This window comes from Candidatus Bathyarchaeia archaeon, from assembly GCA_038882715.1.
GTDB lineage: Archaea > Thermoproteota > Bathyarchaeia > Bathyarchaeales > DTEX01 > DTEX01.
The window spans coordinates 1-57,319 of sequence record JAVZNR010000004.1 but is presented as its reverse complement, the minus strand read 5'-3'; the positions used below and the strand labels follow the sequence as shown (position 1 = coordinate 57,319).

The window sequence follows — 57,319 nt, the reverse complement described above, 5'->3', positions numbered from 1 at the left end:
GGAGTTTAATTCTGGACATATGTAGAAGGGCGAGGGAAGCCTCATATATTCTCGCCAACCTATCAACTGAGACCAAGAATAATGCATTAAACAACATGGCTGATGCCTTAGAGGAGCATGCTGATGAGATTCTTGAAGCTAACAGGATTGATGTTGAGGCATCTAGGGCGAAAGGTGTTAAAGAATCGTTGCTCGACAGGTTAATTTTAAATAAATCGAGGATTTCGAAGATGGCGCAGTGCCTAAGGGAGGTTGCCGATCTCCCGGATCCGGTTGGAGAAATAATTAAAACATGGATTAGACCAAATGGGCTAATAATCGGTCAAATAAGGGTCCCGCTAGGCGTGATCGCTGTGATCTACGAGTCGCGGCCAGACGTCACTTCAGACGCAGCTGGCATATGCTTAAAATCCGGCAACGCCGTCATATTGAGGGGTGGATCTGACGCCATAAACTCTAACATTGTCATTGGAGGGGTTTTAAGCGAAGCTGCCATGAAATCAGGAATACCTGAAGGCGCGATACAGGTTGTCCCAATAACGGATAGAAGAGCCGCCCTAGAGCTCATGAAGATGAGAGATTACGTTGACGCCCTTATACCAAGGGGTGGAGCCGAACTTATCAAAGCGGTAATAGAGAACGCTAAGGTTCCAGTCATTGAAACTGGAACGGGCAACTGTCACATATATGTTGAAAGTGACGCGGATCAGGACATGGCTATAAAAATAGTGATAAATGCTAAGTGTCAGAGGCCTGGAACATGCAATGCGGTTGAGAAGTTACTGGTTCATAGGGACATCGCGCTAGAATTTCTTCCAAAGATTGTAAGCGCCTTAAGGGCTCACGGTGTCGAGGTTAGGGGATGCGAGGAGACGAGGAAAATCGTACCTGATGTTAAGCCAGCTACTGAAGAGGACTGGTATACAGAGTACTTAGATTTAATAATCGGCGTAAAGGTTGTCAGCGGAATAGATGAAGCCATAGCGCACATAAACAAGTATGGGACTAAGCATTCGGACGCCATAATAACTTCAGACTTCAGCAAAGCGCTGCGCTTCATTAAGAATGTGGATTCAGCGGCCGTTTACTGGAACGCTTCAACGCGCTTCACGGATGGAAACCAGTATGGACTTGGAGCTGAAATAGGCATAAGCACCCAAAAACTGCATGCCCGCGGACCCATGAGCGTACAGCATCTAACAACGATTAAATACTTCATTCTTGGACGCGGGCACATAAGAGAGTAGCTCGGCTGCCAGCAGCATAACAGCATAAAATTTAGGGCGCTCTAGCGTCTCTGTGTATTTGGGAGCAGCAGGTTTGAGAAAACTTTGTCTCTAGACCTAAGAGTTTCGCTCTCTCTATAGCTTCGATGCTTGGGAAAGCTATGGCGTTAACGCCGGATTCGATGGCTAATACGTCGGTTACGGATCTATGAGCCCCCTTAGGTCTCGCACACCCAAGCGCGATTGGCACGTTAGGCATTAGGAAACGGGCTCTCAAAATAATCTCTGCTACTGTTTCTGGCGATGGTGGGCTAACGGACTCCATTCTCGTTCCTCTGATCGGGAAGAACACTATTATGATTAAGGCTGATGGCTCATACTTTGAAATCATTTCTACGGCTTTGATCTCTCCCCGTATTTCACCGTAATGTAGCCCGACAAGAACATGCGGGGTGAACGGTATTCCAGACTGCTTTAAGGCTTTAAGAGTTTCAGCGTACTTATCGAGCGAAGCATTGAGATGATATATTTCCCTAACGGTCTCCTCTGAGCCAATTATGTCAACTGATACTGCATCTACGCCAGCTTCCTTAAGTCTTCTAGCGGTTTCAAAGTCTATCAGACCGGTATGCATCACGATAGTTAATCCTAGTTTCCTCTTAACTTCAGATATAGCGTCGATAAATCTTTCTATGGGGACAGAGCCATTAGGCAAACAGCCCCCGCTAATCAAGCAACCTATCGCGCCGTTCCTTTTCAGACTAGAGCAGACCTCTATCAACCTGCTTGGTGTCGTGGCCGATATCATAGTTCTGAGAATTTTTCCGCCGCAATGATCACAATTTAGAGAGCAGAAGGAGCCTGTAATCGATATCGATGGAAAAGCCGTCGGAGAAGACTTAAAATACCTATAATACGTGAAGCCCGGCACATAAAAGTACATTTTTCTCCCAAATATTTGCCAGCTAATTTCCCTCGCTTCATGGATACCCTTCCAGAGATCGTCAACTTTTTCCTTAATCGACGATTTCCTCAAAGATTATTCCAGCTCCCTCATATCAAAGATTATCTCTGAGACATCGAGCTATGGCTTATTCTTAAAATTTTATTTATTTTATAGGATATCTAAAATTTTAAGTTGAGGTTGAAATGATGGCTGAGAGATATTCTGAGAAAGCCTACAAACTAGCATTTAGATATGAAGCTGAGTATGGAAGCTGCCCTCAAGCAGTCTTAAGAGCGATATACGAGGCCTTTAACGTTGAGGGGATGGAAATAGTGATTAAATCAGCACACGCTTTAGCCGGAGGCCTGGGGCTAAGCGGAAATGGAACCTGCGGCGCTCTCTCTGGAGGTGTTATGGCGCTCTGCTTCTTCTTTGGAAGAGGTTTGGAAGACATGGGTAAGGGCAGGTTTCTGAAGTCTCATGTTAAGGCGAAGGAGCTGTACGATAGGTTTGTGAACGAGTTTGGCAGCTGTATTTGTAAAGATGTTCAAACTAAGATCTTTGGAAGATCGTTTAACCTCTGGGATCCAGAAGACTATAAGAAGTTTGAGGAAATGGGCGGTCATAGGGATAAGTGTACAGATGTTTCTGGCAAGGTGGCTAAGTGGGTTGTTGAAATATTATTGTCGGATGAGGGTGTAAAGAGACGGCTGGGAATATCCTAGCTAATGACTTATCCCTTTCTTTTTGAAAACTCGGATATTAACGCTGTTATCATAAGCGGAAGCACTACTGTCGCGTCTCCTTCAATAGTTACATGTTTCGCCGTTTCCTTAACTTTCCCCCATGAAATTGCTTCGCGGACTCTTGCTCCTGAGAGACTACCATCCCACTCAACAGCCGTCGTTATGTAAACCGCATAGTCTAAGCCGCCCTTAAACTGGTTCCACCATATAACATGGTGTTTTGAGATGCCGCCGCCGATTATCAGAGCCCCGGTGCGTTCAGCGCTAAACACAAGGTCGTTTATCTCTTGCTCATCTCTGAGAACATCTATCTTAAACTTGTGGTCCTGCGAGAATAACCATACTTGATAGCCAATAGCCCCGTCAGTTATGCCTGGAACATAAACGGGTATATTATTTTTTGCGGCCCAGTAGAGCAGCGAATCCTCATTACAAAGTCTTAAGCCTATCTCCCTATTCAGCTCACGGGTTGAAATCTCTCTCACACCCTCGTTCCAGAGAGTCGATAAGAGTATGCGCATTTTTTCCTCGATGATTAAGCCGTAGCTTTCATTTGGAATTAATATATTTCCGAGCCGGTTTACGCCTTTTCTATGAAGTTTCCTGTCGTCTAGATCAAATGATCCACGATAATAATTTTTCCAGCATCTAGCCAAGTCGTGATCTAGGGTCCCGCATGTCGTCACAATTACATCTATTAGGCGGCGCTTAACCATTTCTTTTATAACCCCTCTAGTCCCAGTAGCTACAATGCACGCTGGAAAAGAGAGAAACTTTACGCATCTCTTATCAGCGATCATTCTCTTCATTATTTCCACGCCTCTAACGATCTTCTCTGCGGTAAATCCCCAAGCGCCCTTCATCTGCTCAACAAGTTCACTAACGCTCATGTCTTCATGAAGCGTATAATCCTTAATGACCTCGAGCCCATCAATCATAGCGTTTTTCCTCCAGACAATAGCAATTTAAATTGCGAGACAAAAATATAAACGGGGGAGAAAATCATCCTTCTTCGAGACCTCTGAGGAAGTTGAGTACGCATTGTGGGAATTCTCTCCCATAGCCGCCTTCAAGAACCGCGAAAACTCTTCTATTTAATTTCGCAATCATGCGCCCTATCATAATGTATGATTGAGTGCTTAATCCTAGACCGCAAATAGGGTCGTGCTTATGCGTATCGAACCCCGCTGAGACGGCTATCAGATCCGGATCAAATTTTTTGATTTCGCCTAAAGCGACGCTTAAGACGTTAATATATTCTTCATCGTTAATAGCGTGGAGAAACGGGTAGTTGAGGCAGTTCTCTATGGATCTTTCTCCGGTTCCAGGATAAACCCCACCATACCTATGGAGGGAGACAAATAATACATGCGGATCCCTGAAAAATATCTCTTGAGTCCCGTTGCCATGATGGCAATCTATATCCAGTATCGCAATCTTATTAACCCTTTCCATCTTTAAGGCTTTTCTGCATGTAACCGCAATATTATTAAAATAGCAAAATCCTAAAGTTGGAGCCCCAAGAGCTCTGCCATTAACACCAGCATGGTGGCCCGGAGGCCTCATCAAAGAGAATGCTTTTCCCCCTTCTAAGGAAATCTCCATGCTTTTTATAGCTGCTCCGACGGCGAGCCTCGCATAATCATATATTCCCGGAAGATTCGGGGTGTCCGGATCGTAGAAGCGTCCGCTTTTAATTCTTTCGACATGCTCCCTACTATGAACCATTAAGAGATCGTCCTCGCGACATGGCTCAGCTTCAATAAATTTAAATCCTTCTTTCTTGAGCAGGACATACGTGTTAAAAATTCTGTCCGGGGACTCTGGGTGACCAGGCTCAAAATACTCCAAACACTTTTCTGAAAAAACTATATGCAAACCACATGCCTCCACATTTTTGGTTTTTCACTATTTGCAGAGCAAACAGAGAATTTAAATGCTTCCCCAATATCAAGATGACTTCATCCGGGCATAATAGGGTTAAAACAAAAATGCGTAAGAGCACCTATAAGAATCTGCCCTGAATCCTCAGCGAATCGATCGTATATGCGCACTAGGATTCTTCTGGACAAAAAAGGGTATAAAAGGAGAGACATGATTAAACTAAAATATTATGGCGGGATGGCTGCGTTGAAAGGGGTGGAGAGGGTTAGGGTCTCGGTGGGCTCAGCAATAGTTTTAGGCTTAGTGAAGGGCGTTGTTAGCGCTGAGCCTACAACGGTATACCTGCTTACGTATAGGGAGGGGCGCTGCTCAGCTAACTGCGCCTTCTGTCCGCAAGCCAAAGACAGCACGTCAAGAGCGGACATGTTGTCGAGGGTTATATGGCCGGATTTTAAGGTTGATGATGTTATAAACGGTATTAAAAAATCTGTGGAAAATGAGAAGATAAAGAGAGTTTGCATCCAGGCGCTTAATTATTATGGCGTTCAGCGCGACCTAGAGCAGTTAGTCTCTAAAATAAGGTCTTCCTGTAAAGTTCCGATATCCATTTCATGCCAGCCGCTTACAGTTGAAGATATGATCAGGTTGTCTAGGGTTGGCGTCGAAAGAATTAGTATATCGTTGGACGCTGTAACGGAAGAAATTTTTTCCAGAGTTAAGGGCGAGTTAGCTGGTGGCCCATACAGATGGAACCATCATCTCAGCGCACTTAAAGATGCCATTAAGGTTTTTGGAAGAGGAAGAGTTACAACGCATCTCATAGCTGGTTTAGGCGAGAGCGAAGAAGAGTTTATCTCCATGATACAAAGGTGTGTAGATCAGGGGATTTTTCCAGCCCTCTTCGCATTCACGCCTGTACAAGGTACGAGGATGGCTAACTATCCGAGGCCGCCCATAACCTACTACCGCAGGGTTCAGATAGCGCATTACCTTATAACGCGTGGAATAAAACGTTACGAGGACATGGTTTTCAAAGATGGACGGCTGATCAGCTTCGGAGTGCCCTACGAAGATTTAAAGAAGATAATTTTAACCGGTGAGCCATTTAAGACCAGCGGATGCCCGGGCTGCAACAGACCCTATTATAATGAGGACCCAAGGGGCCCAATATATAATTATCCGAAAGACCCCGACGTAAAAGACATCATAGCCATACAGAGAGAGATCGCCTTAACACTTTAATCTCTTAGAAATAAAAATAAAATTTATTTTTAATGTCTTTTAGACTAGGGTTTGGTGTTGCCGGAATGAGCCCGATAATTAAGAGCAAAGAAGGAGAAAAAGAGGCAATAATCGATGTTGCAAGACTTATGCAGGTTGCTGCGAGAACGGCGCCTAAAACTAGAGGGGTCGATGATGTTCTAACATTAATTGTTTATGGTGCTGAGAAAAATGCTATAGCTGAAAAAATGAGAGAAATGGCGAAGGAAAGAAGCGCCAGCCTATTTGAACGCGATGCAATAAGCGTAGAGAATTCTGAAGCCGTCGTTCTGATAGGTGTCAGAGGGGATAGAAGCCCTGGATTAAATTGCGGCGCATGCGGCAGTAAAGACTGCAGGGAGTTTGAGGAGAAGCAGAAGAAAGTGGGGCAGGATTTCATGGGCCCGACATGCGTATTTAAGGCATTGGATTTAGGGATAGCTCTCGGTTCGGCGGCTAAAATTGCCAGTATCCTAAATATTGATAACAGAATAATGTATCATATAGGCGCAGCGGCCATGAAGCTGAAACTAATTCCTGAAGCAACAATCATTATAGGGATACCGCTCTCATCTAGAGGAAAGAACATATACTTTGACAGAAGATGGCCCTAAACTCTCCATTTTCCTCCCTTTTTATCTGCTCTCACGATTTTTTACCATCGGGAGCTGGCTGAAAAATAGAGCCATTAGGCAGAAAGCCCAATTTCAGGAAGAGCTCCTGCTTGCTGGTTGGCGCGTTTCGCTGAAAGATGCTGCCTCGCCTTTGTTTTGGATAGAAGAAATGTCCAAATCTTTGGCGAATGACCTTTTCGCCAACAACCCTTTGCCCTTAATGGATATAAAATATGTCCCTTTCGTTTATGCAAGCGAGCCGCTTAAATTGCATAAAATCTTTAAGTTGAAAGGCTAAACACATAAGATTAAAGGACATTTCGATCGGAAGGTTAAGATGAAATACACCATTTATCCTCACCCAAGAAACCCGCGGTATTTCACGGATGACGGCGAACGCGCCATTTATTTTGCAGGCTCACACACATGGTGTAATCTGCAGGATATGGGTGTAAGTGATCCACCGCTAGAATTTGACTTCTCCGCGTACCTGGACTTTCTTAAAAAGTATGGACACAACTTTATTCGACTGTGGCGCTGGGAGATGCCGAAATGGCGATACACTTTAGATAAACCATTTTCGTTCTGCCAGCCCCATCCTTGGAAACGTGTAGGTTCTGGACTTGCTTTGGACAAGAAACCCAAGTTCGACCTGAATAAATTTGACGAATCATATTTTGAGCGCCTCCGCAGGAGGGTGGAGCTGGCTGCTGAGAGAGGGATCTACGTATCAATTATGCTGTTTGAGGGGCATTGCGCCCAATTTGCCGCTCAAGGCTGGGAATTTCATCCATTCCACCCAGAGAATAATGTAAATGGTGTAGATGGTGGACGATTAGATTATTATACTCTTAAAAATGAAGAAGTGCTTGCACTGCAGAAAGCCTACGTCCGCAAAGTCATAGACACGGTCAATGAGTTTGACAATGCACTCTACGAGGTTTGCAATGAAGCAGGTAAATACTCAACTGAGTGGCAATACTATCTTATCTATTTCATCAAATCTTATGAAGCAGAGAAGCTGAAGCAGCATCCGGTTGGGATGACCTTCCAGTATGGCGGTAACAAACATAGCGGTAGTAATGCCGACCTCCTTAATAGTCCAGCGGATTGGGTCTCTCCGAATCCAGAGGGAGGTTATCGAGATAATCCTCCGGTGAACGACGGATCAAAAGTTATCCTTAATGACACGGATCATCTGTGGGGTGAGGGAGGTAATCCTCAGTGGGTTTGGAGGAGCTTTACACGCGGACATAATGTCCTCTTCATGGATAGGATAATTGCCTTGTCTCATCAAACAATAACATGGGCGGGGTTATCACCGGCAGAAGATATACCGTACGCTGAAGAGATACGCAGAGCTATGGGAAACACTGTTAAACTTGCATCTCGCTTTAATCTAGCAGATATGCTTCCGCTACCAGAGTTAGCGTCAACAGGGTATTGTTTAGCAGATCCTGGCAAAGCATACATTATTTACTCTCCATTTAACGTTGAAATTAAAGTGGATCTGCGGGAAGCGTGCGGAAGGTTGAGAGTAGAGTGGATGCATCCGATCCTAGGTAGCTCAATTCTAGATGGCACTTTAGAAGGGGGCGGATGGCGAACTCTCAGACCAGCTTTTGAGAACGATTCTGTTCTCCTGCTCTATAAAGATTGCCCTAAAATTAAATAGAATAAAATAATTGAAGATGGGCGGATACAAAAGCATCAACGAATCTATCTTTTCCTGCCCAGCATGCGCTCTAGATGTGGACGCAGTTTCTCGTTTTCTTGAATTATCCTATCGCGGCCAATCTCTTTAAGCTTGGTCGCCATCTCTCGAACTATCTGTGCAAATTTTACGCCCTCTGCTGCAGACACGTATTCAACCCTGAACCTATCGGGCGTTAAGCCAAGTTTTTCTAAAGCTTTAGCCAAAGCATCCATTCTAACCCTCATCTTTAAATTTCCATCAATGTAATGGCAGTCATAGGGGTGGCAGGCGCCTATGAGAACCATTCCAGCGCCTTTTCTAAAGGCATATAGTATGAAGTCTCTGTCAACGCGCCCAGAACACATGACTCTAACGATTCTGATATTTGGATGATACTCGAAGCGGCTTGTTCCAGCGAGGTCTGCACCAGCATAAGCGCACCAGTTGCAACAAATTCCAAGAATCTTGTCTTCGGGATTATTTTCTAGGGCAGCATCTATCTGCGCAAGTATCTGTGCATCCGTAAAGTGCATCTGAGTTATTGCGTCAGCTGGACACTCGGCGACGCATGTTCCACATCCATGGCACATGGCCGGTGTGACTTCAGCTGGCCGTCCTAGCTCAGCTTTTATGGCGCCATAGGGGCACTTCATTGCACATATGCCACACTTAACCTTAGTGTTCCTACATTTCTCAGGGTCTATAACGGCTATTATCGGGTCTATTGTAACCGAAGGCTTAGATAATATTGTTGCAGCTCTAGCCGCCGCACCGCATCCCTGAGCAACGCTATATGGGATGTCTTTCGGTCCTTGGCATGCTCCAGCCAGAAATATCCCATCAACAGCGGTGTCTAGCGGCTTGAGTTTTGGATGGCTTTCCAGAAAGAAGCCGTCTGCCCCCCTTGATACATTTAAGAGCCGGGCGAGTTCATCTGACCCCCCGCTTGGTATCGCTGCGGTTGCGAGAACAACCATTTCAGCTTCCAGCTCTATCGGCTCCCCGAGTAACGTATCCTCCGCGTGTATTATGAGGTTCTTCGTCTTCGGGTCTTCCACTATCTTCGAAACTCTGCCCCTAATAAAGTTAACACCCATCTCTCTAGCCCTTTGATAGAATTCTTCGTATCCTTTAAAGTGGCTACGCATATCCATATAGAATACGTAAACCTCTACGTCGTCACCATAATGCTCCTTGAGCTGAATCGTGTGTTTAAGTGTGTACATGCAACAGAAGTTTGAACAGTAGGGATACTTATTGACGTCTCTTGAGCCAACACATTGAATAAATGCGACGACGCTAGGCCTTTTTCCATCAGACGCCCTCACAACGTGTCCGCCTGTAGGCCCAGCGGCGAGTATTAGTCTCTCAAACTCTAAGCTGGTTATAACATTAGCGTATTTACCATAACCATAAAGGTTACCTTCTTCCGGCAAATAAATATCGTATCCCGTCGCAACGATTATTGTGCCAACCTTAAGCTCTATTTCTTCAGGCTTCTGATCAAAGTTTATTGCTTGGCGTGGTCCACATGCATCAACACACTTATAGCATTCGATGCAGTAGTCTCGGTTTATCCTATAAATTAATGGGACAGCTTGCGGGAATGGTACGGATATGGCTTTTCTGACGCCTAAGTTCATATCCCAGTCATTAGGATACTCTATTGGGCATACCGCTGAGCATTCACCGCAGCCAGTGCATTTATCCTCTAGGACATAGCGTGGATTCTTTCTAATAATGACCCTAAAGTTGCCGATATAACCCTCAACCTTCACCAGGTCAGCAAAAGAAATTACCTCAATATTCGGGTGGCGAGCGACATCGACCATCTTTGGCCCTTCAATACAGATGGAGCAGTCAAGCGTTGGGAACGTCTTGTCCAGCTGGGCCATATGTCCGCCTATACTCTCCTTCTTCTCAAGGAGGTAAACCTTGAACCCCATTTCCGCTAAATCTAGGGCCGCGTTTATGCCAGCTATTCCTCCGCCTATCACTAAGGCTGTTGGAGTCACTGGAACTTTTATTGGCTCTAAGGGTTGAAGAAGCCTAGCCTTTGCAACAGCCATTTTAACTAATTCTTTAGCCTTCTCGGTGGCCTCTTTAGGATGGCTCGGATGAGCCCATGAGCAGTGCTCTCTAATATTCGCCATCTCTAGAAAGTAGGGGTTTAAGCCAGCTTCAGCGACGCATCTCCGGAATGTGAACTCGTGCATTCTTGGCGAGCACGCCGCGACAACGACTCGATTAAGATTATGCTCCTTTATAGCCTTCTTAATCTCCTCTTGACCCGGGTCTGAACACGTATATCTATTGTCTACGGCGAAGACAACGTTTGGTAATGTGCGCGCATACTCAACAACGCTTTTAACGTCCACTACGCCAGCTATGTTCAGGCCGCAATGGCAAATAAACACGCCAATCCTTATCTCTTCAGGTTTAGAGGGTTCGGCACTCATCTTTTAACACGCCCCCCTATCTGAAGCCTCCTGACAGAATCATAAATTTTAGATGCTGATTTACTGCGAAGCTCCTTAACCATATTTTCAGTTGAAGTTAACCTTTCTAGGGCTTTATTCCAAGCGCCGGATTTAACCGGAGCATGGTGGATCGCTACCCTCATAATTTCTATAGCACCTTCAATAGGACAAGCATTTCTGCATGCGCCGCAATAAACGCAGAACAAGTCGTTAACGGTAACTTTTCCGCCGCTAGAGAGCGAGAGAACAGATGGTATTGGGCAGACATTAACGCATTCTCGGCATCCTTCTGGGCATAGTTCGCTATTAATTTTTATGAAGCCTGTAACAATTTTTCTCACATGTATCGCATTATAAGGACACTTTACTTCACATATTCTACAGCCCGGGCAGCGCTCAACGTCAACATCAACTTTAGACACTTTGCCTTCGCCATCAAATTTAACTTTGATTAAATGCAGCGGGCATTCCCCCTCACATATGTGGCATCCCGGTGGACATTTTTCCTCATTAATTTCAACCTCATGGATTATCCTCGGAAAACTTTCGCTCTTCAGAACGGGGATCCATTCCTCGCTATTGACGTTTTGTTTAAATGCGCCGAATATGCATATCTCGCTACATATGCCGCAGAAGTTGCACTTATCCTCAAGAACGGTTACCGTTATCTTTTTAGGCGCTTTCTCGGTTTCCTCAAAATCCGATGGCTTAACAATTTTTATTGCTTCTTTAGGGCAGGCCACCTCACAAAGCTCGCAGCCAACGCACCTATTCCTGTCGAGAAGCAGCGAGTAACGCTTAGTATATAGGATTCTCTCTAGCGTAAGAGAGCTTTCATCCTCGCTCTTAACGATTTTTATGAGCAATGCCCATCAACCCGATAAGTTTTTACAATTATAGGTTGCTCATAAATAAGAATTTTATGCTAAAGTTAAGTTATATTAACCTCCTATGAAGCCTTAGCGATACGAAAATGTTTTAGAGACTGAAATGTTTGTATAATTCTTTAAGGAGGCTTTATATGTCGGGTCAGATGAAGGCTGCGAAGGAAGGGCGGGAAACTGAAGAGATGCGCATGGTCGCGATGGATGAAGGGGAGTCTCCAGAAAAAATACGTAGAAGAGTCGCCGAGGGAACAGTTATAATAACCCGCAACCTTCAACACGAAAATGTTCGCCCACTAGGGATAGGTAAGGGGCTCAGAATAAAGGTTAATGCTAATATTGGAACCAGTCCTGATATATGTGACCTAAATCTTGAGATAGAGAAAGCTAAAATCGCTATAAAGTATGGTGCCGATACAATAATGGATTTGAGTACTGGAGGAGACTTAGACGAGGCTCGGAGAGCTATAATCAAGGCCATTAATGTTCCAGTTGGAACAGTTCCAATCTATCAGGCCGCCATAGAAGCCGCTAAGAAGAAGGGGTCGATAGCGCACATGGATGAGGATGACATATTCAGCACGATAGAGAAGCACGCCAAGGATGGCGTAGACTTTATGACAGTCCACTGTGGGGTCACGAAGGAAATCGTGAAAAAGCTCGCGAAGCAGCCGCGCCTAATGGGTATAGTGAGCAGAGGTGGGACGTTTCTGGCCGCTTGGATGCTTCACAACGATGAGGAAAACCCGCTCTATAAGGGATACGATTACCTGCTTGAGATAGCCGCAAAATATGATTTCGCGTTAAGCCTAGGGGATGGGCTTAGACCCGGATGCATATTTGATTCCACAGACCACTATCAGATCCAAGAACTGCTCACAATAGGCGAGCTCGTTAAGAGGGCTAGAGAGGCCGGCGTTCAAACGATGGTTGAGGGCCCGGGCCACCTACCGCTAAACCATATTGAGACAAATGTTAAGCTTGCAAAATCAATCTGCGGGGATGCGCCCTTCTATGTCCTCGGCCCTGTCGTAACGGAAATAGCTCCAGGGTACGATCATATAGTGAGCGCGATTGGAGGGGCGTTAGCTGGGTTGGCTGGAGCGGACTTCCTTTGCTACGTTACCCCGGCTGAGCATCTCGGATTACCTTCAGTGGAGGATGTTAAGGAAGGGGTTATAGCCACCAAGATAGCGGCGCACGCCGCTGACATTGTTAGGCTTGGAGAGAAAGCCGCGTTGAAAGATCTTGAGATGGCCAAGGCTAGGGCGAACTTGAACTGGAAACTTCAAATGGAGAGCGCTATAGATCCGGAGAAGGCGATGAAGATCCGGAGAAGAGCTAAGCTTAGGAGCCCGGAAGCATGCTCAATGTGCTCTGAATACTGTGCGATAAAAGTATTAAAAGAAGCTTTGAAAGCCCAATGTTTATGAAGTGAGGCAGCGAAGTTATATAATGGTGTAGGGGCCTCATACCATGTTTGGAGAAGCGAAAAGCATTAAAAAGATCCCTGTAACGATAACTATCGCTGGCAGCGATTCAGGCGGCGGCGCCGGAATACAAGCGGATCTTAAAACTTTTGCGGCTCTGGGGGTTCATGGTGCGACAGCGATAACCTGCGTAACAGCCCAGAACACTTACTCCTTGACAGCTATTGAGTGTGTTAAACCGGAGATTGTTAAAGAGCAGATTAGGCAAGTGGCTGAGGACATGGGGATAGATTCTGGGAAAACTGGCATGCTATATACTGTGGAAATTATTGAGGCGGTCTCTGAGGAAGTGTCGAAGCATGGTTTTCCATTGGTCGTTGACCCGGTCATGGTCGCCAAATCCGGTGCACCGCTGCTGAGGCCAGAGGCGGAGAAAGCCTTGAAAAAATCTCTTCTGCCATTAGCAACCGTTGTAACACCTAATAAATTCGAGGCAGAAAGGCTTGTTGACAGGGAGATTAAGAACATTGATGATGCAAAAAAAGCGGCTGAAGAGATATGTTCTATGGGGCCTAGGGCTGTCGTTGTTAAAGGTGGGCATTTAGATACCGTAGAGGAAGCGATTGACGTGCTTTATTATAGGGGCGAACACATGATTTTTAGGACGCCGAGATTAAGTGTAAAGACAACTCATGGAACTGGCTGCAGCTTCTCAGCCGCTATAGCGGCCTTTATCGCTAGAGGCGAAGATATACCATCAGCAGTTAATCACGCGAAAGACTTTATTTATCACGCAATAAAGTTTGGTCTGGGAATTGGCAAGGGCGTTGGACCAGTTAACCCGCTAGCAGCTCTTTATCGTGAAGCTGCCAAGTATAGCGTCTTAAGGAGCATCAATAAAGCTAAAAAAATCCTTGAATCTTCGCCCCATGTCGCTAGTCTTGCGCCAGAGGTTGGAATAAACGTCGCGATGGCATTACCCTACGCTGAGAGCATTATGGACGTGGCAGCCATCCCCGGGAGATTAATGAGAGTCTTCGATAGCGTTAAGGCTTCATCATGCCCGGAGTTCGGCGCCTCAAGCCATCTAGCTCGATATCTTCTTGAAATAATAAGGTATGATCCAGGTAAGAGGGCCGCGATAAACATACGTTTTTCAGAAAACCTTTTAGACCTACTTAGAGAGGAGGGTCTTCAAATATCATTCTACGATAGAAGTGAGGAGCCGGAGGAAATTAAAAGGGTTAATGGGATGACTATACCTTGGGGCGTTAGGCAAGCGATTGCTAAAGCCGGCAGGGTTCCAGATGTAATATATCATAGGGGGGATCTGGGCAAAGAGCCCATGATAGTCATTTTCGGGGAAGATGCCGTAGCGTTAGCTGAGAAAATCGTTAAGCTCGCCAAGAAATTGTGAGCGTGATCTAATCATAGCAAGACTTTAATACTTTCCATAGAATTATAGGAATATTGGGTAGTTTGAGGCGCCGGTGAAATTGAGAAGCAAACTGCTTGGAATGCGTCTCCCTCTGGCAATATTTATTTTGGCGGTTTTAGCGTCTGTAATCTCAGGCTCCATAATAATAAACCTTACTTTAATGAGCAATTCAATAGATGAAGATTGGTTATGCCTGAGGACAGAGCTTTTTAAGATGAATTTTCCAAAGTCATGGTGTATGGAAAGAGGATACGTGGATAAGAACGGAACGGTTTACATGATTAATTTATTTAGTGATGATTTTAAAACTGTATTACACTTTGAGTTTTATAGCGAGGCGGCAACCAGAAGTTTCATGGAGAATCATAATCTCACACAAGTCTCTTCGATACCTGAAATTGACGCTAAGGAAGTATACGGTTGGGTGTCGCAGCAAAATATTAATGCAACATATGATGTGGTTAATATGGATCCTGATCTCTTCAATTTTATTGAGAATTGGGCAAATACACGTGGATATGAAGTGCACTATTTGCTCGTAAGCATAAGAAAAGCTTACCTCGTGAATAATGTTCCCCAGAACACCACTGGTTTATTCCTCTCGTCAATGGTTGACGGGAAACTTATTAAAATTATTCTTTATGGCGAGGAAATCTCATGGAGTGAAAATCAAGAAAAATTTAAGAAAATATTAGATTCAACAGAGTTTTTCATGGATAAGTGGTATGCATGAGCGTAAATGAATTAGATTATCGAGGAATAGCTATTAACTTGCTGATAGGTGGCGTAATAAATTTTGGCGCGCTGATCTTTCTCGACATGACTGTATATTCAATAATGGGCTGGATATATAGGTCATTTGGCATTTATGGGGTGCTGGCGTTTGAGGAAGCGCAAAACGCATATTACATTATTAGGCTGGGGACAGTTTTTCTATCTAGCGGGTTTTTAGGTGGATTATATGCGGGATATAAGATAAAAGAAAACTTAAGGGTGATTATGGCCTTTCCGGGTTTAATTGGATTATTATTAACACTTACGCTGCAATTCTTCCTAAGAACCCTATCGATACAGCATCTTTTCGGATTAGTTAAGAACGTTATTATACCTCTAATGGTGCTGATTTCAGGCTCGTATCTGGGAGGATATACTCTTAACTGGCGGGTAGAGGAGAAACCTAAAGAAGAAAGAATAAGTCTAATATCTGCTTAAAGCGAAAGATTATAGCACAATTAGTAATGTTAAGTCATTGACGTTTGTTCCTGTCGGCCCCGTATAAATTAAGTCTCCTAAAGCCTTAAAGAACGAGTAAGAATCATTATTGCGCAAATACTTTTCAGCGTCAAGCCCCATCTTTTTTGAACGATAAATTGTTGCGCCATCCACTATAGCTCCGGCAGCGTCCGTCGGTCCGTCAACACCATCCGTGCTTGCTGAGGCAATAATCACCCCCCTTAAGCCAGATATGCTTAATGCTGAAGATAACGCTATCTCCTGATTCCTGCCCCCAATTCCTTTTCCAATCACTGTGACCGTGCTTTCACCTCCTACGACTATGCCAGCAGGACGTTTCACCGGATTATTAGAGGAGAGTATTTCCTTAGCTATTGCGCCGACCATTAAACCTATATCTCTTGCCTCGCCTTCAGCATAAGAAGTTAACAGAAGAGCGTTTAATCCTGCCTTCTTCATTTCATTTATCGCTGAGCGGCACGCATCTCTATTATTTCCTATTATAAAATTGTAGGTTTTTTTGAAGCATAAGTCACCGCTTTTAGGGTTTTCTTCCACCAACCCTTTTTCCCCATTCAAGAGGAGATTTTTAATTGACTCTGGGACACTATCCCAAACGCCATACTTCCTTAAAACATTAATAGCGTCTGAAAATGTTGATGAATCTGGAACTGTGGGTCCGGAAGCTATTACGTCTAACGGGTCTCCTATAACATCTGAGAGCAGCAGGCTAATTAATGTCGTAGGGTAAGCGCTTTTCGCCAGTTGTCCTCCCTTAAACTTTGACAGATGCTTTCTAACAGCATTTATCTCATTGATTGTAGCTCCGCATTTCAAGAGAATCTCGGTAACCTTTCTCTTGTCTTCAAGCGATATTTCGTCGCGAGGATAAGTCATGAGGCTTGATCCGCCTCCAGATATTAGGCATATTATCAGATCGTCTTCTCCAGCCTTTTCAGCGATCTCCATGATTCTTCCTGCCCCCTCTACGCTGCTCTCGTCTGGAATTGGATGTTTTGCTTCGTGAAGCCTCACAAACCTAGTTTTAAACCTTCCTGAAGTCCCCTGTGGAACCACTACTAAGCCTTCCTCTATTCTCTCTCCAAGAACATCTTCTATTGCTTCAGCCATGTAGCCGCTTGCTTTACCCCCACCGACAACGAAGATTTTTTTGAAAGATTTTAGATCAAAGATTTTGTCTTCAACCATAAGTTTTTCATTGTGAACTTTAACCTTCGAATAAATGAGGTTCTTTGGGTCAACAGATTCTATAGCCTTTTCAAGAGTATTTAGAGCGATTTCCCTAGCTCTCCGATCTACATCAGACATGGCATTATTGAGAATCTCTTCCCTATTCTTAACTCTCACAATCATTTTAAGCCACCGCGTCTACAACCTATTTTATCACTTACTTTACTGTAACTTTTGACGGCCAAAATATTTTTCCACATTAAATCTCTAAATTTTCAGCGGGTATCTGCCATATTTTCTTGCCGCCTCATAGATGGCAAGGAAGTTCTCTATGGGTGTGTCCTGCGTAATGTTGTTTGAAGTGCCTAGCACGAAGCCGCCTCCAGGGGCACATACTTCTATTGTTCTTTTAACCTCCTCCTTAACTCTCTCGGGTGTTCCATGCGGTAACGTTTCCTGAACCGATAGGCCTCCCCACAGCGTTATTTTATCACCATACTCTGTTTTTAGTTCAGACAGATTCATGCAGTCCGGTTGAACTGGGTTAAGTATGTTTACGCCTAGCTCTATTAGGTCGGGTATTATAGGTCGAAGTTCTCCATCAGAATGATAAAAAACGTATTTCACTCTAGTTCTCAGCGCACCTATTAATTTTTCGTAGTTTGGTTTAAAGTACTTGCGCCATAGCTTAGGTGCTATGAGGAGCCCGGTCTGAGCTGCGACATCATCATATATGTTTATCTGGTCTACTCCGAGCTCAGACAGCTTCCTACCTATTCCAACATAATATTCTAGTAGTTTAGAGAGGAGCTTGTTGACGAACCTTGGGTTTTCATAAAGATCTATCATAAGCTGCTTAAAGCCCCTAAGATACCATGCTTGACACCAAAATGCGTCTGCCCCGACGCCACCGACAACCCAATATCCCTCTTCCTTCATTTTCTCAACATCCTCTTTTGTTATCTTAAACCTACCTGGGGCGTCTGGGTCTGGAAAAGGGTATTCATCTAGAAAATCTTCATCGGCTTTCTCCAAAGGATGATGTATTATACGGCTCTCCGTGCCAGCAGCGGTTAAACGACGCCTTACTCCCCACTCATCCTCCATGACGCTTGGCTCAACCCATATTCCAACACCATAATGGATAAATGCCTCATATGCCACGCCTTTACGGGCAAAATCGTCTGAAACGCTTGGCCCAATGCTCCGTACTCCTAGCCATAGGTCTGGAGAAAAATTAGTCAGCTCATCCTGTTTTAGTTGACCGCGTAGCTTAGCTGCGAACGCTGGAGAGAGCCAAATATCTAACGGGAGCCTATCCGGCTCCTCGTGCTCAAGAATTCTCAGAAACCTTTCACGCCACTCCATTCAGCATCACTTTATCAGCAATGGATATCGACCATACTTTTTAGCGGTCTCATAAAGCGCAATTATATTTCTGAATGGCGTAGAGGGTTGTAATCCATGTGCTGGCGCTATTATTAGCCCGCCCCCATAGCCGCATGTCTTTACCCTAGTGATAACTTCACGTTTAACCTCTTCCTCAGATCCGAACTGCATGGTCTCTTGAACCGATATTGTTCCATGCAGAGATATTTTTTCACCGTATTTCTCCTTAATTTTAGCAGGATCCATGCAGTCGGGTTGAATTGGGTTCAATATATCTACGCCGATTTCTATCAGATCAGGTATTATTGGCTCAATATTGCCGTCGCTGTGATACCAGATGTAGATGCCTCCATGTTTCTTCAGCTCATCTATTAGAATCTTCATTCTCGGCTTGAAGTATTTCCTCCAAAGATTTGGGTGGATGATCATGCCCGTTTGCGCGCCCACATCGTCTCCTAACTGTATGCAGTCAACGCCAATCTCAACGAAGCGTTTCCCCATCTCCAACCGATACTTAAGGAGACGATCAAGCAACTCGTTAACAAAACTTGGGTTTTCATAGAGGTCTATGAGAAACTTGTTAAAACCCCTTAATGAACGGGCTATCTCGAAGAAAGTACAGTACATAGCGCCCTGAACGAAGTATTCCTCCCGCCACATCCTCACAAGCTCAGTAGCCCTATCAAAGATTTTATCAAATCTTGGGAACTCAAAATCGTCTAAAGGAATATGCTGAAGAGGATGATATATTATGCGGGTATGTATTCCATCGGCGGCGACTTCATATTTAATTCCCCACTCGTCCTCAAAAACTGAACCCGGCCTCTGAGTTGAAGGCAATTTTAGCTCTTCCTGCATTGACCAGCCAACCCTTCTTAGGTCAACGCCAAGCTTTCTTCTCAGTTCTTCATAGGTTTTGGCCCCAAGATAGTTTGCGGCGTGTACCCAAGGGTGAGGATGAGCCCAATCAATGGTTTCATCGAGGGGAACCCTGTCCGGCTCCTCATGCTCTAGAGCCTTAATAACCCTTTCACGCGGGTTCATTCTCCCTTCGCCCACCCTTTTATTATTTCTAATCCCTTAACAGCATCATTCACGGCCGCATCTAGACCGTAGCTTTCAACCATCCATGGCCTAGCAGCCGCCCCTCCAACAATCACTTTAACTTTATCTCGCAGCCCCTCCTCCCTCAATTTTCTAATAACCTCAGCGGTGTTAACTATTGATGTTGAGAGCAGAGCTGAGATGCCGATTATTCTCGCCCCGGTCTCCTTAGCTGCTTCAACAAATTTCTCCGGCGGAACATCTACGCCTAAATCGTGAACTTCAAAGCCCGCTGAAACGAGCAGCGTTTTAATTATCTCTTTACCGATATCGTGTAGGTCGCCGATTATAGTTCCCAAAACAATTTTACCCTTACTCTCACCCTCGCTCTTCAAGTAAGGTTTTAAGATCTCTAAAGCCCTTTTCATGATCTCTCCCGACATAACTAGCTCGGAAATGAAATACTCGCCACTCTCAAATCTTCGTCCGACCTCATCCATACCTGAACGCAATGCTTCAATAATCCCCATAGGATCAAGTTTTATGTGAAGAGCATCGTTAATCAAATCTATCACTTTAGCAGCATCCATGTTGACTAATGCCTCTCTTAAAGCGTCTAAAATTTTATGAGTCATTCAAATATTGCCTCCTTTCCCTCCGCTTCCTCATTTACTGAAGTTAAATTTGAATTTTTAGTCAATCTTAAGGATGTGATTTAAGTATCTTTAAAGTGACTTACGCTACTCTAAGAAAATTATTTTTCTCCCTCTAAACTATTTTTCTTTGGGATGAGCATTTTGAGAAATCTGCTTAGTTTACCTAATGTTCGGGAATCTCTATTCTATAGTAAAGCTCCTAGTGACAAGGTTGAATGCGCTCTATGCGAGCGCAGATGCGTTATTCCTCCCGGAGAGTACGGTTTCTGTAAGACTAGGATAAATATTGGTGGAAAGCTCTACACGACAGTATACGGTGCCCTAAGCGCCATAGAAAGTAGACCCATAGAGATTAAGCCTTTCTTTCATTACTGGCCCGGCTCAACAGCCCTAACATTTTCAACATGGTCATGTAACTTTACTTGCCCATGGTGTCAGAATTGGGCTTTATCAAAGGTCTCGCCGGAGCCGAGTAGCGTCAACTACTATTCTCCTGAAGACATCGTCAGTTTAGCGATTCAGGGCGGTGATGAGGGTTTGTGCGCTAGTTTTCAGGAGCCCACACTTCTAACGGACTGGAACATCGACGCATTTAAGGTTGGGTGTGGGTTAGGGTTATATGCATGCTATGTCTCGAACGGGTATATGACGCTTGAAGCCTTAAAAGCCCTTTGGAAGTCGGGTATGGATGGGCTAAAAATTGACATCAAGGGTGATTTCGAGGTTTACGAAAAATTTTGTGGCGGAGTAAATGCTGAAATCGTTTGGAGGAATGTTAGAGAAGCGAAGAAAATGGGTTTTCATGTTGAATTGGTGAACTTAGTGATCACAGATGTTAATGATGATGAGGAGTGCTTAAGAGCGATAATTGAGCGGGCGCTTAAGGAGGCTGGTCCAGAAACTCCCATCCATTTCACCAGATATTATCCGGCATATAAATTTGATAAGCCGGCAACCAGCATAAGAACCCTTGAAAAAGCCTATGAAATAGCTAGGGGTATGGGCATGCTGTACCCATATGTGGGCAATGTTCCAGGCCATAGATATGAGCATACGTATTGCGCGAATTGCCGTGAACCGCTCATAAAGAGGTATGTTTCAGCGTTATACGCTACAGTATCACGGAGGAGAATAAGTGTCCGAAGTGTCATACTCTCATAAATATACGTGGCAAATACGTTGGGAAGAAGCGCCAGCTTCCATTAATATAGAGAGGGATAGCGAGACAAAATCTTATATTTAAAAGTATAAAGGGAACGGAAGAGCGAATATTGTTGGCGTATCAATGATTAGATAATGCTTATTATTCATTTGGCGGTCTCGCCAAAAATGGAAGGCGATTTAACCTAACACATCGCTTCAAATGTTATATTGCTCTCTTCATCTTTATGGATAGAGTAATCGTCAACGGAGTTTATTTTCTTAAAAACCCATTTATATGGGAATTTCGCCGCTAAAATTGCTAGTTTAACTGGATAAGCCTCAAACATTTCCAAGAAACTGAATAGCTTCCCTACCTGATCTTTTGGAAAATACGCCCTGTTGGCATTAGGCGCCTTAACCTCAAAAGCTATCATGTAACCTCCTTTAACCGCAAAAACGTCCGGTAAAGGCTCACTACTGGGCGCCGATACAGGGATCCTAACTGATTTAAATCCCAGCTCGCGAAGCCTTCTCACTAAGTCCCTCTCAGCCTGATAGCCGCGCTTCTTCATCCGCTTAATCTCCTTTAAAGTTAGGATTCTACCGTGTCTACCCTTACTCTTTCGTTTACCTCTAGCAGCCAGATCCCTCAGCGACATTTCACTGGGTCACCATTTTGATCCAATTTTAAAGCATTACTATTTTTTCTCCTCAAGTGGTCTTATGGCTAACTTTACCAGATCCATAAGCCAGTCAGAAAAGTTTCTCGCATTAGCGTACTTCTGATACTTCTTTTTATAGGGAACCTTTGAGATCATGTGCATCTCCAGCATTTTTCTCACATAAAATTTGGCGGTTGACCTTGGGATGCCTGCTTCTTTCGCTAGGTCGCCGCTAGTGAAGACCATGCCTAGACGAGAATACGCCCTTATGACTTCTGCTGGAAAAGGCATTGAAATATTAATTATTCTAATTAACTCCTCATTTAACTGAGACATTTTAGGGATATCCCCTTTGGATTAAAAGTGTACCCGAAAATCTTAAAAAAATTTTCTAATCGCGGACGCTGAAAAGTTTAAGCATTATACGAAATGTAGAAGACGTTTATGTCTTCCAAGTGGACCATAACATTTTGTAGAAAGTCGCTGAGCGATAAAATTGGGACTATTGGGGTTCTCTCATGAAACTTGCTTTGGGACGGAAATAGCGACAAAACAACCGGTATAAAGTAAGCGTACTTCCATCCCCCAATACCAATTTTATCTATAAGATGCTTCGATGCCTCCGCTAAAGATCGCGTCCTCTCAATCTGCTTTTCCACAGCCTTTAAACTTGCAGATCCGCTCCATCTTCGCCGCCAATGCTTACAGTCAGCTGAGATTATCAGCGGTTTTTTAATCCCAAGTATGTCTATTTCCCACCTCTTTTTAAGCCATGTGAAATGGAAATTTGTTTTAACGGTAAATCCGTTCTCTTCAAAGGATATTTTTGAAAATTTTTCAAATTCCTCCCATGTCAAAAATCTTGCAACCCTCTCAATGTCAGAACCTAGTTCTACAGCTTTAAGGGCTATTTTTAAACGCTGCCCCCAGCTGACAAAGACAGTCTCACCATCGAGCTTTAAAAGTCCATTTTCAGAAAACTCTTTTAAGAGATTCTTTGCTAAATCGCGGGGGACATGCGCCTCCCTACTTATATCTTCTATCTTTGCGGGATTCAGCTCAGTGGTCTCCTTAAGTACGGCGAGTAAAATCTCTCTTTTCGTGTATTCCACAATAACTTATGCCACCCATCAATAAAGTAAAATAATTAAAGTTATTTTCGGTTACTTCTTATTTCTGCCCCTGCACGTTTAACTCGCGCTTCTCTTTTCCCTTGTACTCTTGCGCGACGATCATGGTTGAGGTTAGAATAACGCTTGGTATGCTTCTAACCTTGTCGAGGAAATCGTTTAAATGCGTTAGCTCAGGTACGACGACTCTTGCGATTATATCGTATTCCCCGTAGATTATACTTGCATCTAAAACATTGTTTAGATCGGCTATTTTTTTGCAGACTTCTTTTTCAGCGCCAGAGTTTACTTTAAAGAGCACGTAGGCTTTAATCGCCATACCATACACCTCAAGCGCTATGTTAAACGCCAAAAAATATGCTATCAGAGTTACTTAATTGTTTCTGTTCACTATAGCATTTTAAGCCTCTCTTATTTCCACGCGAATTCCACGTAATCTTTAACTATGAATCTTCCCGTTAACCTTATGTCTTCCGACGATGAGCCAATCATAATTCTAAATTCCCCGGGCTCTATGACCCTCTTCATCTCTTGATTCAGGAATGATAAATCTTCAAGTGTTAGTCTAAATTCAACGGGTTTTTCCTCGCCCGGCTTAAGAGTCACCCGTTTAAATCCTTTAAGCTCTTTTACCGGTCTAGTTACGCTAGCAACGACATCTCTTACATATAATTGTGCAATCTCATCGCCCTCCCTGCCGCCAATATTCTTTACTTTGAATCTAATTTCCACACACTGGTTTCTTTCTACTTCGCATGGTTTTATCTCTAAGCAACTATATTCGAATCTAGTGTAGCTCAACCCATGCCCAAATGGGAAAAGCGGCGTGTATGGCGCGTCTATATATTTGGAAGTCCATCTATTCTCGGGTGACGGTGGTCTACCAGTACTCTTATGGTTATAATAGATTGGTACTTGGCCGACGGTCTGCGGGAAAGATACGGGTATCTTTCCTCCCGGATTATAATCCCCGAATATGACGTCTGCTATCGCGTAGCCAGATTGGATTCCCGGGAACCACGCCTCTATGATTGAAGGTACATGTTTAGCCGGCCATGAGATCGATAGAGGCCTACCGTTCATTAAAACCATGACTATCGGAGTCCCGGTAGCATATATCGCTTTTAGAAGGTCTTCTTGAACGCCGGGCAAATTTAGGTAGGCTCTAGAGGCTGCTTCACCGCTCATGTCTCTGCTCTCTCCAACAACCACTATGGCTACATCGCTTTCCTCCGCGGCTCTAATAGCTTCCTCGAAACCATCCCTTGACTCATCTGTAATGCCGCAGCCTTTAGCATGAATAACTTTAGTTTCACGTGAAACCTTGCTTATAACGCCTTCTAAAACGGTAACCACATCTTTCGGATCACCCAAACAAGACCATGGGCCGAGCGGGGCTTCCTTATCGTCAGATAATGGGCCTATGACGGCTATTGCTTTCAAATCCTTGCTTAATGGTAGAAGATCCCCATCATTTTTTAAGAGAACTATGCTCTTTCTAGCGATCTCTAAGGCCACCTTAATGTGCTCTTCGCATTTTATTATGCGGGCTGCCTTTTCAGGGTCAACATATGGTCTCTCGAAAAGCCCCAACTTAAACTTTATTTTAAGTATTCGCTTAACGGATTCATCTATGTGATTTTCGGAGACCCTCCCTTCTTTAACTAGGTAAAGTAAAGCCCTTTGGTATATATCGCCCTGCATATCCATGTCTACTCCAGCTTTCAGAGCCTTTTCAGCAGCCTCATATATGTCGCCTGCGATCCCATGGTTTATTAATTCCCCTATAGCGTTCCAGTCGCTCACAACAAACCCATCAAACCCCCATTCCTCACGCAGTATTGTCTTAAGGATGTATGGATTTGCTGAAGCCGGTGTACCGTTCAAATCGTTAAAAGCGCTCATTATTGTTCCAGCACCAGCCTTAACAGCTGCCTTAAATGGCGGCAAATAAACTTCCCTAAGCGTACGTTCAGATAAATCAACGGTGTTGTAGTCTCTCCCGCCCTCAGCTCCTCCATAGGCAACGTAATGTTTTGGGCATGCAGCAACCGAATTTTGATCAGATAGATCGGAGCCTTGAAAACCTTCCACCAAAGCCTTAGCCATAATTGATCCCAGATAGGGGTCTTCGCCAGCTCCTTCGGCGATCCTACCCCACCTTGGATCACGTGCAATATCAACCATGGGCGCGAAAGTCCAGCGTATGCCATCGGAGGATGCTTCAGCCGCAGCTATATAAGCCGCCGTCCTGACGGCTTCGGGATCCCATGTGCTTGTCAGCCCTAGAGGTATTGGAAATATGGTTTTATATCCATGTAAAACATCTAGGCCGAATATCAGCGGTATACCGAGCCTAGACTCTTCGACAGCTATTCTCTGAACCCTATTTATTTCCCTTGCACCATACACGTTGAGTAATGCGCCCACTTTTCCTTCCCTAATCATTTGCTCGAGTTTTTCGGTTACACCGCTATACTGACACATCTGCCCAATCTTTTCTTCAAGGGTCATTCTGCTTAAAAGATCCTCAACCCTCTTATCGATCGGCTGATTTGAATCTAGATATAGCGGCTTCAAAACATGTTCCTCCACTATAAAAATATTGAACCACCATCTAATAACGTTAACACCGAATCGCTAATGTCTCACCCGTCTATATTGCTTAAGATTTAAAAATATTTGAAAAAGGATTCTAGGAAAATAAAGACTAAAAATTTAGGGTTTATAGGCTGAGACTGACCAGTATTGGTGCGAAAACTTCAGCTACTAGCGACATTACTGTTATCATAGTGTTTAATGAGGGACCAGCTGTATCCTTAAATGGGTCTCCAACCGTGTCGCCTATAACCGCGGCTTTATGGGCTTCGGAGCCTTTACCGCCATATGCTCCAGACTCAATATATTTTTTGGCGTTATCCCAGAGCCCGCCAGAGTTAGCCATAAGAAGGGCGAATATTATCCCTGTAACTATGCTCCCAGCGAGGAACCCTGCAAGCGCCTCTTTCTTCAAAAATATTATTGTTAAAACTGGAGCCACTATCGCCAGTAGACATGGCAACAATAATTCTTTAAGAGCCCCCTTTGTAGATATGTCTACGCATTTAGCGTAGTCCGGCTTAGACCTCCCGTCAATTAAGCCTGGAATCTCTCTAAATTGCCGTCTAATCTCCTCAATCATCCTCTCAGCGTTTCTACCAACAGCCAAGATCAACAGCGCTGAAAGCAGAGGCGGCATCATCCCCCCAAGAAAGACCCCCGTAACAACTCTCGGATCCATTAGATTAAGCTCCTTTATGTCCACTAGATGGGCATAGGCGGCAAATAACGCTAGAACTGTCAGCGCTGCGGCCCCTATGGCGAATCCTTTTGTAATAGCTTTTGTTGTATTGCCCGCAGCATCAAGCCTATCAGCGATCTCAATAACCTCTTCACCTAGACCGGATTGCTCAGATATGCCCTTCGCGTTATCGGATATCGGTCCGTAGGCGTCAGCGGATATCGTCATTCCCACGGTTGCCAGCATTCCGACAGCTGATATAGCGATACCATAGAATGGGTTCACATTAAACATTCCTGAGAGATGCCAGGCGGCGAGCATAGCGATACATATACCTATAACTGGCGGCACTATGCTAATTATACCATAAGAAAAACCTGTGAGTATGTTTATGGCCGCACCGGTCGTTGATGCTTGGGCAACTTTCTGCGCAGGCGCTCTATCTATCGATGTGAAATAGTCGGAGGTTAAACCGATTACAACCCCAGCTATCAGCCCTGCTACTGTGGGAAGAAAAACTCCCAGCCATTTACCTTCCTCTAAACCTGAAAAGTAGGTTACGGCAAGAAGGAGAATTGCGAACAAGATCCAAGTTGAAAATGACCCTCTATTGAGGGCGGCTCCCGGATTGCCCTTTATGCTCATCTTAACGACGATCGCTCCTAATATTGAAGCAAATAACCCCACAGCAGCTATTGAGAGTGGCAGGATTACCAGCGCACTTTCGCCTTGCTCTGCACCAATGATCATGGCAGCTACTAGGCTGGCAATATAGGAGTCCGTTAAATCTGCCCCCATGCCAGCAACATCTCCAACATTATCACCAACGTTATCCGCAATTACAGCTGGATTACGCGGATCATCTTCCGGTATTCCAAGCTCAACTTTCCCAACCAGGTCTGCGCTGATATCTGCCGTCTTCGTGTATATCCCTCCCCCAGCCTTTGCAAAAAGGGCGAGTGCGCTGGCGCCGAAGCTGAAGCCTAAAACTATGTTTACTGCATCCTCATAGCTCCAGTTTAAAATGAACTTATAAACATAAAATAGTATGCTTACGCCTAGAAGAGATAACCCTATAATGGATAACCCCATTACTGCGCCACCATAGAAGGCTGTTGGAAAAGCTTTCTTCAATCCTTGTCTAGCAGCATTAGCTGTCCTAACATTTGCTTCAACAGCGGCCAGCATTCCGATGTAGGCTGCAAGCGTAGTGGATAATGAGCCAAGAATATATGCGACCGCCATACTCGCCCCAAAATAAATTCCCTTATCCTCTCTATGGTACATTGTGTAAACTGCCCCTAAAATTAAAGCCATTATCAAGACAAAGACGAGCAGAGTGATGTTTTGTCTTCTAAGGTATGCCTTAGCACCATCTTTAATTGCGCCGGCTATCTCCTTCATCTTCTCGGTGCCGCTATCTTGGCCAACGATATACTGGTATAAGTAGCCAGCCAGTCCAACCGAGACTAAACCAGCAGCCAACGCTACATACAGCCAAATCATTTTCAATCACTCTTCCCTAATCTTTTCAATACAAATCTTGAGATAGATTTATATTTTTTTATTTTAAGTAGAAAAAGCCTTATTTATTTCAGCCCACTAATCGAATCATAAGCATAATTAAGTTCGGAGTTGAAAGCTTACGCTGATCGGTGCCGGGTTAATTGGTTGCGGTGCAATAGGCACAGTTATAGCCGAAGCCATAGATAATGGAAAAGCGGGAAACATAAACCTAGTCATAATATACGATTTAATCCGCGAAAGATCCAAGCTATTAGCTTCTAAGCTTAGTCACAAACCACTCATAGCTGAAAGCTTCGATGAAATCCTTAGAAGGGAAGACGTCCACCTAGTGATTGAGGCTGCCTCACAGGAGGCTGTTAGACAGTACGCCGTCAAAATCCTGAATAACAATAAGGATTTAATGGTTATGAGCGCAGGCGCCCTAGTAGATGATTATTTGCTTGCAGAGATAATGAAGGCTGCTAAGGAAAATAAAAGGAAGGTTTACGTGCCTTCCGGCGCAATAGTTGGCCTAGATAACATTAAGTCGGCGAGTGTAGGCCAAATCGAAGAGGTTACACTCACAACAAGGAAGCCTCCAATAAGCTTTAAGGGCGCACCCTACGTTGAAAAGAGTAAAATCGACTTGTCCTCGCTTAGAGAGCCCCTTATCTTGTTTGAGGGGCCAGCGCGTGAAGCCGTTAAACTATTTCCTCAAAATGTTAACGTTGCAGCCACGTTAAGTTTAGCTGGGGTGGGGCCTGATAAAACTAAAGTTAGGATAATAGTCGACCCAACAATAAAAAACATTATCCACGAGATTCATGTTAAGGGCGAGTTTGGAGAGATTTACACAAAGACGGAAAATAGGCCCTTCCCAACAAATCCTAAAACCAGTTTTATAGCGGCCCTCTCAGCGATAGCAACTCTAAGAAGAATAAGTGAGAGCGTAATTGTCGGAACATGATGAAAACAAACATATCATTCTACTAGGAGATTGAGTACTGCAAGCGTTGCGTAAATAGCTTCTTCAGTTCTTACGGTTTCAGTACCCTGCCTCGGAATCGTGTTGACTATAAAATCTGCTAGCGCACTTAACTCGAACCCTTCTTGCCTAGCGATCTCATATAGCCCCTGTGTTGGGGCCCCAAACACAATAAGCACTTTCCTCGACCTACGCCACTTATCCAGAATAGTGTCCTTAGTATTCATGAACGGGTTCCCGTATCTCGAAGTTGCAATAACCATATCGAAGTCTCCGCTCCTTATCATCTGCCCGAGTGGAGCATTTGAAACAGTGACCTTGTACCCCCAATATACGGGTATTTCTTCCCTGCTCGCTAACACCGCTTTGGGATTTTTGCCGCCCTCAACGATTTTAACAGTTATGCGGGTCCCTACGGGTAAGCGTGCACCTAAGACCGGTATCGGGTGCTCGACACCTATATCTACTAGTACCCGGTTTTTTTTCTCGGCAACAACTACGCCCTCCCTAAATTCATTTATAATCAAATCCTTCTTTCTACTCTTAGTCGGATGATGGGGTGTTCTGAGCGGGGGCAATATACCCACGTAACGCAGCTCAGGCATTATCTTAAAGAGCCTTTTTCTAATGTACTGCGGGGTCTCCAGGTAAGATAAGATAGTTGAGATGAGCTTTATATCGCTGCTCTGATCGATTTCAGGAATATCTGGATAAATTATGACTTCATCTACGCGGAAAATCGCTAAGGCACGTCCTATCCACCCAATTTTTGACGTCTTCTCCCTTAAATGCGGGGCATCTGAAACTACTGATGCAGGTATTGCCACACATAGTTTCTGCTGACGCTTCACTGGCCGCGTTGATTGATTTAATAAATGCTCGTGCATAATAGAACATCTAATTCTTACTTAAGATGTATTCCTCAAAAAGTTTTTCCGCCTCGTGAAGCGGTAAAACTTCAGCTGGATGTTTAAACGCATAAGCCGATATTGGAAGTATGTGGCCGGATTCACCCCTTAGTAAAGCCAGCTTAGCTCCCCGTATAACGTCGAACAGAATTGATACGGCGTTTGGCGCATCAAGCGTATTCAATCTGATCTCGATCTCAAACCTTGCACCGCTAAAATATTCCCCGGAAATCCATATATAGCTGTCCCGTCTATTCCCCAGAAAATCCACAAAATCAGTCGACCCAGCAACCACAGACGCCCTGTACGGCAGAACCATCTCAACCGTTTTAGTCTTAATTGCACGCTTAGTACCCCAAACACGCTCAATATCCGCGGACTCTGTTCCACCACCAACATCCAGCTGATATGTCTCCAGAATTTGAATGCCTCTCCTATTCAAAGCTTCAAGCACAGCCTTATGAATAAATGTTGCGCCAACCTGATCCATCAGATCATCTCCAACAAGCGGTAAACGAGCTTTACGGAAACGTTCATCCCATGATGAGTCACTGGCAATCAACGTTGGGGTCGCATTAATAAACGCGCACCCAGCTCTTAAAACCTCATTAACGTACCATAAGGAGGCGTTTTGGGCCCCTCCAGGCAAGAGATTAATTATAATCTCCGCGCCGCTCTCTTTAATTTTCTTGGCGACATTAACCTCCGGCGCGGGGTCAACTTCCACAACTCTTTTAGTGTACTCGTTAAGTCCGTCTAAAACGGGTCCTTTCAAAACCTCGATGCCCAGATTTGGAACTTCAGCAAACTTTGGCGCATTATTCGGTGGAGCAAATATTGCTTCAGATAAATCTCTGCCAACTTTACCCCTAGCTATATCGAAGGCGCAGACGAACTCTATATCTTCCGGCCGGAAACCCCCTATTTCCGGATACTTTAGTTTAACACTATCGCCTTTACTCCTGCAATAATAAACCCCTTGAATAAGCGCTGAGGCGCAGTTCCCAACGCCTATCAGACCAACTTTAATCTTAGGCAACGTCGATCACCAGAATACCTCAATGAAAAAATAGTTTAAGGAGGAGAAATATATACTTTTAAATTAGAACAAAACATGCTAGTAGAAAATGAAAGTAGCTTTAGTAAAATATTAGTTTCTAACGGCATAGATGATGAAATAACTTGATGATGCGCCTCTATTTATCACATTTAAAAAAATTAATTCTCTTTCTCAGCATCTTCAGATAGTCTCTTTTTAATCTCTATATATGTTTCCGCAGACGCCACCAATCTTAGCAGCTCATCGAGATTAATGTATTCCCTGCTCAGCGCTAGTTTTAACGTCTCTATTGCCATATCTATCTTGTCCTCAATTCTCTTCTTCACAATGCTTACAGTGGGTTGAGCTTTACCGAGCTCTTTAGCCGCCTCAGTAACATTCCCACATCTGAGCAACGCATCTAAAACCTTAACCTCCTCCTCGGTTAGGAGCGTCCGCCCAAACCTTTTCTTTCTCAACTCTACTCCTACTCACTTATTTTAAAGCAAGATTTGTAAATATTAGAAATGATATTTATATTTTTCTCTATGAAAGTTTTACCTTTACAGATACTGGGTTTTAGGAGAATGGTGGGGCTGGCCGGATTTGAACCGGCGACCTACGGGTTTCTTCAAGCTCCAGAACCTCTTCATCCCGTTAGAGGTCCGCAAACCCATTGAGCATGTTCTGGAGCCCCTAACGGCTGGCGGTTAGATCCGCCTAAGGCAGTCGTCATACCATTCTAGCAGCCGCATAGTACGCTCAGCTGCTACTAGACCACAGCCCCTGAAAAAGTTTTAGAAAGAATTCAGCCTTATATATCTTATGCCGCTTTTTGAACGAAAAAGTTAAAAGTACGAGTTATTAAGTTTACTTTGGATTGCCGGCCAAAGGGCGCGGGAACCACCCAAACCCATTCCGAACTTGGAAGTTAAACCGCGCTCCGTCCCCGGTTTTAGTGGGGTCTTCGGCCCCGCGAAGCCGGGGAAGCTGGCAATCCACCCAGTTGCAGCATGCTTCCTGTTATAGAAGCCATTTTAAAGGAATATCTTGGTAAGTTCCGTCTGGAAGCATTCTTCGGATTGTTATCGGCAGAACACCGCGCTTCAGCTCTTCGAGAGCTATGTCTATTGGGCTCTTTAAATCCTTTGTGACCTCTATTAATACTGGAGCACCCATAGCTATCTGTAATGCTCGCGCACCACATATCCTCGCCTTTTCAAATCGTGTGAGGTGGGGGGGACCTATAATGATCTTCTTCTTTACGTCCGGACTTACAGCCTTATATTCCTCCGAAACTAACGACAAAAAGCTCCCCCCTTAAAATGTTGAGAAACATTAAGAGAGCAAGCATGGGCAGGCTGGCACTTTACAGATTCCTTAAATAGCAATAAATAGCCTCCACATCTTTAATGCATCACTAAGAACATTAATTAAAATATAAATTTTACTGAAAAGGTATTCATGTAGATGGCGATAATAAAGTTTAATACCGCATATTTATATTCACTTTTGAGGTGTGAAAGGTTGCTGGAGAAGAAGGCGGAAAGCCTAATACTTGGCAGCGCAATCGTAATCTTTGATAGAGATTTCGGCACACTTTTCTTTCAGGATCTTAGGGCATATGGAAGCTTAGCAGATGACGCGGAATGGTTGCTTGAGAGAACGCCTCAAAGATCCTGGGGCATTATGATTAGGCCGGTTACAGATGGTGAAAGATATGGTTTGTGGATTGGCAAGTATGGTTCATACAGCAACCGAGTAATTTGTGAGGAGATTATTTTTGATGGAGGGGTCTCATCCATAAGCAGAATTCTTCTCGATTATGCAGAGCATAAAGTTGATGAGAGAAAAATAAGGAGAGTTATAACTATAGATGCGTGTAAAAAGAAGATTCGAGACAGCCGAATAATTCAGGGCTTTAAGCACTATAATTGTCCAGCAGAGAGATTTTATAAAAATTGCCCTCATGTAGAGGAAACGTATAAAGCTATAAGAGATAAGTATGGTCTCGGAGCTAGAGTTTATTACTCGTTTGTGCTGGATGTAATGTCCAGCGTTAAACAGTGTAGCGACGTGCTTCTATGCCCATTCTTATCGCGGTCTAATCCCTTCGAGAGAATAATTATTTTAAATGAGGCTCTGAGAAGCCGAAAACTTGGAGAAATAAAAGTTATTAATGGGAATCTAGTGGAGATATCTTAACTGCTCTTCTTAAATGTGAGTTGCCTAGCCTGACTTAACGTATTGTTTATCTTCTTCCAGTGGCTTCCCTTCCAATAAACCTGCCCACATTCACCGCAAATCCAAAACTCATCGTAAATTTTGTAGGTTGACGTTGGAATTTTATCTTTAATCTCCTCTTTACTGACCCGCCTTATGCCTGCATTACATTTCGGGCAACGCGACTTCTCAAGATCTATCTCCAGTCTAATGCCAAGATGTTTCGATAGATTCGCGAGTCTCTCTACATGTGTTTTTCCCTCAACAAAGACTGCTCTAACACCATGGGCATTAGCCTTCTTAAAAAATTGGTAATCTCTCGTCAAAATGATTCGATTTTCCTCAGAAGCTATCCTTAGAATTTCATCATCGCTCATATTATTAAAGTATTTAGTGTCAAATCCCAGCATTCTCAACCATCTAGCCAGTTTACCAAGCATGCCATCAACAGCTATCTCCAAGGCAGCGCCCCCTTAACACCACTTTTAATCCACAACTATTTTTCCTTGACCAGGCTTCGCCATAATTTCACCCTCATCCATAACTAAAGTTCCGCCAATAAATGTTTTTACGGGCATGCCCTTCACAACCCATCCCTCAAAGGGTGAGAACTTAGCCTTAGAATAAAACTCTGATGGATCTATGATTGACTCACGCTTCATATCAACCACTATGAAGTCTGCGTGGGCTCCTTCCTCTATTACACCCCTACCTTTAAATCTAAATATTTTAGATGGGTTCTCCGCAAGCACTTTAGCGAGCATTTGAGCCGAAAGTTGCCCTTTGTTAACCATAGTTAACATTAATGGAAGCATTGTTTCAAGCCCAGCAATTCCAGCTGAAACATCCCATACAGATGCGCCCTCCTTCTCTTTCAGCGCATGGGGCGCGTGATCAGACGCCACTATGTCAACCATGCCTCTTTTAAGAGCCCATCGGAGATACAAGACATCTTCTTGGGATCGAAGTGGTGGATTCGTCAAAGCTATATTGCCAATCTTATCCACATGTTCTTTTGAGAGAAAAAGGTGATGTGGCGTGACCTCGCATGATATCGATAAGCCGCTGTTCTTAGCTTCATTTATGATTTTAAGCCCCTCAGCCGTACTGACGTGACATACATGTACATGCGCACCTGACTCTTTAGCTAATCTTACAGCTCTTCTAATCCCCCTAACCTCGACTTCAGGAGAATGAGCCTCAAAAAAAGCATCAAAATCATCTCTTCCATCTAACCTTAATCTCTCAATTTTTTCACGTAGGAGTGCACCGTCTTCAGCATGCACCGCGATCGGAAGACCATTTCTCTTTGATTCTCTAAACGCCTCCACCACTAATTCATCTTCATCGGGGTTTAGTCCACCGACCATGTGGGATAGAAATATTTTGAACGCCTTTGCGCCTAAATTAGCTATCTTTCTTATTTCGTCTATTTCTCTTGGGAAAGCCGAGTAGAAAGATATGTTTACAATGGTTTTTTTAGAGGCTATGCGCATCCGTTCTCTTAATGCGCTAGAGCTCGCCGTCACTGGTTTATTGTTAGGCATATCGACGACTAGGGTTACGCCGCCATGTGCCGCAGCGCAGGTTCCAGAATAAAAATCTTCTTTATACGACAGCTCCTGATCCCTTAAGTGTACGTGAACATCTATAACTCCGGGAAGAACAAGCATGCCATCCAGATCTATTCTTTTCGACGCGCTCGGAAGATTCGTCTCCTTAGCCACTTTAACGATTCTTCCATCATCAATTGCCAGTCCAGCTTCTATTAGCTTGCCAGACAAACATATCTTAGCATTTTTAAGCATTAAATCAACTGTCAAGGCTCATTTCATCTCCTAGGTGAAATAGATTAGATATTCAACATATCAATAATATTAGTTTTCGAGAACGATGCTAAGAGTCAGATTGTTGGGGAAAACTTTCATTTTCCGATAACAGGTGTAAAATGAGCGTATCTTCTTGGCAGCTGCAGCCACATTAATATTCTGACATCCTTTCCGAATAGCAGTCTTCGCAAAGATATATTCCATCAGCCTCTCGAAGATTGTCGGACCAGGCACCACAGTTATCGCAATAGCCAGCTAGAGGTAAACTTTCTTCAATCTCTCCACCAGCAGATATCTTCGCCTTCTCTTGAATTATCTCAATTAACTCTGGCGTTACAGACAGGATGTCTTTGCTGGAAATTATTCCGACAAGCTGCCCCTTATACATGACAGCTAATCTCCTGATATTGTGGCGATTCATTTCTTTAGCAGCCTCATTTATCGTCTTGTCTGCATCTATAGTTATTAGCGGCGTGCTCATAATTTCCCTTGCCGTAACGTTGCTTGGCTGAATGTCTTCCGCGACAACTCTTATGACCAGATCCCTTTCAGTTATTATACCTATCGGCTTTCCGTCCTCAGTGCTTACGATCACGCATCCGATATTATTGTCCCTCATAAGTTTGGCGGCTTCATCTGCCCTCGAATTCTCCTTAACCGTTATAACCGGGCTCGTCATAACATCTTTAACAAGCATTCTAGATCTAATCTCAAGACCATCCATAGCTCTCTTCCTCTCTAAAATAAGAGGAGAGGAAGTCATTATTTAGGTTTTTGATTTTCCAACTTAATAACGCTATATGCTCTGATAATAGGCTAATGAGAATCGACCTTATCTCAAAAAGAAAACTATGATGACCCGCAGATCCTAGAAATTTCATCATGAAGGCGCTTAATCCTCTCGATCGCCGGATGATCCTTCCCTAGCTCGTTTTTAAATCGCTCTATGGTTTCTTCAATCGAAATAATTTTTGACCCTTCAATCAGCTTATCGGCATAAGCAACTATTTTTTCCTCAACTGTCTCCGGTATGTAGTTTTTATTTGGCCAACCGAGTTTTAAGGCTTCTTCAGCGGATATCCCGCCGCCTACATGGCGCTCTATAATTCGTATAATCCGCTCTGAAAGACCTAGCGATCTAGCTATTTCAGCGCCGGCAACCGCGTGATGAACACTGTGGGTTTTTGATCTGCCTATATCGTGTAGTAGTGCCCCAACATGCACAAGATTAACGTTAACTGTCACACCATTCTTCATGCATTTTTTAGCAATTTCAACCGCTAGATTCGCTACAGCCTCGCAATGCTTTATTACATCGACGGAGCAACCAACTTCTCTAAGGATTTTAAGTGCCTCTTCAGGCGACGGCAATGTTTCACTCATTTTTCAGCTCACTTTTAATGCGTTCAATTTTTTTGGAGAGAGCGTCGATTACCTTACTGTTATCATAATGAACGAGAGGTTTATGGCATATTGGACATCTAAAAAGGTTTTCAGTAGCCTCTTCAAACGTCGTGCGCTTGCATCCGGGAGTATAACAATAGTAGAAATCATGTTTTTTCTCATACTCAAGCCTAGTCTCCAGCTTCTCAAGCACACGTTTTTTCTGACTTATTATGAACCCTTCCACCTGATCCATTTGAACTCTCCAGTGAAATATGAACCAGCCAGTATCCTTGTCTCTAGTCCTTCTTAACCCAACTATTGAGTGTTCGTAAAGTCTGTAGAGAATTTTCCGCGCTTCATTAATCTTGACCCCTGTCTTCGCCACGATTTCTTCCTCAGTCATCTCATCGTTTTGGCTGAGAACCTCAATTATTTTAACGGCGTTATCGCCGCCGATAATCTTAGCGACTTTAGCTAACGTATCGCGGGCAACTATGGGCATACTCGATCGCACTCAATAATTTATTATACTCTATGAAACTTAAATTAATCGGAAACAACCTAGTAATTCACGATGAAGAATAATTCGATTTTAGGCTAATCTTATTATTTTCTTACCTTTAGCCTGCGGAATAATCTTGATCTTAGCGTTCTCGAACTCCCTTCTTAGCTCCCCGCCCATATATAGCTCGTGTAGGAAGACGCTTAACGCTCCAACCTCCGAGTGCGGTTGGGAAGTTATTGAAACGTTCCAATCTGCAACCTCATAAACCAACCTCGGAACCTTCTCGCCGCCAACAATCACAAGTTTATCTTTTCCCGACCCCCTAATTTTACTTATAACTTCGTCTAATGGTAGGCCATACATCGTCAAGTGTATGATTTCGCCGCCATTTTTCCGCCACCCCTTTACCTTCTCCACCCAGTTTTCAACGTATTCGATGCTGAAGGAGCCGCCCCATGTTTTAACCACCCTTCTAATGCTTTCTTCAACCTTCTCATCCTTTTGACCGCTATAAAATGCTCCGTGAGCCCCGAACGCTCTAGCTACGAGAAAAACATGAGTTGTAACCCGCTTATCCCTCTCCACTCTATGTCCAAGTCTAAATACAAACACTCTCCATGCATCACGAGAACTCAAATCTGCCACCTATTTTCTCAATTTGACCCCTAATTTTATCTACTAGGCTCGCTGGCGCACTAAAATGTACATGAAGAGAGTCGTTATTACACGTAACTTTATGAACTTTTGCGCTCTCAAAGATCCATGAGAGAAAGGACAGGGAATCTTGGTTAACTGGCAGCGTCGATGATAAGGCAACATATCTCCCTAAAAACCTCAAGATTTCCTTTTTAAGTAAGTCTAAGTTAGTTCCATAGAGGGCTGATATTGGAATAAAATCTAAGTCGAAAACATCCTTTAATTCTTCTATTCTCATATTTAATTCTTCTTCCGACAATAAGTCAATTTTGTTTAATGCTACTAGGATCGGTATACCGATAGCCCCTACCTCACGTATGGTCTCTAAGGAAGCGGTTAATTTTCTCAGAACATCGCTCATTTCTTCGCTTACATCGACAACCAAGAGAATTAGATCAGAGAAAATGGTCTCCTCAAGGGTGGAGCGAAATGCCTCTATTAACGTTATCGGTAATCGATCTATGAATCCAACGGTATCTGTTATAAACATCTTTTCGCCAAATATTTCAGCGATCCTCGTAGTTGTCGAAAGGGTCGTGAAGACTTGTGAATCCACCGGAACATTTTCTTTAGTTAACGCATTAAACAACGTGCTTTTACCAGAATTAGTATATCCGGCCAACGATATCGAGGGAAAACCCATTTCGGCTCTATGGGCCCGATGAATCTCCCTGGTTCTCCTGATCTCCCTCAGCTTCTCCTGAATCTTGCTGACTCTCCTTTTAACAGCCTCATAGTAAACATCTGCTTCATATTTACCTAACCCATGAAACCCTGGCTGCTCACCCATTTTGGCAAGCTTAACTTTTTCTTTAGCATTAGCTAACTCGAACTTCAATCTCGCTAATTCGATTTGAAGCTTTGCCTCCCTTGTTGACGCTCTCTTAACGAATATTTCGAGAATGAGTTGTAGTCGATCAATAACTTCGACCCCAGTCAACTTGGCAAGATTATATATTTGCACAACTTTCAGCTCATTCCCGAAAATCACTTTTTCAGCTTTAAGGTCTTTAACCATTTGCGCAAGCTCTTTCGCTTTACCAGCACCTATATGATATCGTGGGTTGGGCGGCCTAACCTGCTCGATTGAGCCTACAACCTCATATCCTGCTGCCTCAGCTAATGTTTTAAGCTCATCTAAACCGGATTTTTCAAAGGGCTCCCTACGGTATACTATTATCGCCCTCGTTTTATGCTTCCTCCTCATCTCTATCAGTCTTCAAGTGAACTATTTCACCTAAAGTAATGCCCCTCCCACTCCTCACGTTCTCGACTGGTTTTTCTAGCCCGGTTTCAAGGGACGGCGATCTAACCAATAATCTTATTTTTAATGCGTGTTCAATTTTCGCCGCTAACCTTATGTCGGGAATAAATTTCTCACTCTCAATCTTCTTTATTACGGACTCCTTCTCACCAATCTTTTTAGCCAGCTCCTCAGGAGTTAAACCTAGTTTCTCTCTCGCTCTCTTAATTAAATTGCCAAAGCCCTCAACAATCTCCACATCTTCAATAACGCTTGTGTCTGGTTGGCCCATCAAGGCGGGTTTCGTAGGCTTTCGTGACGAAATTGAACTCCTATCTGCTTTAGGCTTATTTATTTTCTCTTGAAGTTTTTCAGATTTAGATTCCCAGTAGCCTGAGCCAAGCTTCGCGCATTCGCCGCAAGTAATCATTCTTGCTCCTTCTATGATTACTTTGTTTGGTTTTCCAACTATTTCCCGCCCGCAAACTTCGCACTGCAAACCTCTCTACACCTAGATGATCCTCTCTACTTTACTCATTTCATAAACTTAAATATTAATTTCTTCATCCATACATTTTTAGGCATTCCTGAATGAATATATTGAATGGATGCCGGAAGGGAAGGAAGATCTTTTATGTTTAGCAAAGAATTTGCTCTGGAACGTATAAGGAAGATAGCTGATTATCAGTTTGGTAAAGGTGTGGGAGAGCACCTCTTCCCAGACGATGTTAAAATAGTTTTCTCTAAAGGAACTGGCAGAATAAGGCACGTTTACCTGAATGGTATTCTTTTAGCAACATTAAATCCGGTAACAGGTTTCTTTTCATTAACTATAGAGGGTGCGAGGAGAGTTTTCTCTTCAATGAAGGTTAAACGCCTATGGGTTAAAATCAGAAGCGACGCCGTACCCTTCGTTGAAAAGGGTAGCGATGTTTTCGCTAAGCATGTAGCCGATTCAGATGAGGAAATTCTTCCGGGGGAAGAAGTCATAATCATAGATGATTGTGGAGATGTGGTCGCTGTTGGCAGAGCTCTGCTCTCCGGAGCTGAGATGAAGGCATTTAAGAGGGGTATTGCTGTAAAAGTCCGCAGAGGGAAAAGTGAAGAGATAAAAGAGCGAAATGAAATATAATATTGATTAATGGATGCTCCGCGAGGCTTGCATAATGCGTAAAATAAGCCCTAGGGAAGCCAGAAGACTTATGCAACGTATGGGTTTAAACATGACAAACCTTAACGTGACAGAAGTTGTCTTAAAAACCGAAGATAAAGAGATAATCATTGAGAATCCTGAAGTTACAGTTTTAGACCTACAAGGACAAAAAATATTCCAGGTAGCTGGTGGAAAAATATCTGAAAGAAGCGTTAAGAGAAAGGCTGTAATCCCAGAAGAAGATATACTTTTAGTTGCACAGCAAGCGAATGTAAGTCTAGAGGAAGCAAAAGCCGCGCTTGAACAAACAAACGGGGATTTAGCGCAAGCAATATTACTTCTAAGCCAAAGATAAGAGGGATATTGAGAGGCGCTATATATTACACTGAGCCAAGCCTACACTGTATAAGCACTCGCTGCAGCTGGGCTCATTCAAATAACAATCGATGTTATTGGTTTCCGCAAAGAAGCACTTAGACGCCGAATATGGACAATCTCCGCACCAAGGTATATTTTTAGGCATTTCCCACCTAACCTCCCTGAAAGATACGTACTTCTCTTTATTCCATACATCTATGATATTCTCGTTCCACGAGTCCCCAAAGATTACGGGGTTCACGATTTTAACGTGCGCATTAACGTAAACTGGGTGCTTATAAGCGAACTCTGAACAAGGCGTAATCAAACCGTCTGACCTGACGAATACCGTTCCCCTGTCAACATAGGGGCACACCCTGCTCTTAGCATCCGGATAAAGATTTGGGAGCTTTAGTTCTAAGCCATGCTCGTAGGCTATTTTCAGGCTTAAACTAAACACCTTTTCAACCTCACTAATCGTGGAGAATCTGTCGATCGACTCAAACAGGAGGGGGAGGTTAATCCAGTAACCGTTGTCCTCGGCCTCTCTCCAAAACTCATCAATCATCTTAGAGACTTTAGGCTCGATTTTAACACCATATATTGTTCCAAGTGTTTCATGGAGCGCCTCAGCTATAGCTTTCTTCCCATAACTTAGAATTGATTTGGTTATGTCCAGTGATTTTCTGCTTATGGTAGTGTATACTGAGTCTAAGAACATAGTCTCGGTGTACGGTACTACATGTGAGACAAGAATGTAGTCAACATCCTCTCTAGCTGCCTCCTCGACAAGTTTAGGAAGATCCATAAAATTGCTTCTCATCAAAACAGCTTCGACACCTAGCTTAAAACTGTTTTTGCTAAGCCTTTTAATTCTCGCTATATTGCGAAAATTATTGAGGAGCGATGCTGGTTCAGCTCCGCTTCTAATATGTTTTAGCTTCGCAGCATCAGATGTATCGATAGAAAACGAAATGTTGTCTACGCCGATCCTCATTATCTTCTCGGCCAATCTCGGGTTTAACATGGACCCATTTGTACTCACGAGGAGCTCGGAGTCTTTCGATAAATTTTCTCTCGCGATCTTAAGCATGCTGACGAAGTTTGGGTTAAGAAACGGTTCGCCCAACCCATAAAGTATAAGTCTCTTTAGATATCGAAAAGCGGATTCAGCGATCTTCCTATATAGGTCTAGGTTTAGGTCTACTGGCCTAGCATCCCAAGATCTCCTCACACACATTTGGCAGCTGAAATTACATTTATTCGTTACCTCAATCTGCAGCGCGTCTGGATAACTCATAACCATGCTCCTCAAACAAATTAACCGCCAGCTAACGGTGGAAATATAGATACCACGTCCTGATCCTTCAGCTTTACGTCTCCTCCTAGATCCTTAATGTTCCTACCGTTAACCGCGAATATAAGGTCGTCTCTAACTTTCTCGCGCTCTCTGTCATAAACATCATTTAGAAAGTCTTCGCCGAGAATTTTGGATGCGCTTTCAATTAAACCCTTTACAGTCCCATCACAGTTAACCGTTAACTCCTTAACCCCATATTTTTTCCTAAAGGTTGCAAAGAACAATACTTTAACCAATACGCATGACATTAAACACCACTTAATAAAAAGTATGAAGAAAGAAAAATAAAAATAGATTGGATTCTGATGGGTTTATGGGACTTGACTTAATCTACCGCTCTACCGTTTATATCTCTATCTCAAGTTCCTTTAATTTCTCTGCAGTTGGCACGCCGTTAACCCAGCCTCTAAGCCTATAATATTCTTCCTTCATCTTCTCTAACTCAACAATATGCCCTTTAGCTGGGCCTTCAGGCATTGGTTCCTCCAGTAACCGCTTAGGTAAAGTGTCGTCCTTACCGTCAAAACCGAGCTTGTTTATTATAACTCTCTCTAGATTATATATTCGCTCCCCAATTCTTAGCACGTCATCTTCTGATAAGCTCCAGCCCGTAACGGCTGAAAGTAGCTCAGCGTAATCCTTAGCCCCCAAAGCAAATGTCGAGAACAAACAGTTAACCGTGGAATTAACAACACATGTGAAGTCTTGGAAGAGTTTAGCCCATTTGGCCTTACCTTCCGGCGTTAAAGGATCGATTTTTTCAGGGATCCCCAAAATTTCCGCTGAGACTGTGTATCCGGTTACATGGCATCCTCCCCTATTCGCTGTAGCATAGGTTAAACCTATGCCTTTCATAGCCCTTGGATCATAGGCTGGCATTTCAAGCCCCTTAACGCTCATTGAGATCTCCGGATGCCCGTAGATTTCACATAGCTTCTTTGAGCCGAGAGCCAAATATTTGCCAAAACCAGCTTTATACGCGGTTCGCCAAACAGCCTCAACTAGAGCTGTTGAGTTCCCAAACTTTAAGTCGAGACCCTGAAGGTCTTCTTTAGGTATATAGCCTCTCTCGTTTAGCTCCATCGCAGCTGCTATAGTTGACCCCATGCTAATTGGATCCATTCCGAACTCATCGCAGTAGTGGTTAGCCTTAACTATAGCATCTAAATCCTTAACCCCTGTTGAGCCGCCTAACGCCCATATTGACTCATATTCCGGGCCTTCCGTCCCAATTATCTGGAACGGACCTGAGGAAACGCTTGTAACCCTTCCACATCCTATCGTGCATCCCCAGCATGCCCTTCTACCAGTCAGATAAGTTTCAGCCAACGTTTCGCCGCTTATCTTATCGGCATACGGGTTTACACCGGTCTGCCAATTCTTGTATGGTAATCCACCAGCAGTATTAATAACGTTGATGAGGATCGATGTACCGTATGTTGGCAGCCCCTCACCTGTCACGCGGTTCTTCCTCATGGTCTCCAGACACCTTCTAGAGACTTCTCTAAACACGTCCCGATTTGCCACAGGAACTTCTTTCTTACCCGAAACAACTATCGCCTTAAGATTCTTCGACCCCATAACCGCGCCTAACCCTGTTCTCCCAGCAGCCCTATGCTCATCATTCATTATGCATGCCATGCGGACAAGGTTCTCACCAGCCGGACCAATACATGCAACACTAATATTTTTGCCGCCAACTCTCCTAGATAGTATTCTGCATGTATCAAAGACATTCTTTCCCCAAAGATCACTAGCGCTCCTCAACTCAGCTGAGCCGTCAACAATTGAGAGGTAAACAGGGTCTTCAGATGCCCCCTCAATAACGACCATGTCATACCCTGAAAATTTAAGGAAGGGACCCCATTCTCCACCTGAGTTAGCGCTCCCAATAGAACCGGTTAAAGGAGATCTTAACGCCATAACGTGATATCTACCTGAACATGGGAAACCTGGTATACCGGTTCCCGGGCCGGTCGCGAAGATTAGAACGTTTTCTGGCCCTAAAGGATTTATATCGGTTGGGGAGAATCCCTTAGACTCGTATTCCTTTAAGTAATTGTAGAGTAGGTAAACCGCGTAGCCCTTTCCACCTAAATATTTTTTAGCAATGTCCTCAGATATAGGTTCAGATCTTAATGTCCCTGTGGTTAAGTCGACTTTTAGAATATTGCCCATGTACCCGCCTGACAATTTGACCCCCAAATATAAATTTCAATTCTGTTTATATTTAAATCTTTGAAAGAATAAAAATTTAGACGATCTATTCAATTTTCTGTATATGGGAGTGTAGAGGCGCTTATTGATCAGCAACATCTGTTTTAATCGATTCAAGGTATCTTTTTATTTTAATGTAAGCCTCGCTGGGTGATTGTACAGTTAAAGATAATTTCTCAAAAGGGCACATGTTGGTTCCCTGCTTATTCATTATTTCCGGAACCAATCTATCATATTCAACCCTTACATTATACTTTATCAGGGTATTAAGACCTCTCTCACTTATTGTGACCGCGTAAACCTCTTCTGCTTGAAAATAGGCTAAAAGTAAAGCGGCGGCTCTCCCGACGATTTTATCGGCGACAGAAGACGAGAAGATGAGGTCCCCTAGGCTATCTATGGCTCGTATCAATCCTAATAGGCCTTGAAGGCTTGATTTAAAGATAACCTTTTCATCCTTAACTATTACAAGCGATAAATCTTTTTCCTTTAACTCTCGTCTAGCTATCTCAAGGCTTTGTGAGCGGATGACGCCTCCACTCCCAACGCAATATTTTCATAGATAAATAGGATTAAGCAAAAATATAAATTGAGTAAAACTATTCGACCAGAGCATTCCGTTGGAGGAAGATAAATTGCCAGGTTTTAGGCGTATTGAAAGGATTAGAGAGGTTTTAGCCCGAAAGAATGTCGACGCGCTACTAGTGTTTGATGAGAAGAATATACGCTACTTTACCGGTTTCCCCTGGGGTTTTAGGCTCTTAATCCCATTAGATGGCGAATGCACTCTTTTCGTTCATGCGGTTAACTATGAGGCTGCTAGGGAGATGGCTGAAAACGTGAAGGTTGATTTGATAAGAGTTGGAGAGAAGGCGGACGAAAAAATCTTTGAAGAGATAAAAAGGCATGGGTTTAAATCTATGGGTTTCGATAGGGCCAGCGCATCCGACTACATTAAGATTAAAAGCAACCTAAAAGACCTCAACATTGAGCATTTAGAAAACGACGTTTGGTCGCTAAGGAAGGTGAAGGATGATGATGAATTGGCGCTGATAAGTAGAGCCGCGGAATTAACGAGGCGGGGAATGATGAAGGCTATCGAGGTTGTTAAGCCTAGGCTGAAGGAGTGGGAGGTTGCCGCAGAAATAGAATATGAGATGCGCAGGCTTGGCTCAAGCGGCGTCGCCTTTGACACGATAGTTTGCAGCGGGCCGGAATCGGCGTTTCCGCATGGCGGCTTAGGCGGACGTGAAATTAAAGAAGGAGATCTCGTCGTGATAGATGTTGGTGCGAAGTATAATGGCTATTGCGCAGATATGACGAGAACATTGGTTGCTGGGAAAGCATCTGAGAAACAAATGAAGCTGTATGAGATCGTCAAAGAGGCGCAAAGATTAGCGATCAGACGGTTGAAGGCCGGCGTGAAAGCTAGAGAGGTTGATGAGACCGCTAGGAGATATATCGGGGAAAAGGGTTACGGCGAATATTTCGTCCATGGTTTAGGGCATGGTTTAGGGCTTGATGTGCATGAACCACCGGCAATTGGACCAGCAAGCGAGGAAATATTGCTCCATGGTAATGTCGTGACAATTGAGCCGGGCATTTACATTCCCAAGTTCGGTGGGATACGCATAGAGGACACGGTTCTTGTGCTTGAAGAAAAGGCCGAGAATATGACGGCCTTAGGCGTGGATGAAGACACTATAGTACTTCACTAATCCTATTGCTGGGCATCCGGCTCCTTTAAGCGTCACGCAAGTATTTTATTTCCTAAGAGTCTTTCTAACAACTGATCCATTTGGGCTTGTTTCCTCAAAAATTATGCACTGAAACTTGTATATTTTCGTCCCTTTCAGTAGCCAGCAGTCAGGGGGGAGCCCGGCTTTCAGGCAGCATTGGCACAGAAACTCTTCTTCATCCCAGTTCCATTCGACTGGTACCTGAGGCAGCAATAAACCCTTATAAAATCCTCTTTCAACAATTAACCCATCTTCACCAACCTTTATCTTTGATGGATATTCTCTGGGAGAATCAACCTTAATTAGCTCTGGCTCCGTTAATACGCTTACCTCAAAGACTACATTATCGAGCTCACGTAGGGTCATTGGTGGAAACCTAGGGTCTCTAGTTGCGGATTCTATAGCTGCCTCTATAACTGCTCTAACAAGCGGATAAACAGGGTATGGGAAACCTATGCATCCTCTAAGGCTTTTCTCCTCGTTAATCACGCTGTTTATTGTGACAAACACGCCTTTTTTCTCAAGAAGACGTGGCGAAACGTTTTCCGGCGGACTAATTATTTTACCATTCTTGAGGTTTTCTCTAACGGCTTTTCTGGCAAGCCTAACTAGAAATTCCCCTTCCTCATCAGTTAAATTAAATTCCATATGACCTCTCCATAGGGCTCCTTACAGGTCTTATTGAGGTTATAAGGAGGTTTCAGAATTTTATGGACTCCTCTTTAACGCCGTTCCTCGTTATTATCAGGAGGTCTATTCCATCACCGCTCATAGCATCTCTGCTTATGGCGGATTTTATCGCCTTTATCGCCAACTCTCTGCCCTCTTCCACAGTCATATTTTCTTTGTACGATTCCTCTAGAACACCTATCGCGATCTCCGCCCCGGAGCCTACAGCCGCGTATTTGTCGGGTATCGTTGAACCCAAAATATCAAGCACGTATACTGAGGGGCCTTCATCATCAACTCCGCCAATGATCGTCTCGGTTATATAGGGGATTAATCTGCTGCTGAAGAGCAGATTCGACATAACTTTCGCTGCAGCTTTAACGCTTATGGGACGTCCAGACTCAAGTTTAAACAGGTTGGCGTAAACGCTGACTTCTCGCACTAGTATCTGCATGTCTGAGACTAAACCAGCGCATGCCGCACCTATATGGTCAGATATCTTAAAGACTTTTTTCCCTACGCGGCTCAGAACAAAATTCCCATATGATACCCTTTTCTCAGATGCTAGCACGACGCCATCTGAGCAAACTATTCCAACGGTTGTTGCTCCTGGAATCGTTATATATTGACCTTGTGCATCCAATTAGAGTCCTCTCCATTAAATGCTCCCGTAAACATTTATCTCTCAAAGACTATAAACGATCCTTGATTATTAAGGATTACTAAAGGCGACTAATAAAGTATTTCCCAGCTTAGCCTAACCCTATAGCCTTCTACTGGTATACCTTCCTCTACAAGTAGCTTTTTCCGCCACTCTACTTCTTCCTCAGTTTCGCCTACTATTCGGCCATCGGATCTAACGACTCTATGGCATGGAACCATTGGCGCAAGCGGGTTTTTATGCAGTGCATTTCCCACAGCCCTGAAAGCTTTTGGTCTACCGATCTTTTCCGCTATGCGCTTATATGTGCTCACTTTCCCTCTTGGAATCTCGGATACAGCCATTAAAACGCTTCTCTCAAACTCGGTCTTTTCACATAATTTCCTTAAAACGTCCTCTCGAAGCATCAAACTATTTCTACTCCTTTAAAACATAAGTATGATTAATGCATTCTTTAATAAAACTTTATTAATGTTTAAGGTTAAACCGAGAATGACGTTAACGGAGGCTAATGGAGAATGGATGGAGAAGCAGGGGTTGAGGGGAAAAAGAGGTTTTACAGAGCTCTATATGTAGGGCGCTTTCAGCCATTTCACCTAGGGCATTCAGAAGCCATAAAATATATTCTCAATAATGCTGCGGAGATAGTTATCGTTGTCGGCAGCGCCCAAGAAAGCCACACGCTTGAAAACCCCTTTACGGCTGGTGAAAGGGTTTATATGATTAGATTGGCCCTTAATGAGATTGGCGTGGATCCAAGCAGATACTATATTATCCCGGTGATAGACCTCGACGTACACAGCCTATGGGTTTCACACGTGTGCTCTTACACCCCGAAGTTTGAAGTGGTTTACTCTAATGAGCCTTTGACTAGACGGCTATTTATCGAAAGCGGCTTCAGAGTCGAATCCATACCATTCTTTAGGAGAGATGTTTGCTCGGCAACTGAAATCAGGCGAAGAATGTTGTCCGGCGCAAGCTGGGAGGAATTGTTACCGAGAAGCGTTGCCGCCTACATTAAGGAAATAAATGGGGTTGAAAGATTGAGAGACCTAGCAAAAACCGATAAAATTATATCCTAGCAACAATAGGATCTCCAAACCTTACATACCTAATCTAGTCCACGCTACTTTTTGATGAGGATATGCGTGAAGATATCTCACGGGATTTTTCCATAGCTGCTTTAACAGCGCTCATAAATGCATGTCTGATTGGGACTTTCTCTAGCTCAAAGAGACCGCTTACTGTGACGCCGCCCGGTGTCGTAACCATATCACGTATTTGGGAAGGAGATCTCCCTCCCTCAAGTATTAGTTTCCCTGCCCCAATCATAGCTTGAGCCGCTATTTTTAGGGATAGTTCCCTTTCTAAGCCGATGTTTAATCCAGCGTACATCATGGCTTCGGCTATTAGCGCCAAGTACGCTGGTGCACATCCGCTTAAAGCCGTTATAGCATCCATATATGACTCATCAATCATGTAAACCTTCCCTAAAACGCTCAGAACCTTAATCGCTATTTCAAGATCCGCTTGGCTAACATCTGGGCTAACTGAGTAGGCTGTGAATGATTCGCGAACCATTATGGCAAGGTTTGGCATAGCCCTAATAAACTTAGATTTTGGAGATATTTTTTTAAGAAAATCTAATGATACCGCTGCAGCCACAGATATAATAATTTTCCCCTCAGATTCTTCGGCGATCTCCTTCAGCGCTGGTTCAACATCTCTCGGCTTAACACATAAAAATATTATGTCCGCAGATTTAGCCGCCATCCCGCTATCCGCAGTAACTTTTAAACCTAAGTTCTCAAGCTCCCTTATTCTCTCAGCCCTCTTCTCCGCAACCGTGACGTCATATCCAGCGGCGACAAGATTTTTAGCTATAGCTTCACCAATAACTCCTCCACCTATAACTGCGATGTTCATGATATCCGCCTCTCCAGCACAGAGAAAAGCTATATTAAAACCGATATAAGAGAATGTTGTCTCACATAAGGCAACTCTCTACTGCTGAAGCCGCGGCAATTCTAACGTCTAGAAGAGTTTTTGGTGAAGTCACCATGTTTTCTTTAGATGAAAATTTTAAGCAAAGGAGAAGCGCTTCCATCAAATAGTCACGATTATTGATATACATGGAACGCCAAAAAAGAAAAATTTAAAAAGGGAAGGCACAAACATGTTTGGATCATATTCAGATATTATTATGCAGAATTTATGCTGTTTATGGAGCAAGCATCTTTTGCGGTGGTGGTAGAGTAATGAAGCTCATAACTATATATTTGCCTGAACCGTATTTAGAGGCTTTAGATGAGCTGGTTAATAAGCGGTATTATCCGCATAGGGCTGAAGCCATTAGGGCGGCTATACGTGATTTAATTGAAGTTGAGTTATGGGGACGGAAGGGTCATGGCAAAACTAGCCGATAAAGCGCTCCAATATATGTGGAGTGAGAACTTGGAGAGGGGTCTCCGGGAGCCCGGTTATTGCCGCATAATGGTTATTGGTGTCGGCGGCGCTGGAAACAATACTGTGAATAGGTTGATGGAGTCCGGTGTAATTGGTGCGGAATGCGTGGCGGTTAACACTGACCTGCAACACCTAAATGCTATTCACGCCCACCAGAAGATACTTATAGGGGAGAAGCTTACAAAAGGTCTCGGTTCAGGTGGAGATCCAAATATCGGTAGAGCCGCTATCGAGGAATCTATTGAACAGGTTGAAAAAATCTTAAATGATGTTGACGTGGTTTTCGTGACTGCGGGGATGGGTGGTGGAACAGGCACCGGAGCCGCGCCCGTAGTCGCCAAGTTGGCTAGGGATAAAGGGGCCATAGTTATAGGAGTTGTCACGATGCCGTTCAAGATCGAGAGGGGTAGAATTAACATCGCCCTTAAGGGATTAACTGAGATGCGTCGAGAATGCGACACCGTGATAGTTATCGATAACAATAAGTTGATGTGGCTCGTTCCGCAGCTCCCAATAAACGAGGCTTTTAGGGTGGGCGATCAGGTTTTAGCAAACATGATTAGAGGCATAACAGAGATAATCTCTATGCCGAGCTTAATAAACTTAGATTTCGCAGACTTTAGAACAATAATGAAGCGTGGCGGGGTAGCCATAGCTGGAATCGGTGAATCTAATGCGCCTAACAGGGCTGAAGAGGCTGTTCAAAAGGCTTTAAGAATGCCCTTACTTGACGTAGACTATAGTGGTGCAAACGGCGCATTAATCCATGTATCGGGCGATGAAAGCCTGACTATTGAGGAGGCAAATACTGTCGGTGAGATCATAACTCAACTGATGAGCGACGACGCTCTAGTGATTTGGGGCGCCAGAGTTGATCCAAGTCTAAAGGGAACTTTGAGGGTTACGCTGGTTATGACTGGCGTTAAGTCACCATACCTGCTTAGCGGCTTCGGATCAAAGGCGATGGATCTGCCTGACCTAGACCCACAAGACCAGAAGAAGGTTGGGAGAAAAGAGAGAAGCGGCTTAAACATCGGTCTAGAGATGGAGAAAATACCTGTCTTAGAAAGCTAAAAGATTCTTTTTAAAGTGTGTCTCAACCTTAGGCTTATCGGTGTACCCTTACCCAGCGGCTCAGTCAACCCTTTCTTTATAGATTCGATGACGCTATCTATGTCTCTATCGCAGTCATTTATGATCGTGTAAGCTAGGCCTATAGCCTCCGGGATATGTGAGTCGCTCCCAGCTGTCTGCGGCAAATTATAGCGCATAGCGAATTCTCTACATCTATTGGTCGACAGCCGAAAAGGGAGAACCGATGAATTGATGACTTCAATCGCATCCAGACCATAGGAAATTATTTTCTCGTTCAAGCCTACACCTTTTTTAAGGGGGGCTCGCGGATGCGCCGCTATAGCTATGCCGCCAGCATCATGAATCTTTTCAACGGTTTCCTCGACGCTTAGGCCGGGTGAAATCGGTGTTGCCAAATTTATGCCCAGTATATGCCCCTGCTTAGTTGTGACCTCTATGCCTGGAATCACCATCAATCTATCGGGCTTACTGCGTTTGCTGATCGCCTCAAAGGCCTTCGCTATTTTCACTGCGCCTGCTACAGTGTCATGGTCAGTTACTGCAACCCCATCCAGCTTTTTCGCTCTAATTTGAACTATTAGGTCTTCTAGGGTTATTGAGCTATCTCCTGAGTAGCATGTGTGAACATGTAGATCGAATTTAAGCGGCATTTATCCAGCCACTATCTCACTTTGCTCCCTAGACTAATAGGTTTCTCCGGCTCTATTAAAACCACGCTGCTTTCATCCTGCGCGGCTAAAATCATCACCTCGGATTCAACGCCAAAGATCTTTTTAGGCTCAAGGTTCACCACGACGACAACGTGTTTTCCCTCAAGGTCTTCCCGCCTATAGTATTTTGCTATGCCGGCAACGGCTGTTTTAGGGGTTCCGCCACCTATATCTATTATCAACTTCAATAGATTCTGCGATTTAGGTATATTTTCGACTTTAACTATTTTTCCAATCCTCATGTCTATTCGCGAAAATTCCTCAATCGATATTTTCTCTCCACCGGATCTAATTTTTTCAAGCATGTTTTGCAACTCCTCCTCAGTTGCTTCAATTTTACTGAACAGCGGCTCAGCCTCACCGATCTTATGGCCGGCTGGCAGCGGCTCATATGCATTATCCCAAGACACTTTATCTTGTAAATTGAGAAGCGCACGCATTTTTTGAGCGGCTATGGGTATAAATGGCTCAAGTATTATCGAGAGGGCTTTAACTATTTGCGCTGAGACGTAGAGGGTGTTTGCCGCGACCCTAGGATTGGTTTTAATTGTCTCCCAAGGCTTCTCCTCATTTAGATACCTGTTCCCTATACGGCTTAAGTCGATTGCCTCACGTAATGCTAGCTGCAGCTGAAAGTTGCTTAACGCGTTGTCAACAGACTTAATTTTTTCACTTATAGCGCTCAATACCCTTTTATCCGACTCATCTAGATCCGTTGGCTCCGGCACCCTGCCGTCAAAATAATTGCTTATGAATTTCAGGGTTCTATGAATGAAGTTGCCTAACGTGTCATTTAAATCCGAATTCACTTTTTCAGCAAATATGCTCCACGTGAAATCCGAGTCTTTTGTCTCAGGGCGTATCGATATGAGAGTGTACCTCCAATAATCTACTGGAAACATTTCTAGGGCTTCGTCTATCCACACCCCTATTCTTCTGCTCTTCGAGGACTTCTGTCCGCCGAATATAAGCCACTCATTAGTGCACACGTTCCATGGAAGATTATAGTCCTCGTGCGTCGCCATTAATAGTGCTGGAAAAATCAGCGTGTGAAATGGAATATTATCCTTTCCTATGAAATATAATGTTTTTGTATTTTTGTCAAACCAATACTCTTTCCACTTCTCACTATCACCCAACCTCTTAAAATACTCTATAGTCGCCGAGACATAGCCCAGAACCGCATCAAACCAAACATATATTGTTTTATCCTCAGCGCCTTCGAAGGGGGCCGGAATCCCCCATTTATTGTCTCTAGTTATCGGTCTAGGTTTCAAGCCCTCTTTCAAAAGATTTATGCTGAAGTTTCTCGCGTTATCCGGTAGCTGGCGATTACCCTCTATATATGCAAGAAGCTTCTCCGTAAATTTTGGCATGTCAAAATACCAGTGTTTAACCATTTTAACCTCCGGTTTTGCGCCACATACGGCGCACCGAGGCTCCAAAAGCCTTGTCGGCTCCAAGAGGCGCCCACATTGTTCACATTGGTCTCCTCTCGCCCGCTCATAGCCGCAGTACGGACATTTTCCTTCAACAAACCTGTCTGGTAAGAAGCGGCCGCATCTCGAGCAATAGGGGAGCTCGTCCTCCTTAGTGAAAATATAACCGTTTCGCTCTATCTTAAGCATTACCTCTTTAACGAACTCTTTGTGGACTGGGCTTTCGGTTCTCGTGTAATTATCAAACGATATAGCCCATCTCTTAAATAGCTCTGAGACTATCCTATGGTTTCTATCCGTTAACTCCTTTGGAGAAACGTTCTGTTTTATGGCTTCGATCTCTATTGGTGTACCGTGCTCATCAGACCCGCTGACAAATAAAACCTCTTCGCCTTTAAGCCTATAGTAGCGGGCGATAACATCCGCTGATAGAATCGGCAGTAAATTCCCTAAATGCGGTACATGATTAATGTACGGCCAAGCCGCTGTAACTAAAACCTTTCCGAGTTTAACGCACCTCCTTAACAGTCAAAAAATATTCGTAGAATCTCATACTTAAATAAAGCGGCTAAAAACCAAAACATGATTAATTCTTGCCCGCGCTCACCTTTTTTACAGCCGTCCTCGTACCTATATAAGCCAATTGCGCCATACCTATAAATAAGCCGGTTTCCACAACCCCTGGAATCATCTTCAATCTCCTTTCAAGACTTACGGGATCGTCGATTGTTCCGAAATCCACGTCTAATATGAAGTTTCCATTATCGGTTATGAACGGAGTATTCTTTTTGCTCTCACGCAAGAATGGTTTTCCACCAATCTCCTTTATCTTCGCCGCCACGAGTGGTTCGGCGAACGGCAATACTTCGATCGGTAGGAGCTGCCCTTTACCGAGCTTATCTGTTAGCTTTCTCTCATCGGCGACAATTATTAGGCGTCGAGAGGCTGCCGCAATTACCTTTTCTCTTGTTAATGCTCCCCCCATGCCTTTTATCAAATTTAAGTTTTGATCAATTTGGTCAGCGCCGTCTATAGTTAAATCTATCACTGAATGCTCATAAAGGGTTGTCGTCGGTATACCGAATCTGGCGGCTAAGAGAAACGACTGGTAAGAGGATGGTACACCGAGAACCCGCAGCCCTTCCTCCTTAATTCTCCGCCCAATCTCCTCGACAGCGTAAGCAACCGTGGAGCCTGAGCCAAGCCCTATGATGAAGCCATCCCTAATATTTTTAACGGCTTCTACCGCGGCTCTACGCTTCGCCTCCTCAACCCAATCGCAGCCCATATGTTATTCCTCAACCTCCATCTGACTTAACTTGTTGAGAACCTTCTCGATCTCAGCCATTATCTGCTCGATTCTTTTGTCAGCCTCGCTCTTCTCGCCAGCTCCAGATTGTTCAATAGTGCTGGCCTCTTCAACGGGTTTGATTTCTTCAGGCATAACTTTAGGCTTAGCGGGTTCCCGCCTCCTTTTAGGCGCAGCCTGTTTCTCAACCTGCACCTGCGAAGTTAAGGTCACTGCTTCTTCAGGTTTTTCTCCCTCTTTTGTTTCCCCAACTGGTTTAAAGGCATGTTCTATTGGAGGTAAACCGACTATCGCCCTAAGCTCCTCGATTCTTCTGTTAAGCAGCTCAAATCTTTCAGAAAACATTTTCACGAATTCTTCCTGCATCTTCTCTAATTCGCTTAATGCTATTATCGACTCTCCGCGGGCAATTTCCTGCTTCACTCTCTCAAGATCCTCCCTATACTTTGAAGCTAAGCTGTCTCGCTCCTCAGCCGTTATTTTTCCTTCAGCGTGCGCCTCATAAAGTCTTCTGAGAGCATAGCTCAGTATTTCTCTCTCAACGTCAAGAACCCTCAACTTATCTCTAGCCTCGCTAACAACCCTATCTGGGAGAGCTCTGCTAACGGTTAATGGCATCAATTTCCCAGCTGAACTATTCTTTAGTCCAGCTTCCTTCTCCACGACAGATTTTCTTCTTTCCCGCTCCATTAGGAGCAGCGTTATGGACGCCACTGTGGTAATGCTGAAGATTATAGCTAAGTAGAACCACATCTCCTCGAGCAATCCTTCTTAGCCCCTTGAGCCGCCTACAATAATAATGCTCATTTCTCAGATAATATAATTTTTGCTCCCTTTAAGTGAACCAAACAATTCGACAGGAAACTTTAACGGTAGGCTGCTTCACATTAAACCTTTTCTACCATCTACGCCCAATTTTATGTCCATGCTTACCAACTAACGGCACGAAGGCTACTCCTCCAAGATCCTCTTCTATTATCCTATTATCCACCGTTTTTCTTACCCGTATAAGTGTTTGGTAAAAACCTACGTCGCCTACAGGGATAACCATCACCCCACCTGGTTTAAGCTGCTCTTTAAGCGGTTTTGGAACATATGGTGCAGCCGCCGTCACAAGTATCCTGTCGAAGGGGGCTTTCTCAGGATAGCCCTCAGACCCATCACAACATATGACCGTGACTCTATCGCTATAACCAGCACGCTCAATATTCCTTCTAGCGAACTCGGCTAACGCTGGAATTATCTCCACAGTGTAGACATGGCCCCACTTATCCCTTAAAGCATCGTTCGGAGCAACGATCTCCGCGATCGTCGAAGCGTGCCAACCGGAACCGGCGCCAACCTCAAGAACCTTATGTCCGACTTCGAGCTCTAGGGCTTCATTCATTATGGCTACCATGTCTCGCCGGGCCATCTTCTTGAGTATGGCCCTGTGGCGCGGAAACAGTCTGTCCCTCGCCTATCGGCAAAGGGGTGTCGATCGCAGCGTATGGTTTCTGGTCAGCGGGCAGGAAAAGGCTTCTGGGAACAAGCCTCATAGCTCTGATAACCCTAGGAGACCTGAGTATACCCTGCTTAATCAAACTATTTATAAGATTCTCCCAATCACCCTCAGACAAGACAGGAGCCACCCCCACATCACTTAACCACAAAGCTCTAATAAACGCACATGCTTATTAAAATATTAGTCCCAAGCGGAAACTTAAATAGATCCAAAAATTTAAAATCTAAATTGAGATAAAAAGCAATGCGGCCGTCGTCTAGTCTGGTCTAGGACATCGGCCCCCCGCGCCGACAACCCGGGTTCAAATCCCGGCGGCCGCACCAATACCCCTAGTTCTGGTGCGGTTACCATAAGCCCAACTTTTAAGTTTTCAGGTACAGAGTTTAATGTGATAGCGGATATACATGATTATGCTGGTAGACTTCGGAGTGCTAGGGAGAGGCTGAGTAGGCTGGAGAACAGCAGCCTACTATTATCATTTATAGATCATTTAAGCGCGCTCGGATTATCGGCGGGTAGGGTTGCCAAGTATGCTAACCTGCTATGCATGCTGATGAAGAACTGCTCATTCGACCCGGCTAAAGCTGATAGGCGCATTGTCGAGCGCGTAATAGCTTGGATAAACAGTCAGCCCTATAAATCATCGACTAAAGAGGATTTGAAGCTAGTTGTTAGGAAGCTAATTCAGTATGCTAAGTATGGTAGCTGCGGGCGAGGAGCGCCAGTGCCACCTGAGGTCTCATGGTTCAATATAAAGAGAAGTGAGAAGGACAATAGAGTTAAGCCTGAGATGCTGCTGTCGCTTGATGATGTTAAGGCCATGATCAACGCTGCCGAGAATGAGCGTGATAAAGCGCTAATATCAGTCTTATTCGAAGCGGCGCTTAGGCCGGGTGAGCTACTGACAATGAAGGTTAGGAGCGTTGAATTTAAGGATAACTACTGCCTGATCTCCGTATGCGGTAAGACTGGCGTTAAGAGGATTCCGCTGGTTGCGAGCCATAGGCTCCTACTGGATTGGCTGATGAAGCATCCCAGGAGGCATGATCCAGACGCACCACTATGGATATCGCTGAGCAACAACTCCAAAAGCAAGGCGATGAGCTACTACTATTTCAGGAAGCTAGTGAAGGAGCTGGCTGAGAGGGCTGGGTTGAGGAGGGATGTTTGGCCATACCTTTTTAGGCACTCATGCCTAACAGCCCTAGCAAAGATCCTGACGGAAAGTAAGCTTGAGCTCTATGCAGGCTGGGTTCACGGTTCTAAGATGGCTAGACGCTACGTGCACTTCTCAGCAAGAGACTTAGAAGAGACTGTTCTAGAGATCCATGGACTTAAAGAAGCTAAGCGGGCTGATGGAATACTAAAACCAGCGCGATGCCCAAGATGTGGAAGCATGAACCCGCCGAACAATACCAGATGTGAGTACTGTGGGTATATACTAGACAGAAGCCTAGCGATTAAGGCTGAGGAGGAAGAGCGGAAAAGGGAGGAGAAGATAGTTAGGATGCTTGAGGAGGCGTTTAAGCGCCTCGAGGATCTTGAGAAGGTTGTTTATGCTGTGATCGCAAAAGCTCAATACACTCAGCAAGAATAGCCTTTAAGGCTGAGATCTCCCTTAAAATGGCCTCAAGCTCCTCCTCACTAACAACCACATATCTACCACCAGCCACATAGACCACCAAAAACATGGAGAATCCTAAACTTAAAAGCAGGCTATATGAAAGCTAGCGTGCAGATACCCTGAAGCGCCTAAACACGCAAATGCATATTACTTAAGCCCCGAAAAATCAACGGCCACTAAAAACCTCGAAAAATCAACACATAAAGCAAAGAGACGTTAATGTGCACTAAGAATCACCAGAACCGGCGAAGGTTCTGGTGACTTTTAATGCACAAATCGTATTGTTGACTAAGAGCGGCAAATAAGAATGTTTATTCAAGGTTATAGTTTTTGTTGATTTTTCGCGGCACTTGACGCTATATTA

The 57,319-nt window shown here is 44.1% G+C and carries 61 protein-coding genes, 2 tRNA genes and 1 rRNA gene (1 of these 64 cut by a window edge); 22 read left to right on the top strand and 42 right to left on the bottom strand.

Features of this window, described 5'->3' with window-relative positions; all coding sequences use genetic code 11:
* A protein-coding gene (locus QXR61_03600) for a glutamate-5-semialdehyde dehydrogenase (protein ID MEM3757032.1) crosses the window boundary here: on the top strand, positions 1-1,247 show its 3' portion. Its footprint begins 22 nt before the window's first position; only the last 1,247 of its 1,269 coding nucleotides appear in the window; its start codon lies off the left edge, out of view; it ends in the stop codon at positions 1,245-1,247.
* Between the two features lie 31 nt (positions 1,248-1,278).
* Here the strand turns inward: QXR61_03600 and QXR61_03595 are convergent, their stop codons facing one another.
* Positions 1,279-2,262 carry a radical SAM protein gene (locus QXR61_03595; GenBank protein MEM3757031.1) on the bottom strand — a complete coding sequence of 328 codons (984 nt, stop codon included), beginning with the start codon at positions 2,260-2,262 and terminating at the stop codon, positions 1,279-1,281.
* Positions 2,263-2,375: 113 nt separating this feature from the next.
* Here QXR61_03595 and QXR61_03590 point away from each other — a divergent pair, with 113 nt between their 5' ends.
* Positions 2,376-2,897: a C-GCAxxG-C-C family protein gene (locus QXR61_03590; GenBank protein MEM3757030.1), complete on the top strand. Its 522-nt coding sequence runs from the start codon at positions 2,376-2,378 to the stop codon at positions 2,895-2,897.
* Positions 2,898-2,905: 8 nt separating this feature from the next.
* Here the strand turns inward: QXR61_03590 and QXR61_03585 are convergent, their stop codons facing one another.
* Together QXR61_03585 and QXR61_03580 are read right to left on the bottom strand one after the other, a co-directional pair.
* Positions 2,906-3,856 (bottom strand): deoxyhypusine synthase, encoded by a 951-nt coding sequence (locus QXR61_03585; GenBank protein MEM3757029.1) that lies wholly within the window; start codon positions 3,854-3,856, stop codon positions 2,906-2,908.
* Between the two features lie 64 nt (positions 3,857-3,920).
* A complete protein-coding gene (locus QXR61_03580) occupies positions 3,921-4,796 on the bottom strand; it encodes a histone deacetylase (protein MEM3757028.1) in 876 nt (291 codons plus the stop codon).
* A 216-nt stretch (positions 4,797-5,012) separates the two neighbouring features.
* Here QXR61_03580 and QXR61_03575 point away from each other — a divergent pair, with 216 nt between their 5' ends.
* The 4 genes from QXR61_03575 to QXR61_03560 all read left to right on the top strand — a co-directional run bounded on the left by QXR61_03575 (position 5,013) and on the right by QXR61_03560 (position 8,351).
* The gene (locus QXR61_03575; protein MEM3757027.1) at positions 5,013-6,044 is read left to right on the top strand and encodes a radical SAM protein; all 1,032 of its coding nucleotides are present in this window, start codon (positions 5,013-5,015) and stop codon (positions 6,042-6,044) included.
* Between the two features lie 65 nt (positions 6,045-6,109).
* On the top strand, positions 6,110-6,676 hold the full coding sequence (locus QXR61_03570) for a DUF2148 domain-containing protein (protein ID MEM3757026.1): 567 nt from the start codon (positions 6,110-6,112) through the stop codon (positions 6,674-6,676).
* Positions 6,657-6,974, top strand: a complete 318-nt coding sequence (locus QXR61_03565) for a hypothetical protein (protein ID MEM3757025.1) — start codon at positions 6,657-6,659, stop codon at positions 6,972-6,974. The genes QXR61_03570 and QXR61_03565 overlap by 20 nt, the downstream gene beginning before the upstream one ends.
* Positions 6,975-7,013: 39 nt before the next feature.
* Positions 7,014-8,351 carry a DUF6298 domain-containing protein gene (locus tag QXR61_03560; GenBank protein ID MEM3757024.1) on the top strand — a complete coding sequence of 446 codons (1,338 nt, stop codon included), beginning with the start codon at positions 7,014-7,016 and terminating at the stop codon, positions 8,349-8,351.
* Between the two features lie 44 nt (positions 8,352-8,395).
* Here the strand turns inward: QXR61_03560 and hdrA2 are convergent, their stop codons facing one another.
* Positions 8,396-10,831, bottom strand: a complete 2,436-nt coding sequence (gene hdrA2, locus QXR61_03555) for a CoB-CoM heterodisulfide reductase HdrA2 (protein MEM3757023.1) — start codon at positions 10,829-10,831, stop codon at positions 8,396-8,398.
* Positions 10,828-11,718, bottom strand: a complete 891-nt coding sequence (locus QXR61_03550; GenBank protein ID MEM3757022.1) for a 4Fe-4S binding protein — start codon at positions 11,716-11,718, stop codon at positions 10,828-10,830. The genes hdrA2 and QXR61_03550 overlap by 4 nt, the downstream gene beginning before the upstream one ends.
* Positions 11,719-11,873: 155 nt before the next feature.
* Between QXR61_03550 and thiC the strand changes: the two genes are divergently transcribed.
* The 4 genes from thiC to QXR61_03530 all read left to right on the top strand — a co-directional run bounded on the left by thiC (position 11,874) and on the right by QXR61_03530 (position 15,816).
* Positions 11,874-13,169 carry a phosphomethylpyrimidine synthase ThiC gene (gene thiC, locus QXR61_03545; protein ID MEM3757021.1) on the top strand — a complete coding sequence of 432 codons (1,296 nt, stop codon included), beginning with the start codon at positions 11,874-11,876 and terminating at the stop codon, positions 13,167-13,169.
* 43 nt (positions 13,170-13,212) lie between these two features.
* Positions 13,213-14,583: a bifunctional hydroxymethylpyrimidine kinase/phosphomethylpyrimidine kinase gene (locus tag QXR61_03540; protein ID MEM3757020.1), complete on the top strand. Its 1,371-nt coding sequence runs from the start codon at positions 13,213-13,215 to the stop codon at positions 14,581-14,583.
* A 79-nt stretch (positions 14,584-14,662) separates the two neighbouring features.
* A complete protein-coding gene (locus QXR61_03535) occupies positions 14,663-15,337 on the top strand; it encodes a hypothetical protein (protein ID MEM3757019.1) in 675 nt (224 codons plus the stop codon).
* Positions 15,334-15,816, top strand: coding sequence for a hypothetical protein (locus QXR61_03530; GenBank protein ID MEM3757018.1), 483 nt, complete (start codon positions 15,334-15,336; stop codon positions 15,814-15,816). Before QXR61_03535 ends, QXR61_03530 begins: the two co-directional genes overlap by 4 nt.
* A 9-nt stretch (positions 15,817-15,825) precedes the next feature.
* Here the strand turns inward: QXR61_03530 and QXR61_03525 are convergent, their stop codons facing one another.
* From QXR61_03525 to QXR61_03510, 4 genes are all read right to left on the bottom strand, one after another.
* The gene (locus QXR61_03525) at positions 15,826-17,211 is read right to left on the bottom strand and encodes a glycerate kinase (protein MEM3757017.1); all 1,386 of its coding nucleotides are present in this window, start codon (positions 17,209-17,211) and stop codon (positions 15,826-15,828) included.
* 84 nt (positions 17,212-17,295) lie between these two features.
* Positions 17,296-18,396, bottom strand: coding sequence for a uroporphyrinogen decarboxylase family protein (locus QXR61_03520; GenBank protein MEM3757016.1), 1,101 nt, complete (start codon positions 18,394-18,396; stop codon positions 17,296-17,298).
* A 6-nt stretch (positions 18,397-18,402) separates the two neighbouring features.
* Complete coding sequence (locus tag QXR61_03515) at positions 18,403-19,461, bottom strand: uroporphyrinogen decarboxylase family protein (GenBank protein MEM3757015.1); 1,059 nt, start codon at positions 19,459-19,461, stop codon at positions 18,403-18,405.
* Positions 19,458-20,096, bottom strand: a complete 639-nt coding sequence (locus QXR61_03510; protein ID MEM3757014.1) for a corrinoid protein — start codon at positions 20,094-20,096, stop codon at positions 19,458-19,460. Before QXR61_03510 ends, QXR61_03515 begins: the two co-directional genes overlap by 4 nt.
* Positions 20,097-20,258: 162 nt before the next feature.
* Between QXR61_03510 and QXR61_03505 the strand changes: the two genes are divergently transcribed.
* Positions 20,259-21,278 carry a radical SAM protein gene (locus QXR61_03505; GenBank protein ID MEM3757013.1) on the top strand — a complete coding sequence of 340 codons (1,020 nt, stop codon included), beginning with the start codon at positions 20,259-20,261 and terminating at the stop codon, positions 21,276-21,278.
* 185 nt (positions 21,279-21,463) lie between these two features.
* On the opposite strand, the gene hjc is transcribed toward QXR61_03505, so the two are convergent.
* From hjc to QXR61_03475, 6 genes are all read right to left on the bottom strand, one after another.
* Complete coding sequence (gene hjc / locus QXR61_03500) at positions 21,464-21,919, bottom strand: Holliday junction resolvase Hjc (protein MEM3757012.1); 456 nt, start codon at positions 21,917-21,919, stop codon at positions 21,464-21,466.
* A 39-nt stretch (positions 21,920-21,958) separates the two neighbouring features.
* On the bottom strand, positions 21,959-22,258 hold the full coding sequence (locus tag QXR61_03495; GenBank protein ID MEM3757011.1) for a hypothetical protein: 300 nt from the start codon (positions 22,256-22,258) through the stop codon (positions 21,959-21,961).
* A gap of 77 nt (positions 22,259-22,335) precedes the next feature.
* A complete protein-coding gene (locus tag QXR61_03490; protein MEM3757010.1) occupies positions 22,336-23,034 on the bottom strand; it encodes a hypothetical protein in 699 nt (232 codons plus the stop codon).
* 58 nt (positions 23,035-23,092) lie between these two features.
* Entirely contained in the window at positions 23,093-23,371 is a 279-nt protein-coding gene (locus QXR61_03485; protein MEM3757009.1) for an Lrp/AsnC ligand binding domain-containing protein, read from the bottom strand.
* 92 nt (positions 23,372-23,463) lie between these two features.
* Positions 23,464-25,632 (bottom strand): beta-glucosidase BglX, encoded by a 2,169-nt coding sequence (gene bglX / locus QXR61_03480; protein MEM3757008.1) that lies wholly within the window; start codon positions 25,630-25,632, stop codon positions 23,464-23,466.
* Between the two features lie 145 nt (positions 25,633-25,777).
* Positions 25,778-27,838 (bottom strand): sodium-translocating pyrophosphatase, encoded by a 2,061-nt coding sequence (locus tag QXR61_03475; protein MEM3757007.1) that lies wholly within the window; start codon positions 27,836-27,838, stop codon positions 25,778-25,780.
* Positions 27,839-27,980: 142 nt separating this feature from the next.
* On the opposite strand from QXR61_03475, the gene QXR61_03470 reads away from it, so the two are divergent.
* Positions 27,981-28,805 (top strand): aspartate dehydrogenase, encoded by an 825-nt coding sequence (locus QXR61_03470; GenBank protein ID MEM3757006.1) that lies wholly within the window; start codon positions 27,981-27,983, stop codon positions 28,803-28,805.
* Positions 28,806-28,819: 14 nt separating this feature from the next.
* Here QXR61_03470 and QXR61_03465 read toward each other — a convergent pair whose 3' ends face one another.
* From QXR61_03465 to QXR61_03450, 4 genes are all read right to left on the bottom strand, one after another.
* Positions 28,820-29,710 (bottom strand): RNA methyltransferase, encoded by an 891-nt coding sequence (locus QXR61_03465; protein ID MEM3757005.1) that lies wholly within the window; start codon positions 29,708-29,710, stop codon positions 28,820-28,822.
* Between the two features lie 10 nt (positions 29,711-29,720).
* The gene (locus QXR61_03460) at positions 29,721-30,770 is read right to left on the bottom strand and encodes an inositol-3-phosphate synthase (protein ID MEM3757004.1); all 1,050 of its coding nucleotides are present in this window, start codon (positions 30,768-30,770) and stop codon (positions 29,721-29,723) included.
* A gap of 179 nt (positions 30,771-30,949) precedes the next feature.
* On the bottom strand, positions 30,950-31,249 hold the full coding sequence (locus QXR61_03455) for a LysR family transcriptional regulator (GenBank protein MEM3757003.1): 300 nt from the start codon (positions 31,247-31,249) through the stop codon (positions 30,950-30,952).
* A gap of 109 nt (positions 31,250-31,358) precedes the next feature.
* A tRNA-OTHER gene (locus QXR61_03450) sits at positions 31,359-31,557 on the bottom strand.
* Between the two features lie 92 nt (positions 31,558-31,649).
* Here QXR61_03450 and rrf point away from each other — a divergent pair.
* A 5S ribosomal RNA gene (gene rrf / locus QXR61_03445) occupies positions 31,650-31,769 on the top strand.
* Between the two features lie 24 nt (positions 31,770-31,793).
* Here rrf and QXR61_03440 read toward each other — a convergent pair.
* Entirely contained in the window at positions 31,794-32,078 is a 285-nt protein-coding gene (locus QXR61_03440) for a DNA-directed RNA polymerase subunit K (GenBank protein MEM3757002.1), read from the bottom strand.
* Positions 32,079-32,297: 219 nt separating this feature from the next.
* On the opposite strand from QXR61_03440, the gene QXR61_03435 reads away from it, so the two are divergent.
* Entirely contained in the window at positions 32,298-32,975 is a 678-nt protein-coding gene (locus QXR61_03435; protein ID MEM3757001.1) for a hypothetical protein, read from the top strand.
* Here the strand turns inward: QXR61_03435 and QXR61_03430 are convergent.
* From QXR61_03430 to QXR61_03395, 8 genes are all read right to left on the bottom strand, one after another.
* Positions 32,972-33,454: a Mut7-C RNAse domain-containing protein gene (locus QXR61_03430; GenBank protein ID MEM3757000.1), complete on the bottom strand. Its 483-nt coding sequence runs from the start codon at positions 33,452-33,454 to the stop codon at positions 32,972-32,974. The genes QXR61_03435 and QXR61_03430 overlap by 4 nt on opposite strands.
* 24 nt (positions 33,455-33,478) lie before the next feature.
* Entirely contained in the window at positions 33,479-34,816 is a 1,338-nt protein-coding gene (locus QXR61_03425; GenBank protein ID MEM3756999.1) for a dihydroorotase family protein, read from the bottom strand.
* 157 nt (positions 34,817-34,973) lie between these two features.
* Positions 34,974-35,546, bottom strand: coding sequence for a CBS domain-containing protein (locus QXR61_03420; protein ID MEM3756998.1), 573 nt, complete (start codon positions 35,544-35,546; stop codon positions 34,974-34,976).
* Between the two features lie 125 nt (positions 35,547-35,671).
* Positions 35,672-36,205, bottom strand: coding sequence for a TIGR00295 family protein (locus QXR61_03415; protein MEM3756997.1), 534 nt, complete (start codon positions 36,203-36,205; stop codon positions 35,672-35,674).
* The gene (locus QXR61_03410) at positions 36,198-36,710 is read right to left on the bottom strand and encodes a transcription factor (GenBank protein MEM3756996.1); all 513 of its coding nucleotides are present in this window, start codon (positions 36,708-36,710) and stop codon (positions 36,198-36,200) included. Before QXR61_03410 ends, QXR61_03415 begins: the two co-directional genes overlap by 8 nt.
* A 90-nt stretch (positions 36,711-36,800) precedes the next feature.
* Entirely contained in the window at positions 36,801-37,349 is a 549-nt protein-coding gene (locus QXR61_03405) for a tRNA (cytidine(56)-2'-O)-methyltransferase (protein ID MEM3756995.1), read from the bottom strand.
* Positions 37,336-38,616, bottom strand: a complete 1,281-nt coding sequence (hflX, locus tag QXR61_03400; GenBank protein MEM3756994.1) for a GTPase HflX — start codon at positions 38,614-38,616, stop codon at positions 37,336-37,338. Before hflX ends, QXR61_03405 begins: the two co-directional genes overlap by 14 nt.
* A complete protein-coding gene (locus tag QXR61_03395; GenBank protein MEM3756993.1) occupies positions 38,600-39,151 on the bottom strand; it encodes a multiprotein bridging factor aMBF1 in 552 nt (183 codons plus the stop codon). Before QXR61_03395 ends, hflX begins: the two co-directional genes overlap by 17 nt.
* 135 nt (positions 39,152-39,286) lie before the next feature.
* Between QXR61_03395 and QXR61_03390 the strand changes: the two genes are divergently transcribed.
* Together QXR61_03390 and QXR61_03385 are read left to right on the top strand one after the other, a co-directional pair.
* Positions 39,287-39,784: a PUA domain-containing protein gene (locus tag QXR61_03390; protein MEM3756992.1), complete on the top strand. Its 498-nt coding sequence runs from the start codon at positions 39,287-39,289 to the stop codon at positions 39,782-39,784.
* A 34-nt stretch (positions 39,785-39,818) separates the two neighbouring features.
* Entirely contained in the window at positions 39,819-40,160 is a 342-nt protein-coding gene (locus QXR61_03385; protein ID MEM3756991.1) for a nascent polypeptide-associated complex protein, read from the top strand.
* 18 nt (positions 40,161-40,178) lie between these two features.
* On the opposite strand, the gene QXR61_03380 is transcribed toward QXR61_03385, so the two are convergent.
* The 4 genes from QXR61_03380 to QXR61_03365 form a co-directional block, all read right to left on the bottom strand.
* Positions 40,179-41,468, bottom strand: a complete 1,290-nt coding sequence (locus QXR61_03380; protein ID MEM3756990.1) for a radical SAM protein — start codon at positions 41,466-41,468, stop codon at positions 40,179-40,181.
* Between the two features lie 14 nt (positions 41,469-41,482).
* Positions 41,483-41,770 (bottom strand): MoaD/ThiS family protein, encoded by a 288-nt coding sequence (locus QXR61_03375; GenBank protein ID MEM3756989.1) that lies wholly within the window; start codon positions 41,768-41,770, stop codon positions 41,483-41,485.
* A gap of 97 nt (positions 41,771-41,867) precedes the next feature.
* Complete coding sequence (locus tag QXR61_03370) at positions 41,868-43,700, bottom strand: aldehyde ferredoxin oxidoreductase family protein (protein MEM3756988.1); 1,833 nt, start codon at positions 43,698-43,700, stop codon at positions 41,868-41,870.
* A 121-nt stretch (positions 43,701-43,821) separates the two neighbouring features.
* Positions 43,822-44,247, bottom strand: a complete 426-nt coding sequence (locus tag QXR61_03365) for a DUF1893 domain-containing protein (protein MEM3756987.1) — start codon at positions 44,245-44,247, stop codon at positions 43,822-43,824.
* Between the two features lie 127 nt (positions 44,248-44,374).
* Here QXR61_03365 and QXR61_03360 point away from each other — a divergent pair, with 127 nt between their 5' ends.
* Positions 44,375-45,457, top strand: coding sequence for a Xaa-Pro peptidase family protein (locus QXR61_03360; protein MEM3756986.1), 1,083 nt, complete (start codon positions 44,375-44,377; stop codon positions 45,455-45,457).
* 45 nt (positions 45,458-45,502) lie between these two features.
* Here QXR61_03360 and QXR61_03355 read toward each other — a convergent pair whose 3' ends face one another.
* The 3 genes from QXR61_03355 to QXR61_03345 form a co-directional block, all read right to left on the bottom strand.
* Entirely contained in the window at positions 45,503-46,126 is a 624-nt protein-coding gene (locus QXR61_03355) for a TIGR00296 family protein (protein ID MEM3756985.1), read from the bottom strand.
* 52 nt (positions 46,127-46,178) lie between these two features.
* Positions 46,179-46,790 carry an archaeal proteasome endopeptidase complex subunit beta gene (psmB, locus tag QXR61_03350; GenBank protein MEM3756984.1) on the bottom strand — a complete coding sequence of 204 codons (612 nt, stop codon included), beginning with the start codon at positions 46,788-46,790 and terminating at the stop codon, positions 46,179-46,181.
* Between the two features lie 89 nt (positions 46,791-46,879).
* Positions 46,880-47,215 carry an MGMT family protein gene (locus QXR61_03345; GenBank protein MEM3756983.1) on the bottom strand — a complete coding sequence of 112 codons (336 nt, stop codon included), beginning with the start codon at positions 47,213-47,215 and terminating at the stop codon, positions 46,880-46,882.
* Positions 47,216-47,326: 111 nt separating this feature from the next.
* On the opposite strand from QXR61_03345, the gene QXR61_03340 reads away from it, so the two are divergent.
* Entirely contained in the window at positions 47,327-47,890 is a 564-nt protein-coding gene (locus QXR61_03340) for a nicotinamide-nucleotide adenylyltransferase (protein ID MEM3756982.1), read from the top strand.
* Between the two features lie 34 nt (positions 47,891-47,924).
* Here the strand turns inward: QXR61_03340 and proC are convergent, their stop codons facing one another.
* Positions 47,925-48,734, bottom strand: a complete 810-nt coding sequence (proC, locus tag QXR61_03335) for a pyrroline-5-carboxylate reductase (GenBank protein ID MEM3756981.1) — start codon at positions 48,732-48,734, stop codon at positions 47,925-47,927.
* Between the two features lie 332 nt (positions 48,735-49,066).
* On the opposite strand from proC, the gene QXR61_03330 reads away from it, so the two are divergent.
* A complete protein-coding gene (locus QXR61_03330; protein ID MEM3756980.1) occupies positions 49,067-49,234 on the top strand; it encodes a ribbon-helix-helix domain-containing protein in 168 nt (55 codons plus the stop codon).
* A complete protein-coding gene (gene ftsZ, locus QXR61_03325) occupies positions 49,215-50,348 on the top strand; it encodes a cell division protein FtsZ (GenBank protein MEM3756979.1) in 1,134 nt (377 codons plus the stop codon). Before QXR61_03330 ends, ftsZ begins: the two co-directional genes overlap by 20 nt.
* On the opposite strand, the gene QXR61_03320 is transcribed toward ftsZ, so the two are convergent.
* From QXR61_03320 to QXR61_03295, 6 genes are all read right to left on the bottom strand, one after another.
* Entirely contained in the window at positions 50,345-51,019 is a 675-nt protein-coding gene (locus tag QXR61_03320; GenBank protein MEM3756978.1) for a CehA/McbA family metallohydrolase, read from the bottom strand. The genes ftsZ and QXR61_03320 overlap by 4 nt on opposite strands.
* An 11-nt stretch (positions 51,020-51,030) precedes the next feature.
* Positions 51,031-53,046 (bottom strand): methionine--tRNA ligase, encoded by a 2,016-nt coding sequence (metG, locus tag QXR61_03315; GenBank protein ID MEM3756977.1) that lies wholly within the window; start codon positions 53,044-53,046, stop codon positions 51,031-51,033.
* 58 nt (positions 53,047-53,104) lie between these two features.
* On the bottom strand, positions 53,105-53,806 hold the full coding sequence (rpiA, locus tag QXR61_03310; protein ID MEM3756976.1) for a ribose 5-phosphate isomerase A: 702 nt from the start codon (positions 53,804-53,806) through the stop codon (positions 53,105-53,107).
* Positions 53,807-53,809: 3 nt separating this feature from the next.
* Positions 53,810-54,592, bottom strand: a complete 783-nt coding sequence (locus QXR61_03305; protein MEM3756975.1) for a hypothetical protein — start codon at positions 54,590-54,592, stop codon at positions 53,810-53,812.
* A gap of 133 nt (positions 54,593-54,725) precedes the next feature.
* A complete protein-coding gene (locus QXR61_03300) occupies positions 54,726-55,226 on the bottom strand; it encodes a methyltransferase domain-containing protein (GenBank protein MEM3756974.1) in 501 nt (166 codons plus the stop codon).
* Positions 55,207-55,446: a hypothetical protein gene (locus tag QXR61_03295; protein ID MEM3756973.1), complete on the bottom strand. Its 240-nt coding sequence runs from the start codon at positions 55,444-55,446 to the stop codon at positions 55,207-55,209. Before QXR61_03295 ends, QXR61_03300 begins: the two co-directional genes overlap by 20 nt.
* Before the next feature lie 130 nt (positions 55,447-55,576).
* On the opposite strand from QXR61_03295, the gene QXR61_03290 reads away from it, so the two are divergent.
* Both QXR61_03290 and QXR61_03285 read left to right on the top strand, forming a co-directional pair.
* Positions 55,577-55,654 (top strand) — tRNA-Gly (locus QXR61_03290).
* Positions 55,655-55,719: 65 nt separating this feature from the next.
* Positions 55,720-56,928, top strand: a complete 1,209-nt coding sequence (locus QXR61_03285) for a site-specific integrase (GenBank protein MEM3756972.1) — start codon at positions 55,720-55,722, stop codon at positions 56,926-56,928.
* Positions 56,929-57,319: the final 391 nt, after the last annotated feature.

Excerpts from the sequence above, each read along its gene's own strand:
- QXR61_03590 (MEM3757030.1), top strand. The coding sequence starts at position 2,376 with ATGATGGCTGAGAGATATTCTGAGAAAGCCTACAAACTAGCATTTAGA.
- QXR61_03585 (MEM3757029.1), bottom strand. The coding sequence starts at position 3,856 with ATGATTGATGGGCTCGAGGTCATTAAGGATTATACGCTTCATGAAGAC.
- QXR61_03575 (MEM3757027.1), top strand. The coding sequence starts at position 5,013 with ATGATTAAACTAAAATATTATGGCGGGATGGCTGCGTTGAAAGGGGTG.
- QXR61_03570 (MEM3757026.1), top strand. The coding sequence starts at position 6,110 with ATGAGCCCGATAATTAAGAGCAAAGAAGGAGAAAAAGAGGCAATAATC.
- QXR61_03560 (MEM3757024.1), top strand. The coding sequence starts at position 7,014 with ATGAAATACACCATTTATCCTCACCCAAGAAACCCGCGGTATTTCACG.
- hdrA2 (MEM3757023.1), bottom strand. The coding sequence starts at position 10,831 with ATGAGTGCCGAACCCTCTAAACCTGAAGAGATAAGGATTGGCGTGTTT.
- thiC (MEM3757021.1), top strand. The coding sequence starts at position 11,874 with ATGTCGGGTCAGATGAAGGCTGCGAAGGAAGGGCGGGAAACTGAAGAG.
- QXR61_03540 (MEM3757020.1), top strand. The coding sequence starts at position 13,213 with ATGTTTGGAGAAGCGAAAAGCATTAAAAAGATCCCTGTAACGATAACT.
- QXR61_03530 (MEM3757018.1), top strand. The coding sequence starts at position 15,334 with ATGAGCGTAAATGAATTAGATTATCGAGGAATAGCTATTAACTTGCTG.
- QXR61_03525 (MEM3757017.1), bottom strand. The coding sequence starts at position 17,211 with ATGATTGTGAGAGTTAAGAATAGGGAAGAGATTCTCAATAATGCCATG.
- QXR61_03520 (MEM3757016.1), bottom strand. The coding sequence starts at position 18,396 with ATGGAGTGGCGTGAAAGGTTTCTGAGAATTCTTGAGCACGAGGAGCCG.
- QXR61_03515 (MEM3757015.1), bottom strand. The coding sequence starts at position 19,461 with ATGAACCCGCGTGAAAGGGTTATTAAGGCTCTAGAGCATGAGGAGCCG.
- QXR61_03510 (MEM3757014.1), bottom strand. The coding sequence starts at position 20,096 with ATGACTCATAAAATTTTAGACGCTTTAAGAGAGGCATTAGTCAACATG.
- hjc (MEM3757012.1), bottom strand. The coding sequence starts at position 21,919 with ATGTCGCTGAGGGATCTGGCTGCTAGAGGTAAACGAAAGAGTAAGGGT.
- QXR61_03495 (MEM3757011.1), bottom strand. The coding sequence starts at position 22,258 with ATGTCTCAGTTAAATGAGGAGTTAATTAGAATAATTAATATTTCAATG.
- QXR61_03485 (MEM3757009.1), bottom strand. The coding sequence starts at position 23,371 with ATGGCGATTAAAGCCTACGTGCTCTTTAAAGTAAACTCTGGCGCTGAA.
- QXR61_03475 (MEM3757007.1), bottom strand. The coding sequence starts at position 27,838 with ATGATTTGGCTGTATGTAGCGTTGGCTGCTGGTTTAGTCTCGGTTGGA.
- QXR61_03465 (MEM3757005.1), bottom strand. The coding sequence starts at position 29,710 with ATGCACGAGCATTTATTAAATCAATCAACGCGGCCAGTGAAGCGTCAG.
- QXR61_03420 (MEM3756998.1), bottom strand. The coding sequence starts at position 35,546 with ATGGATGGTCTTGAGATTAGATCTAGAATGCTTGTTAAAGATGTTATG.
- QXR61_03415 (MEM3756997.1), bottom strand. The coding sequence starts at position 36,205 with ATGAGTGAAACATTGCCGTCGCCTGAAGAGGCACTTAAAATCCTTAGA.
- QXR61_03410 (MEM3756996.1), bottom strand. The coding sequence starts at position 36,710 with ATGCCCATAGTTGCCCGCGATACGTTAGCTAAAGTCGCTAAGATTATC.
- hflX (MEM3756994.1), bottom strand. The coding sequence starts at position 38,616 with ATGAGGAGGAAGCATAAAACGAGGGCGATAATAGTATACCGTAGGGAG.
- QXR61_03390 (MEM3756992.1), top strand. The coding sequence starts at position 39,287 with ATGTTTAGCAAAGAATTTGCTCTGGAACGTATAAGGAAGATAGCTGAT.
- QXR61_03385 (MEM3756991.1), top strand. The coding sequence starts at position 39,819 with ATGCGTAAAATAAGCCCTAGGGAAGCCAGAAGACTTATGCAACGTATG.
- QXR61_03380 (MEM3756990.1), bottom strand. The coding sequence starts at position 41,468 with ATGGTTATGAGTTATCCAGACGCGCTGCAGATTGAGGTAACGAATAAA.
- QXR61_03375 (MEM3756989.1), bottom strand. The coding sequence starts at position 41,770 with ATGTCATGCGTATTGGTTAAAGTATTGTTCTTTGCAACCTTTAGGAAA.
- QXR61_03370 (MEM3756988.1), bottom strand. The coding sequence starts at position 43,700 with ATGGGCAATATTCTAAAAGTCGACTTAACCACAGGGACATTAAGATCT.
- QXR61_03355 (MEM3756985.1), bottom strand. The coding sequence starts at position 46,126 with ATGGAATTTAATTTAACTGATGAGGAAGGGGAATTTCTAGTTAGGCTT.
- QXR61_03345 (MEM3756983.1), bottom strand. The coding sequence starts at position 47,215 with ATGCTTCGAGAGGACGTTTTAAGGAAATTATGTGAAAAGACCGAGTTT.
- QXR61_03340 (MEM3756982.1), top strand. The coding sequence starts at position 47,327 with ATGGATGGAGAAGCAGGGGTTGAGGGGAAAAAGAGGTTTTACAGAGCT.
- proC (MEM3756981.1), bottom strand. The coding sequence starts at position 48,734 with ATGAACATCGCAGTTATAGGTGGAGGAGTTATTGGTGAAGCTATAGCT.
- QXR61_03330 (MEM3756980.1), top strand. The coding sequence starts at position 49,067 with ATGAAGCTCATAACTATATATTTGCCTGAACCGTATTTAGAGGCTTTA.
- ftsZ (MEM3756979.1), top strand. The coding sequence starts at position 49,215 with ATGGCAAAACTAGCCGATAAAGCGCTCCAATATATGTGGAGTGAGAAC.
- QXR61_03320 (MEM3756978.1), bottom strand. The coding sequence starts at position 51,019 with ATGCCGCTTAAATTCGATCTACATGTTCACACATGCTACTCAGGAGAT.
- rpiA (MEM3756976.1), bottom strand. The coding sequence starts at position 53,806 with ATGGGCTGCGATTGGGTTGAGGAGGCGAAGCGTAGAGCCGCGGTAGAA.
- QXR61_03300 (MEM3756974.1), bottom strand. The coding sequence starts at position 55,226 with ATGGTAGCCATAATGAATGAAGCCCTAGAGCTCGAAGTCGGACATAAG.